Source organism: Pseudomonas sp. BJa3 (assembly GCF_026343815.1).
Lineage (GTDB): Bacteria > Pseudomonadota > Gammaproteobacteria > Pseudomonadales > Pseudomonadaceae > Aquipseudomonas > Aquipseudomonas soli.
The window spans coordinates 282,999-333,523 of the sequence record NZ_JAOXMC010000005.1; the positions used below are offsets into that span (position 1 = coordinate 282,999).

The 50,525-nt window shown below is 63.5% G+C and carries 45 protein-coding genes and 4 tRNA genes; 39 read left to right on the forward strand and 10 right to left on the reverse strand.

Going from position 1 to position 50,525, the window contains the following annotated elements:
* Positions 1-128: 128 nt before the first annotated feature.
* Entirely contained in the window at positions 129-692 is a 564-nt protein-coding gene (locus tag OH705_RS08135; RefSeq protein ID WP_094011655.1) for a L,D-transpeptidase family protein, read from the reverse strand.
* A gap of 20 nt (positions 693-712) precedes the next feature.
* Positions 713-1,267 carry an NUDIX hydrolase gene (locus tag OH705_RS08140; protein WP_094011654.1) on the reverse strand — a complete coding sequence of 185 codons (555 nt, stop codon included), beginning with the start codon at positions 1,265-1,267 and terminating at the stop codon, positions 713-715.
* 137 nt (positions 1,268-1,404) lie between these two features.
* On the opposite strand from OH705_RS08140, the gene OH705_RS08145 reads away from it, so the two are divergent.
* The 5 genes from OH705_RS08145 (at position 1,405) to purT (ending at position 4,565) form a co-directional block, all read left to right on the forward strand.
* Positions 1,405-2,004, forward strand: a complete 600-nt coding sequence (locus tag OH705_RS08145) for a CoA pyrophosphatase (RefSeq protein ID WP_023629804.1) — start codon at positions 1,405-1,407, stop codon at positions 2,002-2,004.
* A 45-nt stretch (positions 2,005-2,049) separates the two neighbouring features.
* On the forward strand, positions 2,050-2,574 hold the full coding sequence (locus tag OH705_RS08150) for a gamma carbonic anhydrase family protein (protein WP_023629805.1): 525 nt from the start codon (positions 2,050-2,052) through the stop codon (positions 2,572-2,574).
* Complete coding sequence (locus OH705_RS08155; protein WP_023629806.1) at positions 2,567-2,761, forward strand: DUF1289 domain-containing protein; 195 nt, start codon at positions 2,567-2,569, stop codon at positions 2,759-2,761. Before OH705_RS08150 ends, OH705_RS08155 begins: the two co-directional genes overlap by 8 nt.
* A gap of 80 nt (positions 2,762-2,841) precedes the next feature.
* Entirely contained in the window at positions 2,842-3,309 is a 468-nt protein-coding gene (locus OH705_RS08160; protein ID WP_023629807.1) for a VUT family protein, read from the forward strand.
* Positions 3,310-3,383: 74 nt separating this feature from the next.
* Entirely contained in the window at positions 3,384-4,565 is a 1,182-nt protein-coding gene (gene purT, locus OH705_RS08165) for a formate-dependent phosphoribosylglycinamide formyltransferase (protein ID WP_023629808.1), read from the forward strand.
* Between the two features lie 71 nt (positions 4,566-4,636).
* Here purT and OH705_RS08170 read toward each other — a convergent pair whose 3' ends face one another.
* The 3 genes from OH705_RS08170 to OH705_RS08180 form a co-directional block, all read right to left on the reverse strand.
* A complete protein-coding gene (locus tag OH705_RS08170; protein WP_046854366.1) occupies positions 4,637-5,941 on the reverse strand; it encodes an MFS transporter in 1,305 nt (434 codons plus the stop codon).
* A gap of 242 nt (positions 5,942-6,183) precedes the next feature.
* A complete protein-coding gene (locus OH705_RS08175) occupies positions 6,184-7,371 on the reverse strand; it encodes a transporter associated domain-containing protein (RefSeq protein ID WP_267301782.1) in 1,188 nt (395 codons plus the stop codon).
* Between the two features lie 9 nt (positions 7,372-7,380).
* Positions 7,381-8,190, reverse strand: coding sequence for a cytochrome C assembly family protein (locus tag OH705_RS08180; protein ID WP_267301784.1), 810 nt, complete (start codon positions 8,188-8,190; stop codon positions 7,381-7,383).
* Positions 8,191-8,458: 268 nt separating this feature from the next.
* Here OH705_RS08180 and ffh point away from each other — a divergent pair, with 268 nt between their 5' ends.
* The 6 genes from ffh (at position 8,459) to OH705_RS08210 (ending at position 12,518) form a co-directional block, all read left to right on the forward strand.
* Positions 8,459-9,835 (forward strand): signal recognition particle protein, encoded by a 1,377-nt coding sequence (gene ffh / locus OH705_RS08185; RefSeq protein WP_023629809.1) that lies wholly within the window; start codon positions 8,459-8,461, stop codon positions 9,833-9,835.
* A gap of 232 nt (positions 9,836-10,067) precedes the next feature.
* Entirely contained in the window at positions 10,068-10,319 is a 252-nt protein-coding gene (rpsP, locus tag OH705_RS08190; RefSeq protein ID WP_011535318.1) for a 30S ribosomal protein S16, read from the forward strand.
* Positions 10,320-10,324: 5 nt separating this feature from the next.
* On the forward strand, positions 10,325-10,861 hold the full coding sequence (gene rimM / locus OH705_RS08195; RefSeq protein WP_023629810.1) for a ribosome maturation factor RimM: 537 nt from the start codon (positions 10,325-10,327) through the stop codon (positions 10,859-10,861).
* Between the two features lie 3 nt (positions 10,862-10,864).
* Entirely contained in the window at positions 10,865-11,617 is a 753-nt protein-coding gene (gene trmD, locus OH705_RS08200) for a tRNA (guanosine(37)-N1)-methyltransferase TrmD (RefSeq protein WP_023629811.1), read from the forward strand.
* A 43-nt stretch (positions 11,618-11,660) separates the two neighbouring features.
* A complete protein-coding gene (gene rplS / locus OH705_RS08205) occupies positions 11,661-12,011 on the forward strand; it encodes a 50S ribosomal protein L19 (RefSeq protein WP_023629812.1) in 351 nt (116 codons plus the stop codon).
* 99 nt (positions 12,012-12,110) lie between these two features.
* Positions 12,111-12,518, forward strand: a complete 408-nt coding sequence (locus OH705_RS08210) for an acyl-CoA thioesterase (protein WP_023629813.1) — start codon at positions 12,111-12,113, stop codon at positions 12,516-12,518.
* 115 nt (positions 12,519-12,633) lie between these two features.
* On the opposite strand, the gene OH705_RS08215 is transcribed toward OH705_RS08210, so the two are convergent.
* On the reverse strand, positions 12,634-14,454 hold the full coding sequence (locus OH705_RS08215) for a cation:proton antiporter (RefSeq protein ID WP_267301787.1): 1,821 nt from the start codon (positions 14,452-14,454) through the stop codon (positions 12,634-12,636).
* A gap of 68 nt (positions 14,455-14,522) precedes the next feature.
* Here OH705_RS08215 and xerD point away from each other — a divergent pair, with 68 nt between their 5' ends.
* From xerD to OH705_RS08260, 9 genes are all read left to right on the forward strand, one after another.
* Positions 14,523-15,419: a site-specific tyrosine recombinase XerD gene (gene xerD / locus OH705_RS08220; RefSeq protein WP_267301789.1), complete on the forward strand. Its 897-nt coding sequence runs from the start codon at positions 14,523-14,525 to the stop codon at positions 15,417-15,419.
* 105 nt (positions 15,420-15,524) lie between these two features.
* Positions 15,525-19,844 carry an RHS repeat-associated core domain-containing protein gene (locus tag OH705_RS08225; protein ID WP_267301791.1) on the forward strand — a complete coding sequence of 1,440 codons (4,320 nt, stop codon included), beginning with the start codon at positions 15,525-15,527 and terminating at the stop codon, positions 19,842-19,844.
* Positions 19,845-19,854: 10 nt separating this feature from the next.
* The gene (locus OH705_RS08230) at positions 19,855-20,133 is read left to right on the forward strand and encodes a hypothetical protein (RefSeq protein ID WP_023630107.1); all 279 of its coding nucleotides are present in this window, start codon (positions 19,855-19,857) and stop codon (positions 20,131-20,133) included.
* A 22-nt stretch (positions 20,134-20,155) separates the two neighbouring features.
* The gene (locus OH705_RS08235) at positions 20,156-20,674 is read left to right on the forward strand and encodes a hypothetical protein (RefSeq protein WP_267301793.1); all 519 of its coding nucleotides are present in this window, start codon (positions 20,156-20,158) and stop codon (positions 20,672-20,674) included.
* 164 nt (positions 20,675-20,838) lie between these two features.
* Positions 20,839-21,588, forward strand: coding sequence for a DsbC family protein (locus OH705_RS08240; RefSeq protein ID WP_023630109.1), 750 nt, complete (start codon positions 20,839-20,841; stop codon positions 21,586-21,588).
* Between the two features lie 82 nt (positions 21,589-21,670).
* Positions 21,671-22,975, forward strand: coding sequence for a homoserine dehydrogenase (locus tag OH705_RS08245; RefSeq protein WP_023630110.1), 1,305 nt, complete (start codon positions 21,671-21,673; stop codon positions 22,973-22,975).
* A gap of 54 nt (positions 22,976-23,029) precedes the next feature.
* Positions 23,030-24,439 (forward strand): threonine synthase, encoded by a 1,410-nt coding sequence (gene thrC / locus OH705_RS08250; RefSeq protein ID WP_023630111.1) that lies wholly within the window; start codon positions 23,030-23,032, stop codon positions 24,437-24,439.
* Between the two features lie 158 nt (positions 24,440-24,597).
* Positions 24,598-24,975 carry a response regulator gene (locus tag OH705_RS08255; RefSeq protein WP_023630112.1) on the forward strand — a complete coding sequence of 126 codons (378 nt, stop codon included), beginning with the start codon at positions 24,598-24,600 and terminating at the stop codon, positions 24,973-24,975.
* Positions 24,976-25,113: 138 nt separating this feature from the next.
* Positions 25,114-25,395 (forward strand): DUF3509 domain-containing protein, encoded by a 282-nt coding sequence (locus OH705_RS08260; RefSeq protein WP_031314914.1) that lies wholly within the window; start codon positions 25,114-25,116, stop codon positions 25,393-25,395.
* A gap of 183 nt (positions 25,396-25,578) precedes the next feature.
* On the opposite strand, the gene OH705_RS08265 is transcribed toward OH705_RS08260, so the two are convergent.
* Entirely contained in the window at positions 25,579-26,457 is an 879-nt protein-coding gene (locus tag OH705_RS08265; protein WP_104444974.1) for a TIGR02285 family protein, read from the reverse strand.
* A gap of 10 nt (positions 26,458-26,467) precedes the next feature.
* Positions 26,468-27,667 carry a CaiB/BaiF CoA transferase family protein gene (locus OH705_RS08270; protein WP_023630115.1) on the reverse strand — a complete coding sequence of 400 codons (1,200 nt, stop codon included), beginning with the start codon at positions 27,665-27,667 and terminating at the stop codon, positions 26,468-26,470.
* A 141-nt stretch (positions 27,668-27,808) separates the two neighbouring features.
* On the opposite strand from OH705_RS08270, the gene OH705_RS08275 reads away from it, so the two are divergent.
* From OH705_RS08275 to OH705_RS08360, 18 genes are all read left to right on the forward strand, one after another.
* On the forward strand, positions 27,809-28,351 hold the full coding sequence (locus OH705_RS08275) for a YaeQ family protein (protein WP_038706702.1): 543 nt from the start codon (positions 27,809-27,811) through the stop codon (positions 28,349-28,351).
* 30 nt (positions 28,352-28,381) lie between these two features.
* Positions 28,382-30,091: a single-stranded-DNA-specific exonuclease RecJ gene (recJ, locus tag OH705_RS08280; RefSeq protein WP_094011647.1), complete on the forward strand. Its 1,710-nt coding sequence runs from the start codon at positions 28,382-28,384 to the stop codon at positions 30,089-30,091.
* Positions 30,092-31,057: 966 nt separating this feature from the next.
* The gene (locus OH705_RS08285; protein WP_267301802.1) at positions 31,058-32,065 is read left to right on the forward strand and encodes an aspartate-semialdehyde dehydrogenase; all 1,008 of its coding nucleotides are present in this window, start codon (positions 31,058-31,060) and stop codon (positions 32,063-32,065) included.
* A 71-nt stretch (positions 32,066-32,136) separates the two neighbouring features.
* Positions 32,137-34,764 (forward strand): FimV/HubP family polar landmark protein, encoded by a 2,628-nt coding sequence (locus OH705_RS08290; RefSeq protein ID WP_267301804.1) that lies wholly within the window; start codon positions 32,137-32,139, stop codon positions 34,762-34,764.
* Positions 34,765-34,899: 135 nt separating this feature from the next.
* The gene (gene truA, locus OH705_RS08295) at positions 34,900-35,754 is read left to right on the forward strand and encodes a tRNA pseudouridine(38-40) synthase TruA (protein WP_023632367.1); all 855 of its coding nucleotides are present in this window, start codon (positions 34,900-34,902) and stop codon (positions 35,752-35,754) included.
* Positions 35,755-35,813: 59 nt separating this feature from the next.
* Positions 35,814-36,434, forward strand: coding sequence for a phosphoribosylanthranilate isomerase (locus OH705_RS08300; protein ID WP_038706537.1), 621 nt, complete (start codon positions 35,814-35,816; stop codon positions 36,432-36,434).
* A 208-nt stretch (positions 36,435-36,642) separates the two neighbouring features.
* On the forward strand, positions 36,643-37,536 hold the full coding sequence (accD, locus tag OH705_RS08305; RefSeq protein WP_028690439.1) for an acetyl-CoA carboxylase, carboxyltransferase subunit beta: 894 nt from the start codon (positions 36,643-36,645) through the stop codon (positions 37,534-37,536).
* Complete coding sequence (folC, locus tag OH705_RS08310; protein ID WP_267301806.1) at positions 37,536-38,843, forward strand: bifunctional tetrahydrofolate synthase/dihydrofolate synthase; 1,308 nt, start codon at positions 37,536-37,538, stop codon at positions 38,841-38,843. The genes accD and folC overlap by 1 nt, the downstream gene beginning before the upstream one ends.
* On the forward strand, positions 38,827-39,489 hold the full coding sequence (locus tag OH705_RS08315; RefSeq protein WP_094012614.1) for an SPOR domain-containing protein: 663 nt from the start codon (positions 38,827-38,829) through the stop codon (positions 39,487-39,489). The genes folC and OH705_RS08315 overlap by 17 nt, the downstream gene beginning before the upstream one ends.
* Positions 39,490-39,676: 187 nt before the next feature.
* Positions 39,677-40,231, forward strand: coding sequence for a CvpA family protein (locus OH705_RS08320; protein WP_038706536.1), 555 nt, complete (start codon positions 39,677-39,679; stop codon positions 40,229-40,231).
* Between the two features lie 42 nt (positions 40,232-40,273).
* Positions 40,274-41,779 carry an amidophosphoribosyltransferase gene (gene purF / locus OH705_RS08325; RefSeq protein ID WP_023631895.1) on the forward strand — a complete coding sequence of 502 codons (1,506 nt, stop codon included), beginning with the start codon at positions 40,274-40,276 and terminating at the stop codon, positions 41,777-41,779.
* A gap of 15 nt (positions 41,780-41,794) precedes the next feature.
* Positions 41,795-43,006, forward strand: a complete 1,212-nt coding sequence (locus OH705_RS08330; protein WP_267301810.1) for an O-succinylhomoserine sulfhydrylase — start codon at positions 41,795-41,797, stop codon at positions 43,004-43,006.
* On the forward strand, positions 43,003-43,776 hold the full coding sequence (locus OH705_RS08335; protein WP_031316683.1) for an SDR family oxidoreductase: 774 nt from the start codon (positions 43,003-43,005) through the stop codon (positions 43,774-43,776). Before OH705_RS08330 ends, OH705_RS08335 begins: the two co-directional genes overlap by 4 nt.
* Positions 43,777-44,026: 250 nt before the next feature.
* Positions 44,027-44,102, forward strand: a tRNA-Val gene (locus tag OH705_RS08340).
* Between the two features lie 81 nt (positions 44,103-44,183).
* A tRNA-Asp gene (locus tag OH705_RS08345) sits at positions 44,184-44,260 on the forward strand.
* 83 nt (positions 44,261-44,343) lie between these two features.
* A tRNA-Asp gene (locus OH705_RS08350) sits at positions 44,344-44,420 on the forward strand.
* Positions 44,421-44,559: 139 nt separating this feature from the next.
* Positions 44,560-44,636, forward strand: a tRNA-Asp gene (locus tag OH705_RS08355).
* A gap of 197 nt (positions 44,637-44,833) precedes the next feature.
* The gene (locus OH705_RS08360; RefSeq protein ID WP_038706534.1) at positions 44,834-45,721 is read left to right on the forward strand and encodes a DUF2242 domain-containing protein; all 888 of its coding nucleotides are present in this window, start codon (positions 44,834-44,836) and stop codon (positions 45,719-45,721) included.
* A 203-nt stretch (positions 45,722-45,924) separates the two neighbouring features.
* Here OH705_RS08360 and OH705_RS08365 read toward each other — a convergent pair whose 3' ends face one another.
* Both OH705_RS08365 and OH705_RS08370 read right to left on the reverse strand, forming a co-directional pair.
* A complete protein-coding gene (locus tag OH705_RS08365; protein ID WP_038706533.1) occupies positions 45,925-46,965 on the reverse strand; it encodes an AraC family transcriptional regulator in 1,041 nt (346 codons plus the stop codon).
* A gap of 4 nt (positions 46,966-46,969) precedes the next feature.
* A complete protein-coding gene (locus OH705_RS08370) occupies positions 46,970-48,088 on the reverse strand; it encodes a nitrilase-related carbon-nitrogen hydrolase (RefSeq protein ID WP_094012616.1) in 1,119 nt (372 codons plus the stop codon).
* A gap of 205 nt (positions 48,089-48,293) precedes the next feature.
* On the opposite strand from OH705_RS08370, the gene OH705_RS08375 reads away from it, so the two are divergent.
* Positions 48,294-50,330: an FAD-dependent oxidoreductase gene (locus OH705_RS08375; RefSeq protein ID WP_267301816.1), complete on the forward strand. Its 2,037-nt coding sequence runs from the start codon at positions 48,294-48,296 to the stop codon at positions 50,328-50,330.
* The last annotated feature ends 195 nt before the right edge of the window (positions 50,331-50,525 follow it).

Sequence of the window (50,525 nt, forward strand, 5' to 3'; positions counted from 1 at the left end):
TATATTGCGGGGAATGAGACGATTCTATCTGTAGGAAAAGTGGGCGATGGGGTGGCGAAAGAGGGCGCTAGAAAGAGAAGGCCCGTTCAGCGTGAGCAGGACAGGCCTTTGGTGCCAACGGTGAGCGCTCAGGGGCGGATTTCGATCAGCGTGCCATCCTTCACCATGCTCCACACCTCGCGCATGTCGTCGTTGCGCATGGCGATGCAGCCCTCGGTCCAGTCCAAGGTGTGGAAGTACCACTCAGGGTACTCCTCGTTGATCGGCGTGCCGTGGATCATGATCATGCTGCCAGCGGCGACCCCGTCGCGCCGTGCCTTGGCGGCGTCGGTGATATTGGGGTAGGAGATGTGCATAGCCAGGTTGTAGCGGTCGCTGACCTTGCGCCAGTCCAGCCAGTACAGGCCTTCCGGGGTCTTCTTGTCGCCTTCGCGTTCCTTGGCTCCCTTGGGCTGCTTGCCCAGGGAGATACGGTAGGTCTTGAGCGGTTCGCCACGGCTGATCAATTGCAGCCGGCGTTCGGACTTGATCACCAGCACCTTGTCGATCAGGCGTTGCTGCTGAACCCCGCTGGTGGCGGGCTGGACCGGCGACGGCGCGGCCGACGGCGTCTTGCGGATAATGGTCTCGGTGAAGGCGGCTTGCGACACCGAGGCGACACTGAGGCAGAAGAGGGCAAGCAGCCAGCGCATGAAACCGTATCCCTGAAAACTTAGGTGGTTGACGACGTGACGTTCATCGGCGGCAGATACTCATGGCCAATCGGATAGTGCTGCCTGACGCGGTCGCGATAATAGCATTCTAGTGTGCGTGTGACGGTGCGGAAAGCCAGCTCGCGCCATGGGATCTCGTGCTCTTCGAACAAGCGTACCTCGAGGCTCTCGATACCCACGGCGAAGTCCAGATCGACCAGTTCGGCGCGGAAGAACACGTGCACCTGATTGATGTGCGGCAGGTCGAACAGCTGATACAGGCTGGTTTCGCCGACCTGTGCGCATGCCTCCTCGACGGTTTCGCGACGGGCGGCGGCATCGAGGGTCTCGCCGTTTTCCATGAAACCGGCGGGCAGTGTCCAGAACCCTCGGCGCGGTTCTATTGCCCGGCGGCACAGTAATACCTGGGAGCCCCAGGTAGGCAATACCCCTGCGACGATATTGGGGTTCTGGTAGTGGATCGTCTGGCAATGGTCGCAGACATACCGCGCACGGCTGTCGCCTTCGGGGATCCGCTGGGTGACCGGTTGGCCGCACGCGCTGCAGAATTTCATGCTTTCATTCATTCCAGTGGGGTCGGGCTATCTTGGCGCGCCCGGCTCGCTTACCGCAAGCGGCCTGCGGGCGGGGCTTGGGTGCCTCGCGGCTTTGGTGCATCATGCAGGGCAGGCCTTGGACACGAGAGTGCGTAATGCTGGACGAGCTTCTTCGCCGAATGAGCAACCATACCCCCGCGTCACCGGAGACGGACCGCCGTTTCCCCGAAGCGGCGGTGCTGCTGCCCATTACCCGCAGCGAGGAGCCGGAGCTGGTGTTGACCCTGCGCGCCAAGGGCCTGTCCACCCACGGTGGTGAAGTCGCCTTTCCGGGCGGGCGGCGCGACCCGGAGGACCCAGACCTGGTGTTCACGGCCCTGCGTGAAGCCGAGGAGGAAATCGGCCTGCCGCCCGGGCTGGTCGAGGTAATCGGCCCGCTCAGCCCGCTGATCTCGCTGCATGGCCTGAAGGTCACGCCGTTCGTCGGTTTGATCCCGAACTATGTCGAGTACCGCGCCAACGACGCGGAAATCGCTGCCGTGTTCAGTGTACCGCTGGCGTTCTTCCGCCAGGACCCCCGCGAGCACACCCACCGCATCGACTATCAGGGCCGCAGTTGGTACGTGCCCAGCTACCGCTACGGCGACTACAAGATCTGGGGGCTATCGGCGATCATGATCGTCGAACTGGTCAACCTGCTGTTCGACGCTGGTATCAGCCTGCACCAGCCCCCCGAGCGTTTCATCGAAAATTGAGCGGGGCACACCCCGCCACTGGCGTTCAACCGTGAGGAGCGACACATGAAATACCGCCTGGGCGACCTGCGGGTCGAAGCCCATCCCGAGAGCTGGGCCGCGCCCACTGCCACGCTGATCGGCAAGGTGCGTCTGCAGGCCCGGGCCAGCGTATGGTTCGGCGCGGTACTGCGCGGCGACAACGAGTTGATCGACATCGGCGAGGACAGCAATGTCCAGGACGGCACGGTGATGCACACCGACATGGGCTCGCCGCTGACCCTTGGTCGCGGGGTGACCATCGGCCACAACGCCATGTTGCATGGCTGCACGGTAGGCGACTACAGCCTGGTCGGCATCAACGCGGTGATCCTCAACGGGGCGCGTATCGGCAAGCACTGCATCATCGGCGCCAACGCCCTGGTCCCCGAGGGCAAGGAGATACCCGATGGCTCGCTGGTGATGGGCTCACCGGGCAAGGTGGTGCGTGAGTTGACCGAGCAGCAGAAACGCATGCTCGAGGCCAGCGCCGCCCATTATGTGCACAATGCCCAGCGCTATGCCCGTGACCTGGTGAGCGACGATGACTGACGAGCGGCCCGTGGCCTCGCCCTGCGTCAATGTCTGCGCGCTGGACGAGCAGGATATCTGCACCGGGTGCCAGCGCACGGTGAGCGAGATCACGCGCTGGGGGCGTATGGACAATGCCGAGCGGCGCGTGGTGTTGCAGCGCTGTCATGAGCGGGCGGTGGCGGCCGGGCTGATCATCGGTCTGTAGAGCCGACGCCCGTGGCGCGGGCTTGTCCCGCGATGGTGCCGGCGCTAATCTGTGCGGCTGGCCCTCCGAAAACGCAGACCATGTTCTATCTCATCGCCTACATCAGCAGCGTGGTGCTGATCAACTTCGCCTTTTCCAGTGCGCCGCACCTGGACGTGATCTGGTCCGCCTGGGGCGGGTTGGTGTTCATCCTGCGCGACATGGTGCAGACCCGCTACGGCCATGGCGCGTTGTTGGCCATGCTGGTGGCGCTGGTGCTGTCCTATATCACCTCCGAGCCTGCCATCGCCCTGGCCAGCGCGACCGCGTTCTTCGTCTCCGAACTGATCGACTGGCTGGTGTTCAGCGTTACCCGGCGCCCCCTGCGCGACCGCCTGTGGCTGAGCTCGGCGCTGAGCATCCCGGTGGACACCTTCATCTTCTTCGGCATGATCGGTGCCCTGACGCCTGCGGTAATCGGCACGGCGATGGCATCGAAGTTCGCCGGGGTCACGGCGGTGTGGTTGATCATGGCCTGGCGGGCACGGCGCGCGGTGGCCACATCCTGATGTAGAATACCGGTCCATTTTTCAGCGGGCGGCAGCCAGCGTGGCGCGGCCCCGGACGCCTTCGAGGACCTAAAATGACCCGTATCGGAACCCCACTGTCGCCCACCGCGACCCGTGTACTGCTGTGCGGCTGCGGCGAGCTGGGCAAGGAAGTGGTGATCGAGCTGCAGCGCCTGGGCGTCGAAGTGATCGCCGTGGACCGCTACGCCAATGCGCCGGCGATGCAGGTCGCGCACCGCAGCCATGTAATCAACATGCTCGACGGCGTGGCCCTGCGCGCAGTGATCGAGGCGGAAAAACCGCACTACATCGTTCCCGAGATCGAGGCCATTGCCACCGCCACGCTGGTCGAGCTGGAAAGCGAAGGTTTCAATGTCGTCCCCACCGCCCGCGCCACCCAGCTGACCATGAACCGCGAAGGCATTCGTCGCCTGGCTGCCGAAGAGCTGGACCTGCCGACCTCGCCGTACCATTTTGCCGACACCTTCGAGGATTACAGCAAGGCGGTGGCCGACCTGGGCTACCCGTGCGTGGTCAAGCCGGTGATGAGCTCGTCCGGCAAGGGCCAGAGCCTGCTGCGCGGCGCCGATGACCTGCAGAAAGCCTGGGACTACGCCCAGGAAGGCGGCCGTGCCGGCAAGGGGCGGGTGATCATCGAAGGCTTCATCGACTTCGAATACGAGATCACCCTGCTCACCGTACGCCATGTTGGTGGCACGACCTTCCTCGCGCCGGTCGGCCATCGACAGGAGAAAGGTGACTACCAGGAGTCGTGGCAGCCCCAGGCCATGAGCCCGAAGGCATTGGCCGAGTCGCAGCGTGTGGCCCAGGCGGTCACCGACGCGCTGGGCGGCCGTGGGCTGTTCGGTGTAGAACTGTTCGTCAAGGGTGACCAGGTCTGGTTCAGCGAAGTGTCGCCACGCCCGCACGACACGGGCCTTGTGACCCTGATTTCCCAGGATCTGTCGCAGTTCGCCCTGCACGCGCGGGCCATCCTCGGCCTACCGATCCCGGTGGTGCGCCAGTTCGGTCCGTCGGCGTCGGCGGTGATCCTGCCTGAAGGCCAGTCGCAGCAGACCAGTTTCGCCAACCTGGGCGCGGCGCTGAGCGAGCCGGATACTGCCATCCGCCTGTTCGGCAAGCCGGAGATCAATGGTACCCGGCGCATGGGCGTGTGCCTGGCGCGTGATGAATCGGTCGAGGCGGCACGAGCCAAGGCGACCCGGGCTTCGCAGGCGGTCAAGGTCGAGTTCTGACCTCAAGCGATTGCGGGGCAAGCCCGTTCCCACGCCAGATCAGTCTGGCGTGGGCTTGCCCCGCGATTGATTCAAAGCTCGGTATTACGCGTTTCTTTCAGGCACAGCACGGCAATCAGGCTGATCAGCGCCGCCGCCGACACATAGCCTCCCACCCAGCTCAAGCCCCCCATGCTCACCAGCTTCTGGGCAAAGAACGGTGCCGCCGAGGCGCCGACGATGCCACCCAGGTTGTAGGCCGCCGAGGCGCCGGTGTAGCGCACATGGGTCGGGAACAGCTCCGGCAGCAGCGCGCCCATCGGGGCGAAGGTCACCCCCATCAGGAACAGCTCGATGCTCAGGAACAACGCCACCCCGGTAGTCGAGCCCGAGGTCAGCAGTGGTTCCATGGCAAAGCCCGAGGCGATGGCCAGCAGCGCGCCGGCGATCAATACTGGCTTGCGCCCGTAACGGTCGCTCAACCAGGCCGACAGGGGCGTGGCCAGGGCCATGAACACCACGGCGAAGCACAGCAGGCCGAGGAAGGTTTCGCGGCTGTAGCCCAGCGTGGACACGCCATAGCTCAACGAGAACACCGTGGAGATGTAGAACAGCGCGTAGCACACCACCATCGCCGCAGCCCCCAGCAGGGTCGGCAGCCAGTATTGGGAAAACAGCTCGATCACCGGCATCCTGACCCGCTCCTGGCGGGCCACGGCCTTGGCGAACACCGGGCTTTCCTCGAGTTTCAGGCGCACATAGAGCCCGACCAGCACCAGTGCTGCGCTGAGCAGGAACGGAATGCGCCAGCCCCACTCGCGGAACTGCTCGTCGCTGAGCACCAGGGCCAGGGTGAGGAACAGGCCGTTGGCGGCGAGGAAGCCGATCGACGGGCCCAACTGCGGGAACATGCCGAACCAGGCGCGCTTGCCCTCAGGGGCATTTTCCGTGGCCAGCAGTGCCGCGCCGCCCCATTCGCCGCCCAGCCCCAGGCCCTGGCCGAAGCGCAGCACGCAGAGAATGATCGGTGCCCATACGCCGATGCTGTCATACCCGGGCAGCACGCCGATCAGGGTGGTCGAGACGCCCATCAGCAACAGCGAGGCGACCAGCGTGGACTTGCGCCCGATGCGGTCGCCGAAGTGGCCGAACAGCGCCGATCCCAGTGGCCGGGCGAGGAAGGCGATACCGAAGGTAAGGAAGGCCGCCAGCATTTGCGCGGTGCCGGAACCGGACGGGAAGAACACTGGCCCGATCACCAGCGCGGCGGCGGTGGCGTAGACGTAGAAATCGTAGAACTCGATGGCGGTGCCGATGAAGCTGGCGGTGGCCACTCGGGCAGGCGAGTTGACCGGGGCCGCCGAGGCAGGTTCGGCGTAGGTGCTGCTGGTAGTCATGCGAAAGTCCCTGACAGTCATGCTCCATGGGGCACGGCCCATGTGGCGGCCACACGGGAGCCGGAGCGTATTGTTGTTGGTCGCCGCCTGACGATAGCCCAAGGGAATAGGCGCTGAAGCGGTGGCTGCTCGGGGTGCTGAGCAGGGCCGCGGGGCGTGTCAGTGGGGCGGACTGGCCGTCGGACGCCGGGTGCGGGTAGCGGGCGGGACGGCAGGGCTGGGTAAGCGTGACCCGAGTATAACTATCGAGCCAGTGTCCAGACCAGTACCTTGCTTGCGCAATTATCCTCCGTTTCGAGGATTTCCAGCCGATATCTGCCAATTTTCAGGCATACAGCGCTTTCTGGAATGCTTTCAAGTGCTTCGGTGACCAGGCCGTTGAGGGTTTTCGGCCCGCCATCGCAGGGCAGGTGCCAGCCCAGGGTGCGGTTGATCTCGCGCAGCGAAGCCATCCCTTCGATGACGAAGCGGCCATCGGGCTGAGGGTGGACATGGGGGTTGTCCAGGCTCTGCTCGTCCTCGAACTCGCCGACGATCTCTTCGAGAATGTCTTCCAGGGTAACGATACCCAGGACTTCGCCATACTCATCCACTACCACGCCCATGCGTCGCTGCTGCTTGTGAAAGTTCAGCAGCTGCATCTGCAGCGGTGTGCTTTCGGGCACGAAGTAGGGCTCGTAGCAGGCCGCCTGGAGCTTCTCCGGGGTGAGCTCTGCCCGTGGCAGCAGGTGGCTGATCAACTTGGTGTTAAGGACGGCCTCGACCTGGTTGATGTCGTCGTGATAGACCGGCAGGCGCGTGTGACGGCTGATGATCAGTTGCTCGATGATCTGCTCGATGGGATCGTCGAGGTTGATGCCGTCTACTTCGTTGCGTGGTACCAGGATGTCGTTGACGGTGATCTTGTCCAGCGCCTGCAGACCCTCCAGCAGGCCGTGCTGGCTGGTCTCGGTAGGTTCGTCTTCGTCGAATGTGGCGCCCTGCTGCGGGTGCAGTGCCACCGCGGTGGGTTGCAAGCGGAAAGGGCGCAGGATCACTTTGGCGCAGCCGTCTAGCAAGCAGCCCAGCGGCTGCAGCAGCGCCAGCGGCAATTTCAGCAGGTTGCCGCCCAGGTCCAGGAAGGCTTGCGGGTTACGGCGTGCCAGGCGGCGCGGCAGGTAGTCGGCGAGTACCAGCAGGGTGACGCTGGCGCCAAGGCCGGCCAGCCAGAAACCGTGTTCGCCGCTGTAGCGCTGACCAATAAGGCAGGCCAGGCCCAGTACCAGCAACTTGCCGAGGCTGGCGCCCAATACCAGGCCCTGGGCCGGCAGGGTCGGGGCACCGTGGCCATTGAGCTGCTGGCGGGCGCAATCTACCGCGGTGAACAACGCCGACCACAGCAGGGCCAGTGCGATGATGCCGAGCAGCGGGGCGTACGGCAGAGTGTCCATGGGCGGCCGTCAGATGTGCAGGATGAATTCGCGGACCAGCTTGCTGCCGAAGTAGGCCAGCATCAGCAGGCAGAAACCGGCCAGGGTCCAGCGGATCGCCTTGTGACCGCGCCAGCCCAGGCGAGTGCGACCCCACAGCAGCACACTGAAGACGATCCAGGCAACGCAGGCCAGCAGCGTCTTGTGCACCAGGTGCTGGGCGAACAGGTTGTCGAGGAACAGCCAGCCGGAGATAAGCGACAGCGACAGCAGCCCCCAGCCCGCCCAGAGGAAGCCGAACAGCAGGCTTTCCATGGTTTGCAGCGGCGGGAAGTTGCGGATCAGCCCGGACGGGTGCTTGTGCTTGAGCTGGTGGTCCTGCAGCAACAGCAGCAGGGCCTGGAACACGGCGATGGTGAACAGGCCGTAGGCCAGTATCGACAGCAGGATATGGGCGAGGATGCCTGGCTCTTCGTTGATCAGCGGCACCGTGCCGGGTGGGGCGAACTGGGCCAGCAGCGCGGTCACCGCGCCGAGCGGGAACAGCAGCACCAGCAGGTTTTCCACGGGGATGCTCAAGCAGGCGAGCAGGGTCAGGCCGATCACCGCCACGGCGATCAGGCTGGCGGCGCTGAAGAAGTCGAGGCTCAGGCCCAGAGACGTGATCAGCTGGAAGAACAGGGCACCGCCCTGGGCGATGACCGCCAGGGTGCCGAGCAGGGCAAGCAGCCGTTTGTCGGCACGGGCGCCACGGGCCAGGCCAGTGGCCTGGAAGATGGTCGCGGCCAGATAAAGGAAGGCGGCGAGCAGGTTGGGGATGAGGCTGGGTGAAGAGAACATAAGTCCTGGCGTGCAAGCCCTAAAGGGACGGAGTTTGGCATAGAACGCGGTAGGCAAGGAAGACTGCGCATCAATCGCGGGGCAAGCCCGCTCCCGCGATCTACGTGAGGCAGCCAGGCCTGAGCCGCATGATTGGCCGGTGGTCCAGCGCGAGGTGTGCGTCTATCCCAGTCTCCGCTATAATCGCCGCCTTGTTGTGCCCAGCGTGTGTGCATTTCCACTTGGGCGCCTGAAAAACCTCGGCTTCAATGGGCCTGAAAGGATCACCATGTTCGAAAACCTGACCGACCGCCTGTCACAGACGCTGCGCCATGTCACCGGCAAGGCCAAGCTGACCGAAGACAACATCAAGGACACGCTGCGCGAAGTGCGCATGGCCCTGCTCGAGGCCGACGTCGCCCTGCCGGTGGTCAAGGATTTCGTCAACAGCATCAAGGAGCGTGCGGTCGGCACCGAAGTGTCGCGCAGTCTGACCCCAGGCCAGGCGTTCGTGAAGATCGTCCAGGCCGAGCTGGAAAGCCTGATGGGCGCGGCCAACGAAGAGCTGACCCTCAACGCCGCCCCGCCGGCCGTGGTGCTGATGGCCGGTCTGCAAGGTGCTGGTAAGACCACCACCGCCGGCAAGCTGGCGCGCCACCTGAAGGAACGCAAGAAGAAGAGCGTGATGGTGGTGTCGGCCGACGTCTACCGTCCGGCGGCGATCAAGCAGCTCGAGACGCTGGCCAATGATATCGGCGTGACTTTCTTCCCGTCCGACATCAGCCAGAAGCCGGTGGCCATCGCCGAAGCGGCGATCCGCGAAGCCAAGCTCAAGTTCATCGACGTGGTGATCGTCGATACCGCAGGTCGTCTGCACGTCGACGCCGACATGATGGACGAGATCAAGGCCCTGCACGCCGCGGTCAAGCCGATCGAAACCCTGTTCGTGGTCGACGCCATGACCGGCCAGGATGCCGCCAACACGGCCAAGGCCTTCGGCGATGCGCTGCCGCTGACCGGCGTGGTGCTGACCAAGGTCGACGGTGACGCCCGTGGCGGTGCCGCCCTGTCGGTGCGCGCCATTACCGGCAAGCCGATCAAGTTCATCGGCATGGGCGAGAAGACCGAGGCCCTCGAGCCGTTCCACCCCGACCGGATCGCTTCGCGCATCCTCGGCATGGGTGACGTGCTCAGCCTGATCGAGCAGGCCGAGCAGAACATCGACAAGGAAAAGGCCGACAAGCTGGCCAAGAAGTTGAAGAAGGGCAAGGGCTTCGACCTCGAAGACTTCCGCGATCAACTGCAACAGATGAAGAACATGGGCGGCCTCGGTGGCCTCATGGACAAACTGCCGAGCATCGGTGGCGTCAACCTGTCGCAGATGGGCAACGCCCAGGGCGCGGCCGAGAAGCAGTTCAAGCAGATGGAAGCGATCATCAATTCCATGACCCCTGCCGAACGTCGCGACCCTGATCTGATCAGCGGTTCGCGCAAGCGCCGCATCGCCCTCGGTTCCGGCACCCAGGTGCAGGACATCGGCCGGCTGATCAAGCAGCACAAGCAGATGCAGAAGATGATGAAGAAATTCTCCGCCAAGGGCGGCATGGCCAAGATGATGCGCGGCCTCGGCGGGATGCTGCCGGGTGGCGGCATGCCCAAGATGTAAGTGAATTCGGGCGACTGTCTTTTTATGAAGACAGTCGCCCAGCCCCCGCTTCGGCGGGAACAGTGCCGCCAAACGGCGGCTTAACCGGCAGATCTGAACGGTGGGTCAAGCGCTCGCCGAAAAAGGCATTTGCAAATGTCCGTGTATTCCCCGAGAATATGCGGCCTTTTGGGCACCCGTGTGCCCATTGGGCATTCAGTTTTGCAGCACCGACTATAGGAACGATGTTCACATGGTAACCATTCGTCTGGCCCGTGGCGGCTCGAAAAAGCGCCCATTCTACCACCTGACCGTGACCAACTCGCGTAACGCCCGTGACGGCCGTTTCGTTGAGCGCGTTGGCTTCTTCAACCCGATCGCATCGGGCGCCGAAGTCAAGCTGTCGGTCAACCAAGAGCGCGTCACCTACTGGCTGAGCCAGGGCGCACAGCCGTCTGAGCGTGTTGCTCAGCTGCTGAAGGAAGCTGCCAAGGCTGCAGCCTGAGCAGTATGAACGCGACGCCAGAAAAGGCTGATGACCTCATCGTCGTTGGCAAGATTTTTTCGGTTCACGGCGTTCGCGGCGAGGTGAAGGTGTATTCCTTTACCGATCCGATTGAAAACCTGTTGGATTATCCGCGCTGGACGCTTAGGCACGAAGGCAAGGTAAAGCAGGTCGAGCTGGTCAGCGGTCGTGGCTCCCAAAAGGGCCTGGTCGTGAAATTGAAAGGTCTCGAGGATCGTGATGAAGCCCGTCTTCTGAGCGGTTACGAAATCTGCATTGCGCGGAGCCTTTTGCCCAACCTGGCAGCCGACGAGTACTACTGGTACCAGTTGGAAGGCCTGAAGGTCATCAATCAGGACGAACAGCTGTTCGGCACGATCGATCACCTGTTGGAGACCGGTGCGAACGATGTAATGGTGGTCAAGCCTTGCACAGGCAGCCTGGATGATCGCGAGCGTCTGTTGCCCTATACGGAGCAATGCGTGCTGGCAATCGACCTGCAGGCCGGTGTGATGCGAGTCGAATGGGACGCGGATTTCTAGACGATGGGTAGCCTTCGCGTAGAAGTCATCACGTTGTTCCCCGAGATGTTCTCGGCCATCACGGAGTACGGCATTACCAGCCGAGCGGTGAAACAGGGGTTGCTGCAAGTGACCTGCTGGAACCCGCGGGACTACACCACAGATCGCCACCACACCGTGGATGATCGGCCGTTTGGCGGTGGTCCGGGCATGGTGATGAAGATCAAGCCTCTGGAAGACGCCCTGGTTAGCGCCAGGCAGGCGACCGGAGCTGCGGCAAAGGTGATCTACCTTTCGCCACAAGGCCGCAAGCTGACCCAGCAGGCGGTCAAAGGCTTGGCCGAACAGGAATCGTTGATCCTGATCGCCGGCCGTTATGAAGGCATCGACGAGCGCTTTATCGAGGCTCATGTCGATGAGGAGTGGTCGATTGGCGACTATGTGCTTTCCGGTGGCGAGCTGCCGGCCATGGTACTGATCGATGCGGTTACGCGGCTGCTGCCCGGAGCTTTAGGGCATGTGGACTCGGCGGAGGAAGATTCTTTCACCGACGGTCTGCTGGATTGCCCGCACTACACCCGACCCGAGGTGTATGCGGATCAGCGTGTACCCGACGTGTTGCTTAGTGGCAACCATGCACATATCCGGCGATGGCGGATGAAGCAGTCCCTTGGTAGGACCTTCGAACGACGCGCCGATCTTCTGGAAAGTCGCTCGCTTTCTGGAGAAGAGAAGAAGCTGCTCGAGGAATACCTCCGCGAGCGGGACGATAGTTAAACGTATCGATGGTGGATCGCGTTATCCATCTTAGGAGCACAGCATGACCAACAAGATCATCCAGCAGCTCGAAGCCGAGCAGATGAGCAAAGAGATCCCGACCTTCGCACCAGGCGACACCATTGTCGTCCAGGTCAAAGTGAAGGAAGGCGACCGCTCGCGTCTGCAGGCGTTCGAAGGCGTCGTTATCGCCAAGCGTAACCGCGGTCTGAACAGCGCCTTCACCGTGCGCAAGATCTCCAGCGGCGTTGGCGTAGAGCGTACCTTCCAGACCTACAGCCCGCAGATCGACAGCCTGGCCGTGAAACGTCGTGGTGACGTGCGTAAAGCCAAGCTGTACTACCTGCGTGACCTGTCCGGTAAAGCAGCTCGCATCAAGGAAAAACTGTCCTGAGTACAGTTTGTCCGGTGGCCTAGGCCCCCGTGCGAGAAAAAGCAGCCTTCGGGCTGCTTTTTTGCGTCTTGAATCTTGCCTTTGCGATGTGACTCCGAGATGACAACCCGAGACCAGGAAATCCAGCGCCGCACCGAACTGTCGGTGACCCGCGTGACCAAGGCGGTGTTCCCCAACACCACCAACCACCACAACACCCTGTTCGGCGGCACGGCGCTGGCGTGGATGGACGAAGTTTCGTTCATCGCCGCCACCCGTTTCTGCCGGCTGCCGCTGGTGACCGTGTCCACCGACCGCATCGATTTCAAGCACCCGATTCCGGCAGGCTCGATCGTCGAGCTGGTGGGAACGGTGATCAAGGTCGGCAACACCAGCCTGCAGGTGCAGGTGGATGTGTTCGTCGAGAACATGTACCTCGATGGCCGCGAGCGGGCGATCCATGGCGTGTTCAGCTTCGTCGCCATCGACGAGGACAAGCGCCCGGTGCCGGTGCTGCCGTTGGCCTGATTGCCAAAGCGCTGGTTTGACGCGTCCCTGTAGGAGCGGCTTCAGCCGCGATCACCCGCAAAGCGGGTGCCAGGCCCCGCGACGCATTCGTCGTGGCTAAAGCCGCTGTTGCAGATCAATGTGCCCCAGGATGCTCGGTCAGCTTTGGCTCAACCAGTGCCACCAGTGTCCACCCAGACTGCGGCTTGAGCGGATTGTCCGGGCTGGCCACATGCACCCAGCCTTGCCCGTCGCGGGCGAACAGCAGCGTCGCCCGTGGGCCATGCAACTGCTGGTAGTCGCCCCAGCCGAAGGCCTCGGTCAGCGTGGTGCTGTACAGCTCGGCACCCTGATGCAGCAGTTTGGCCAGCTGCCCATAGGTCATCGGGCTTGCCCCCAGCAACTGTCCGCGATGCTCTTCGCTGGCCCGATGCTTGTCGCTGCGCTGTTTCTCCAGGCCGCTGGCCAGCACGAACAGCCGGGCGTGGCCGAAGTCATGACGAAAGCGCGCGCAGGCCAGGGCATTGAGTTCGCCCGCCGGCGACAGCCCCAGCAGGTGTCCAAGCCCGACCAGGTCGAGGTGGGCGTCGGCGTGCTGCGACGCGGGGTTGCCGAAGTAGGTCGGCAGGTTGTCCATGCGCGCAGCGCGGATGTTCTCCCAGCTCGAGTCGGTCAACAGTACCCGGCAGCCCAGTTGTTGCAGGGCCTTGGCGATGGCGCGCGCAGGTGGGTTGGCACCGACCAGGAGAAACCCGCTCGGTGCCGGTTCCGCCACCTTCAGCAGGCGCGCCAAGGGGCGTGCGGTGGCGCTTTGCAGGACCACGGTGCCGATGATCACGGCAAAGGTCAGTGGCACCAGTAGCAGTGCGCCCTCATGCCCGGCCTGGTCCAGGCGAATGGCGAAGATAGCCGAAACCGCCGCGGCGACGATGCCCCGCGGCGCGATCCAGGCCAGCAGCGCGCGTTCCCGCCAGTTCAGCGGCGATCCCAGGGTCGACAGCAACACGTTCAGCGGCCTGGCCAGCAACTGGATCACCAGCAGCAGTGCCAGCACCGCTGGGCCCAAGGCGAGCAGGGCCTGCAGGTCGAGGCGCGCCGCCAGCAGGATGAACAGGCCGGAGATCAGCAGCACGCTGAGATTCTCCTTGAAGTGCAGGATCTGCCGCACATCCACGCCGGGCATGTTGGCCAGCCACATGCCCATGACCGTCACCGCCAGCAGGCCCGACTCGTGGACGATCTGGTTGGCGGCGATGAAGATGCCCAGCACCGCGGCCAACGACGCCAGGTTGTGCAGATACTCCGGCAGCCATTGCTCACGCATGATCTGCCCGAGCAGCCAGCCTCCGGCGACGCCAAGCGCGCTGCCGCAGAAAATCACCCCGGCGAAGGTCGCCAGGCTGTGGCTCAGGCCTTCGCCAGCGGCGCTGGCGATGATGAAGCTGTAGACCACCACCGCCAGCAGCGCGCCGATCGGGTCGATGACGATGCCTTCCCAGCGCAGGATATTGGCGATCGTCGGCTTCGGCCGCACCACCCGCAGCATGGGGACGATCACCGTGGGGCCGGTAACCAGGGTCAAGGTGCCGAACAGGATCGCCAGGGGCCAGTCGAAACCCAGCAGCCAGTGGGTGGCCAGGGCGATCACCAGCCAGGTGCTCAGCGCGCCGACGGTAACCAGGCGATGCACCACGCTGCCGATCTCGCGCCATTGCGACAGGTGCAGGGTGAGGCTGCCTTCGAACAGGATCAGCGCCACCGCCAGCGATACCAGTGGCATCAGCAACGGGCCGAACAATGCCTGTGGTTGCAGCCAGCCCAGCACCGGCCCGGCGAGGATGCCGCACAGCAGCAGGAACAGGATCGCCGGCAGTTTCAGGCGCCAGGCCAGCCATTGGCAGAGCAGGGCGGCCGCGCCAATGCCACCGACGCTCAAAAGAATCTGCTGTTCGTTCATGCGGGCTCCCTCTGCATGCCATGTTGTGAAAGACTAAGCGTCATTTCGTCGTTTGCCACCGAGTTTTCATGCCTGCACTGGACCACCCGCTGATCGACCAGTTCCTCGATGCCTTGTGGCTGGAAAAGGGGCTTTCCGACAATACCCGCGCCTCCTATCGCAGTGACCTGGCCTTGTTCAACGGCTGGCTGCAGGAAAAGCACGTGCTGTTGCCCGATGCCGGGCGCGAACTGATCCTCGATCACCTGGCCTGGCGCTTCGACCAAGGCTACAAGCCTCGTTCCACCGCGCGCTTCCTGTCCGGGTTACGTGGCTTTTTCCGTTACTTGTTGCGTGAGCGTTTGATCGCCGTCGATCCGACCTTGCAGGTGGACATGCCGCAACTGGGCCGGCCACTGCCCAAGTCGCTGTCGGAGGCCGATGTCGAAGCCTTGCTGCAGGCGCCGGATCGCGGTGAGGCGATTGGCCAGCGCGACCGCGCCATGCTCGAAGTGCTGTATGCCTGCGGTTTGCGGGTGACCGAGCTGGTCAGCCTGACCCTGGACCAGGTCAACCTGCGCCAGGGCGTGCTGCGGGTGATGGGCAAGAGCAGCAAGGAGCGCCTGGTGCCGATGGGCGAGGAGGCGGTGGTGTGGATCGAGCGCTACCTGCGCGATGGTCGCGCCGAGCTGCTGGGGGGGCGCCCCAGCGACGTGCTGTTCCCCAGCCAGCGCGGCGAGCAGATGACCCGCCAGACCTTCTGGCACCGCATCAAGCATTACGCGCGGGTGGCCGGCATCGACAAGCCGCTGTCCCCGCACACGCTGCGCCACGCCTTTGCCACGCACTTGCTCAACCACGGTGCCGACCTGCGCGTGGTGCAGATGCTGCTGGGCCACAGCGACCTGTCCACCACGCAGATCTACACCCATGTGGCCAAGGCCCGGCTGCAGGAACTACACGCTTTGCATCACCCTCGGGGTTGACGCTCGGGCGATCATCCAGCAGATTTCGACACCTCAAACGCTCGATATGGAAATCAAGCATGACCAGGTTCAAGTGCCCTGCAGCCATGCCGTTGCCGGTCAGTAATGTCTGACGCCCTGTGGGCCGCCCGCGAGGGCGATGCGCTGATGCACACCTCGATGATGGCCGACATAGTCAGTGGCGTGCTGGAAGTGGCCGCCAACGTCGCCATCGGCATGCTGGCCACCGCGGCGGTAACCGCGGCGCTGGGCCTGACCGTGGTCACCGGCGGCCTCGGCTGCTTCGTGCTCGGCGCGGTGGTGGGCATCGTGGTCGGCGTGGTCATGAGCAAGACCGGGGCCGACAAGGGCTTGAGCAGTTTATGCGAGGGCATCGGCAACTTCCTGTTCCCGCCCTCGGTGCAAGCCAACATCCTCACCGGCTCGAAGAATACCCACACCAATGGCAAACCGGCCGCACGCGCTGCCGGCGTCATCGTTGCCGCCGCTGCGCCCGCCGGCAGCGACGCGGCTCAGTCGCCGGCCGAGGAGGAGGAAGAAAGCTTCCTCGACATGGCCAAGGGATTTTTCTCGCAGATGTGGCGGCCTACGGTCGCCAGCCCGGCGCCGAACACCGAGCCTGCCGACGACGACAAGATCCTCTGCAGCAAGCATCCGCCGATGCCGCCGCAGTACCTGGCCGAAGGCTCGAGCAAGGTCACCATCAACGGTCACCCGGCCTGTCGCAGCGGCGATCGCAGCACCTGCGAGGCGGTGATCGTCGACGCCGGGCTGGTCTCCGATAATGTGCGTATCGGCGGCGACTCGATCGTGGTCCGGGAGATTCGCAGCGGCAAGACCCCAGGCATCGGCCTGGCGATTACCGCCTTGATGATGCTGCGCGGGCGCGGCGGCAAGTTCTACAGCAAGTTCGGCTGCATGTTGATTGGCGGCATCGGCAGCGCCGTCACCAGCCAGGTTACCGGCGCGATCACCAGCGCCATCGCCGGCTCACCCAACCCGGTCCACAGCTCCACTGGCGCCAAACTGTTGAGCGGCGAAGCCGAGCTTGATTTCAGCCTTCCGGGCTTGATCCCGTTTGACTGGCAGCGCTACTACAACAGCCGGGATGAACGCCGCGACGGCCTGTTCGGTGCTGGCTGGAGCGTCGATTACGAAGTCTCCGTCGCTATCGAAGCGCATCCTGAAGGCGGCGAGCACCTGCTGTTCACCGATGAGCAGGCACGGGTCGTCGACATGGGCCATATCCCTCGTGGTGATGCCGTGTTCAGCGCCGGCGAAGGCCTCAGCGTGCGTCGCGCGCACAATGGCGAACTGCTGATCGAAAGCGTCGACGGTCTCTATCGTCTGTTCCAGCCCACCCCGAACAATCCGCAGCGCCTGCGCCTGGCGCAACTGGGTGACCGCAACGACAACCGCATCTACCTGGACTACGACAGCAACGGCCGCTTGCTCAGGCTGCGCGATACCTTTGATGTGGTCCAGGTGCAGTTGGTTTACAGCAGCCAATGGCCAGCCCGGGTCAGCCATATCGAGCGATGGTACAGCGACGAGTCGAACGAGCTGCTGGTCAGCTATGCCTATGACAGCAACGGCGACTTGGCCGAAGTCCGCGACGCCAGCGGCCAGGTGCAGCGGCGCTTTGCCTATGACCAGGGCCGGCGCATGGTCGAACACCAGCTGCCCAGCGGCCTGCGTTGCTTCTATGAATGGACTCGTGCCGTAGACGACTGGCGCGTGGCCCGGCACTGGACCGACGACGGTGACGAGTACCGTTTCGACTACGACATCGAAGCTGGCATCACCCGGGTCACCGACGGTTTGCAGCGGGTCAGCACACGCTACTGGAACCCGCAGTACCAGATCACCCAGTACACCGACGCCCTCGGCCACACCTGGCGTTTCGAGTGGAACGACGAACGCCAGTTGCTGGGCGCCACCGACCCGCAGGGTGGGCAATGGCAATATCTGTACGATGAGTCCGGCAACCTCTGCGAAAGCATCGATCCACTGGGCCGCAGCGAGGCGACCCAGTGGCTGGAGCACTGGTCACTGCCCCGGGTACAGACCGACAAGGCCGGTAAGCGCTGGCGCTATCGCTACGACCAGCGCGGCAACTGCAGCAGCGAAACCGATCCGCTGGGCCGCACCACCCGCTACCGCCATGACGAACGCGGCCAGGTGGTGGAGATCATCGATGCGGCGGGCAAGCACAAGCACCTGCGCTGGAACGAATTGGGCCTGCTGATCGAGCAGGTCGATTGTTCGGGGTACCCGACCCGCTTCAGCTATGACCGGCGCGGGCATCTGCAGGCGGTCACCGATGCCCTCGGCGAACGTACCGAGTACCAGTACGATGCCCAGGGCCGATTGCTCGGCTCGCAATTGCCCGATGGGCGCAGTGAGCACTATCAGCTTGATCGCAACGGCCAGCTCAACAGCTATACCGACCCTGCCGGGCACTCCACCCAATACCGCTATAACCGGCGTGGCCAGGTGCAGCAGCGTATCGATCCGCATGGTCGGCGGGTGCAGTTCAGTTACGACGCCTACGGGCGGCTGCTGGCGCTGACCAATGAAAATAGCGAAAGCTACAGGTTCAGCTGGGACCTGGCTGATCGCCTGACTGAACAGCAGGATCTTGACGGCAGCGCCAGCCGCTATCACTACGACCGGCTGGATAACCTCAGTTGCGTTGAGTACCTCCCCGCCCCCCAAGGCGATGCTGAAGCGATCATTCATCAATTGCACCGGGATGCCGTCGGGCGCTTGATCAAAAAGCGCACCGACGATGGTGAAACCCGGTACAGCTACGATCCCCTTGATCAACTGACGGCAATCAGCTTCACCGACAAGGCAGGCAACAGCGAGCAACTGGCCTTCACTTACGATGCCCTTGGCCAATTGCTGGAAGAGCACAGCGCCAGTGGTGTGCTGCAACATCACTACGACGAACTCGGCAACCTGATCCAGACCCAGCTGCCCGACGGCCGCTGGCTCAACCGCCTGTACTACGGCAGCGGCCATCTGCACCAGCTCAACCTCGACGGCAAGGTGATCAGCGATTTCGAACGCGACCGCCTGCACCGTGAAGTGCTGCGCACCCAGGGCCGGGTCAGCACCCGCAGCGAGTACGACCGCAGCGGTCGTTTGCGCTCACGCCTGCGCCGCCCCAACCACCAGCCGCCGCAACTGCCGGCTACGGTACAGCAACGCTTCGATTTCGACTCGGCAGACAACCTGATCGGCCGTTTCAACCAGCAGCCCGGCAGCCAGCACCAGCAATTGCTGCACTACGATGCCAGCGGCCGGATCATGGCCAGCCAGGACGCTGGCCAGGGCCAGAGCGAAACCTTCGCCTACGACGCCGCCGCCAACCTGCTCGATGGGCCGCAAGCCGGCATCGGCCTGGTGCGCCATAACCGCTTGCTCACCTACCAGGACAAACGCTACCGCTACGACGGCTTCGGCCGCCTGATCGAGAAACGCAGCAGCCGGCGTGGCATTCAACATTTCAGCTACGACGCCGAGCACCGCCTGATCCAGGTGCGCAGCCAGCACGGTGGGCGCGAACGGATACTGAACATGCGCTACGACCCGCTCGGGCGGCGTGTCGAGAAAAGCGAATATGACGATCAGGGCAATCTGCTCGACCAGACCCGCTTCGCCTGGGATGGCCTGCGCTTGCTGCAGGAGCATCGCCACAGCCAGACCAGCCTGTATCTGTATGTGGAAGACAGTCACGAACCTTTGGCTCGGGTTGACGGTACAGGGCAGTACCAGCAGGTGCGCTACTACCATACCGATCTCAATGGCCTGCCCGAACAGTTGACGGCTGACAGTGGCGAAGCGCTCTGGCAGGCACGCTATCAGGTCTGGGGCAATACCCTGCAGGAAGTGCGTGAGGCGCATTTCATCGAAGAGCAGAACCTGAGGTTTCAGGGCCAGTACCTGGATCGTGAGACTGGTCTGCACTACAACACGTTTCGGTTTTATGATCCGGATATCGGACGCTTTATCCAGACAGACCCGATCAGTCTGGCCGGTGGTATAAACCTCTATCAGTACAGTGCGAATCCGTTTGATTGGATCGATCCACTGGGGCTCTCCTGTGGACCTAGAAGGACCCGGCACGTTCCGAATCGCCACGTCCGGCGGCACAATGATGTAGGCAAAAGTAAATTCACGCCTGCGGAACATAGAAAGCTACAGGCAAAAAGCAAATACAGAAAGCCGAGTCAGTACAAGAAGCTAGAGGACAGAACCATGAAACAACCCACCAGAGTTATTCGTCAGAATGATGGTCGAATTCGTTATGAGCGTGATTATGGTAGGGTGATCGGTACACGGGGTGAGAAAGGTCATGTCACAATCTATGACCCTGTGAAGGATAAGGTAGTAACATCTTACCCCTCTCATTTTTAAGGTATTTTTTATGTTGGACTTCTCTTATTTGTCAGACAAGCGAGGCGATAAGCCTTTCCTTCAGCTAAGTGATGCTGACGTCGCACGCGTCCATGATGCCTTTGCTAGGTTACGCGAAAAAACGGGTGTTTATATTGATCCTTATGGTCGGACAAGAATCTATCCTGAACATCAAAAAATACTCATCACGCTCCTGTCGAAGGATGCGGATGGCAGCGTGCTTCTTTTTATTGATTTTTTGAAAGTTGCCAGTGAGGCAGATGAGGTTTTGCTGGCAGACGGTGATTGATAGGGTGTCGTAGGCAGGTGAGGTGTTCCAAGATTTGCCAGAAACCTCAAAGGCTGTGCACTCATATATTCAAAGGGTGGCAATGAAAAGTAGAATCATTGTTGAAACCTACGTTAAAGTTTTCGACGGTTTTGTTGACTTCTTTGAGTTTCAAGGCGAGGAACGCCGCCTGGATCAAATTGAAGGGGCTTTGGTTCTATCGATCAATGGTAAAAGTCTAATTGACCAAAGCATGTTTGATTATGTCGACGACCTGTGGAGCTATTTGTCAGAGGGACTGCTGAAGGTCAGTGAGGGGCAATCGTTCAGCTGCTTTTTTCCGGACCAGCCAATCGAAGTCAAACTTACCCCTGCCAATGGTCGTCTGCAGGTGAGCGTCAATTGTCACAGCGAGGTGTCTGTCGCCGCCGATAAAGATGAATTTGTCAGGGTCATGAGCGAACACGCACGCAAATTTTTCACTCGGTTGCAGGAGATAGAGCCTGGCGCTAAAGGTACTTGCGACTACGCATTGGGACACCTGAACAAAATTCGTCGGTAACCGCCGCCCCTGGCGCACGCAGCCTTGCGCTCCCGATCAAGCACGCCTCGACCGCCGTCGCTTCTGTGGTAGGCTTGGGCGGTTTGCACCGAGGGCCGCAATGACACCCCGATTTCAGCACGGGCGTGCTGCATCCGGCCCCCTGTCCGCCTTCAGGAGTTCCCATGCGCGTGACCCAGATTTTCGCTGCCGCCGCCCTGGCGCTGGCCAGTACCTTTGCCTTCGCCGCGGCCACCGATACCAATGCCGGTGCCGAGCAGGCGATTCGCAAGTCGTTGCAGAACCTCCAGCTGGAGGTTCCGATCGAAAGCGTTGCCAGCAGCCCGCTCAATGGCCTGTACGAAGTCAAGCTGCAGGGCGGCCGCGTGCTGTACGCCAGCGCCGACGGCCAGTTCGTCATGCAGGGCTACCTGTTCCAGATCCAGGACGGCAAGCCGGTCAACCTCACCGAGAAGACCGAGCGCCAGGGCATCGCCAAGTTGATCAACGGTATTCCGGCCGGCGAGATGGTGGTCTACCCGGCCAAGGGCGAGACCAAGTCGCACATCACCGTGTTCACCGACACCACCTGCCCGTACTGCCACAAGCTGCACGCCGAAGTGCCGGAGCTCAACCGCCGCGGTATCGAAGTGCGTTACGTCGCCTTCCCACGCCAGGGCCTGGGTTCGCCGGGCGACGAGCAGTTGCAGGCGGTCTGGTGCTCCAGTGATCGCCGCGCGGCGCTGGACAAGATGGTCGATGGCAAGGAAATCAAGGCAGCCAAGTGCGCCAACCCGGTCAGCAAGCAGTTCCAGCTGGGCCAGTCGATTGGTGTAAATGGCACGCCGGCGATCGTTCTACAGAATGGCCAGGTGATTCCGGGCTACCAGCCGGCGCCGCAAGTGGCCAAACTGGCCCTGGCCGAGAGCAAGTAACCAATTCAGTACGCCGTCGTCATGGGGTGACGGCATGTTTCACGGTCGGCGCAGGTGCCGGCCGTTCTATGGGGAGTTCACAGTGAAACCGGTCAAAGTAGGCATCTGTGGGTTGGGGACCGTCGGTGGCGGAACCTTCAATGTACTTCAGCGCAACGCCGAGGAGATCGCCCGCCGTGCCGGGCGCGGTATTGAAGTGGCACAGATTGCCATGCGCTCGCAGAACCCGAACTGCCAGATTACCGGTACCCCCATTACCGCTGATGTGTTCGAAGTCGCGAGCAACCCCGAGATCGATATCGTCATCGAGCTGATCGGCGGCTACACCATCGCCCGCGACCTGGTGCTCAAGGCCATTGAAAACGGCAAGCACGTGGTCACCGCCAACAAGGCGCTGATCGCCGTGCACGGCAACGAGATCTTCGCCAAGGCCCGCGAGAAGGGCGTCATCGTCGCCTTCGAAGCTGCCGTGGCCGGTGGCATCCCGGTGATCAAGGCGATCCGCGAGGGCCTGTCGGCCAACCGCATCAACTGGCTGGCCGGGATCATCAACGGCACCGGCAACTTCATCCTCACCGAAATGCGCGACAAGGGCCGTGCCTTCCCCGATGTGCTGGCCGAAGCCCAGGCGCTGGGCTACGCCGAGGCCGACCCGACCTTCGACGTCGAAGGCATCGATGCCGCGCACAAGCTGACCATCCTGGCGTCCATCGCCTTCGGTATCCCGCTGCAGTTCGACAAGGCCTACACCGAGGGCATCACCCAGCTGACCACCGCCGACGTGAACTATGCCGAGGCCCTGGGCTACCGCATCAAGCATCTGGGCGTGGCCCGTCGCACCGCCGACGGCATCGAGCTGCGTGTGCACCCGACGCTGATCCCCAATGATCGCCTGATCGCCAACGTCAATGGCGTGATGAATGCGGTGATGGTCAATGGTGACGCCGCCGGTTCCACCTTGTACTACGGCGCCGGTGCCGGCATGGAGCCGACCGCCTCGTCGGTGGTCGCCGACCTGGTCGATGTAGTTCGTGCCATGACCTCCGACCCGGAGAACCGTGTACCGCACCTGGCCTTCCAGCCGGATGCGCTGTCGGCCCACCCGATCCTGCCGATCGAAGCCTGCGAAAGCGCCTACTACCTGCGTATCCAGGCCAAGGACCACCCGGGCGTGCTGGCCCAGGTCGCCAGCATTCTCTCGGAGCGTGGCATCAACATCGAGTCGATCATGCAGAAGGAAGCCGAGGAACAGGATGGCCTGGTGCCGATGATCCTGCTGACCCACCGTGTGGTCGAGCAGCGTATCGACGACGCCATCGTCGCCCTGGAGGCACTCCAGGACGTGGTCGGCAAGGTCGTGCGCATCCGCGTCGAACAGCTCAATTAATTCCGGCGTTGGGCCGCGACGGCGGCCCGCGCCCAGCATCGAAGGTTTGCACCCATGCGCTATATCAGTACCCGCGGCCAGGCTCCGGCCCTGAACTTCGAAGACGTCCTGCTGGCTGGCCTGGCCAGCGATGGCGGCCTGTACGTACCCGAGAACCTGCCACGCTTCACCCAGGAAGAGATTGCGTCCTGGGCTGGCCTGCCGTACCACGAGCTGGCCTTCCGGGTGATGCGCCCGTTCGTCGAAGGCAGCATCGCCGATGCCGATTTCAAGAAAATCCTCGAAGAGACCTATGGCAACTTCGCCCACGCCGCGGTCGCGCCGCTGCGCCAGCTCAATGGCAACGAGTGGGTGATGGAGCTGTTCCACGGCCCGACCCTGGCCTTCAAGGACTTCGCCCTGCAGTTGCTCGGCCGTCTGCTCGACCACGTGCTGGTCAAGCGCGGCGAGCGCGTGGTGATCGTCGGTGCCACCAGCGGTGACACCGGCTCGGCCGCCATCGAAGGCTGCCGCCGTTGCGACAACGTCGACATCTTCATCCTGCACCCGCACCAGCGCGTGTCGGAAGTGCAGCGCCGGCAGATGACCACCATCCTCGGCGACAACATCCACAACATCGCCATCGAAGGCAACTTCGACGACTGCCAGGAGATGGTCAAGGCCAGCTTTGCCGACCAGTCCTTCCTCAAGGGCACTCGCCTGGTGGCGGTCAACTCGATCAACTGGGCGCGGATCATGGCCCAGATCGTCTACTACTTCCATGCCGCGCTGCAGCTCGGCGGCCCGGCGCGCTCGGTGGCGTTCTCGGTGCCGACCGGCAACTTCGGCGATATCTTCGCCGGTTACCTGGCGCGCAACATGGGGCTGCCGATCAGCCAGCTGGTGGTGGCGACCAATCGCAACGACATCCTGCACCGCTTCATGAGCGGCAACCAGTACGTCAAGGACGCCCTGCACCCGACCCTGTCGCCATCGATGGACATCATGGTCTCGTCCAACTTCGAGCGTCTGCTGTTCGACCTGCACGGCCGCAATGGTGCCGCGGTTGCCCAACTGATGGACACCTTCAAGCAAGGCGGCGGCTTCAGCGTCGAGCAGGATCGCTGGACCGAAGCGCGCAAGCTGTTCGATTCGCTGGCCGTCACCGACGAGCAGACCTGCGAGACCATCGCCGAGGTGTTCCAGAGCACCGGTGAAGTCCTCGACCCGCACACCGCGATCGGCGTCAAGGCCGCCCGCGAGTGCCGCCGCAGCCTGGATACGCCGATGGTGGTGCTGGGCACCGCGCATCCGGTCAAGTTCCCCGAGGCGGTGGAGAAGGCCGGTGTCGCCAAGGCACTGGAGCTGCCGGCGCATCTTTGCGATCTGTTCACCCGTGAGGAGCGTTGCACGGTGCTGGCCAATGACTTGAAGACCGTGCAGGCCTTTGTCAGCCAGCATGGCAACCGCGGCAAACCACTCTAAGCCGACCCCAGTCACAGGGAAGCCCGTTTTGCACGGGCTTTTTTGTGGGTGCACAACAGGCGCGAACGGCTTTCAGATCTTTCCCATGTAGTTCGATGGTTCCCCCTACTAAAGTGGCGTTCAAACCAACACCACACATGGCTCCAGGGGGGAAGCTCATGCATCAGCTGAATGTTCTTATCCACCAGGCTCGGCCCTACTATCAGATGCTGTTACATCAGGCCTTCAATGCCCAAGGTGTGTACAACGTCCGGCTCACCGATGATGTTCCAGCAGCGACGGCCCATATGGCGCGGCGACAGCAGTCCGTTGATGTGCTGGTGCTTGATCCGGCAATGCCAAGGCGCCATGCCCGTCGCCTGTTCAAGTATCTGGTGCAGGCTTCCTGTACGGGAGGCTTGTTATTTGTCGGCAGTGACGGCGCTGAGGGTATCGGCCTGGCGCTCGAGGCGCGCAAGCAGGGTTTGAAAGTCCTGGCCGAGTTGCCCTGGCCGATGTCCATGGTGGGCCTGGAACAGGCACTGGGGCGCCTGTAGCCTGCTTAACGGCAGCAGGGCGGGGGCAGAGTATCTAGGCTGTCATGTTTGCGGCGCATGCTCGTGATGACGGGCCAGGGCGAACTTTCCGTCGGCCCCGATGGTCAGTTTCCTTACCCTAACCAGCGAGTAATCCGGATGGAAAGAATCTGCAGACTGCTCAACGATGCCCTGACCCCTTACCAGGCCGAAATTGGGCCGGCCGATAGCCGTGGCCGCCGGCACCTGAGTGTTCTCGATGAACACGGTTTGTCGATTCTGCGGCGTACGGTCTGTGAGCGAGAGCTGGTGGAGCAGCAATTGCTGGTCGACCTGGTTGATGGCCTGCACCGTGACCTGCAAATTGCCGAAGGTCGCCTGCAGCCTTGTGTGATCGCCGCCTTGCAGCATCAGAAGCAAATACCCGGAACCTTTGCCTGACCGGGCCGTCAGACACAGCAAGGGCAGTTTGATGGTGCTTTGCTCCGGTACCATTCAGGCTGTCACGGGAAGTCCCAAGGGCTTTCGCTTGACCCCGGTCGCCCCCCCCAGCGTCCGGGGTTTCTTTTGGCCTGAATTCACCCGCACCCGTGTAGGAGCCGTTACTGTCCCATGGACATCAACTCAGTGCGCAGGGGCTTCACCCTCTTCGAAGAAATGCCGGGCCTGGCCCAGGTAATCCTCCTGGAGTTCGGCATCCAGCCAGCGTGCATAGAGGCCCGGCAAGGTGTCGCGACGCAGCGCGGGCAGCAATTGGTCTATATGGTCGATCGCCTTGCGCCCCAGGACAGTGTCCGAGCAACCCACATGGAGGAACTGGTAGCGGTTGACGCTACGAATGGGATAGAACCGGTAATCGTCCAGTGAGCCATTCTGCTGCTGGATCAGGTAACGCATCTCCGGCCAGTAGCCGAGCACCAGTTGCAGGCGCCCCAATTGCTGCATTTGCAGCAGGCTGGCCGTGGCATCGTTGCCGTAGTGACGGCTGAACGCGGTATCGGGCAGTTGCCGCAGGACTTCGTCGACCTGCGCGCTGTAGCTGCGTTCAGCGACGATCCCCAGTTTGAGGCGGGTTTCGGTAAGCAAGCGCTGCAGGTCCACCTGCTGCCCTTCCAGGTATGGGGTCAATAGCGCCTGGTCTTGCTTGCGCACGATCAGGCCACTGCTCAACACTCCTAGCGATGGCAGAGAGAAGTGCACATACCGGGCGCGCTCGGGCGTCCACAGCAGGGTCGGATCGCAGGTGAAACTGGGCTCCTGGAGCATCTGCAGGCCCCGGGCTCGATTGACCCGGATGATGCTGTGATCGTACTCGGGCATCCGGGTGATCAGCATCGGCAGCAGTTGGTCGATCACCCCCTGGCCCTTGGCCGGCCCTTCGAAGATGGTGAACGGCGGCAGGTCGCGCACCAGCCACAGCAGGCGCTCCCTGGCCTCTGCCGCCTGCCCCGCGAGTGAGGTCAGCGCCAGACAGAGGATGATGGGCAGATGACGAATACCCATGGGACGTCGATCAGACCGTACCGGCCGCGCGCAGGCGGGCAATGGCGGCTGAGTCGTAGCCCAGGCCGGCCAGCACCGTAGCCGTGTGTTCGCCCAGGGCAGGGCCGATCCATTCGGTCGAACCGGGGGTGTCTGACAGCTTGGGCACGATGCCCGGCATCTTGAATGGTTTGCCATCCGGCAGCCGGGCCTGGAGGAACATCTCGCGGGCGAGGAATTGCGGGTCGCTCAGCATGTCTTCGGCGGAGTAGATCCGGCTGGCCGGCACCTCGGCGTCCTTGAGCACCTGCATCACCGTGTCCAGCGGCAGGCCGTTGGCCCAGCGGTCGATAACGCCGTACAGCTCGTCACGGCGGGCATCGCGACCATCATTGGTGGCCAGGGCGGCATCGTTGGCCAGGTCGTCACGGCCGATAGCCTGCATGAAGCGCTTGAAGATCGCATCGCCATTGGCGCCAATCTGCACATGTCGGCCATCGGCGGTGGTGTGAATGCATGAAGGGGTGATACCCGGCATGATATTGCCGGTGCGCTCGCGGATGAAACCGAACACGTCGAATTCCGGCACCATGCTTTCCATCATGGCGAAGATCGCTTCGTACAGCGCCACATCCACGACTTGGCCGTCGCCACCGTTGACTTCACGATGACGCAGGGCCATCAGCGCGCCAATCACGCCCCAGAGGGCGGCAATGGAGTCGCCGATTGAAATCCCCGTGCGCACTGGTGGGCGATCCTCGAAACCGGTGATGTAGCGCAATCCGCCCATGGATTCGCCAACCGCGCCGAAGCCTGGCTGGTCCTTCATCGGGCCGGTCTGGCCGAAGCCCGACAGGCGCACCATGACCAGGCGCGGGTTGAGGGCATGCAGCACTTCCCAGCCCAGCCCGAGTTTTTCCAGCACGCCCGGGCGGAAGTTCTCGATCAGGATGTCGGCCTCGGCCAGCAGGCGCTTGAGCACTTCGCGGCCTTCAGGATGCTTGAGGTTGAGGGTTAGTGATTGCTTGTTGCGCGCCTGGACGAACCACCATAGCGAGGTGCCCTCGTACAGCTTGCGCCATTTGCGCAGCGGATCACCGCCATCGGGCGACTCGACCTTGATCACCTCGGCACCGAACTCGGCGCAGATCCGCGAGGCGAACGGGCCGGCGATCAGGGTGCCGAGCTCGATGACTTTCAGGCCGGCGAGGGGTTTGCTGGGCGTTGTCATGGGGCATCCGTGGCGTCTGGGCGTGACGCAGGTTGTATCACAGCTCGGCGGCGGCAGGTATATCGGCATTGTCTGAACCGGCGCTGACGCCTGGGATCAGTTAGACTGTGCGCCTTTCCCCCCGCAAGAAGCCTATTGCCCATGGCCCAGCCGTCCACCACCTACAAGTTCGAATTGAATCTGACCGACCTCGACCGCGGCGTGTACGAGAACGTCCGCCAGACCATCGCCCGCCACCCTTCGGAAACCGAAGAACGTATGGCCGTGCGCCTGCTGGGCTATGCCCTCTGGTACAACGAGCAGCTGTCCTTTGGCCGTGGCCTGTCGGACGTCGATGAGGCGGCACTGTGGGAAAAAAGCCTGGACGACCGGATCCTGCACTGGATCGAAGTCGGCCAGCCTGACGCCGACCGCCTGACCTGGTGCTCGCGGCGCACCGAGCGCACCAGCCTGCTGGCCTACGGCAGCCTGCGCGTGTGGGAGACCAAGGTGGTCGGCGCGGTCAAGGGCCTGAAGAACCTGAGCATTGCCGCCGTGCCGCAAGAAGTGCTGGAAACCCTCGCCACCGATATGCCGCGTACCATCAAGTGGGACGTGATGATCAGCGAAGGCACTGTGTTCGTCACCGACGACCGTGGCCAGCACGAAGTGCAGTTGCAATGGCTGCTTGGCGAGCGCGGCTGACCTGAAACAAAGCGGAATTGCGAAGACTCCATGCGTATCGAACCACGTCCCCTGCCGTCGCCCCTGCCTTTGCTGGGCAACCTGCCACCCTTGCTGACCCGTTTGTACGCCGCCCGTGGCGTAGCGTCCGAGGCCGAGCTGGACAAGAGCCTGGCGCGCCTGCTGCCTTACCAGCAACTCAAGGGTATCGACGCGGCGGTGGAGCTGCTGGTCGAGGCGCTCGATCAGCGCCAGCGCATTCTCATCGTCGGCGATTTCGATGCCGACGGCGCCACCGCCAGCACGGTCGGCGTGCTGGGCTTGCGCTTGCTGGGTGCGGCCCATGTCGACTACCTGGTGCCCAATCGCTTCGAGTATGGCTACGGCCTGACCCCGGAGATCGTCGCGGTCGCGCTCGAGCGCCAGCCGCAATTGCTGATCACCGTGGACAACGGTATCTCCAGCGTCGATGGCGTGGCCGCGGCCAAGGCTGCCGGGCTCAAGGTGCTGGTCACCGACCACCACCTGCCGGGCGAGCAACTGCCGGCCGCCGACGCCATCGTCAATCCCAACCAGCCCGGTTGCGCGTTTCCGAGCAAGTCACTGGCCGGTGTCGGCGTGATCTTCTACGTGCTGATGGCCCTGCGTGCGCGGTTGCGCAGCCTGGGGCGCTACGAAACGCAGCCGCAGCCGAACATCGGCGAGCTGCTTGACCTGGTGGCACTGGGCAGCGTAGCCGACGTGGTACCGCTGGATGCCAACAACCGCATCCTGGTGCATCAGGGGCTGGAGCGTATCCGCGCCGGTCGCGCCCGCCCGGGGCTCAAGGCCATCCTCGAAGTGGCGCGGCGCGACCACAAGCGCATCACTTCCACTGACCTTGGCTTCATCCTTGGCCCTCGGCTCAATGCCGCCGGGCGCCTGGACGACATGAGCCTGGGCATCGAATGCCTGTTGTGCGAAGACGCGGCGCTTGCGCTGGATATGGCCCAGCAACTGGATGGCCTGAACCAGGATCGCAAGTCCATCGAGCAGGGCATGCAGCGCGAGGCTTTGGCCCAGCTCAAGGATCTGCCGGTCGAGTCCATGCCTTATGGCTTGTGCCTGTTCGACGCCGACTGGCACCAGGGGGTGATCGGTATCCTCGCTTCGCGCCTTAAAGAGCGTTATCACCGCCCGACCATCGCCTTTGCCGATGCGGGAGAAGGGGTGCTGAAGGGCTCGGCGCGCTCGGTGCCGGGGTTCCATATCCGTGATGCGCTGGACGCCGTTGCGGCGCGGCATCCGAGCTTGATCAGCAAGTTCGGTGGGCATGCCATGGCGGCGGGGCTGTCCTTGCCGGCCGAGAATTTCCCTGCGTTTGCCGAGGCGTTCGACGACGAGGTGCGGCGCCAGTTGCGTGAGGAAGACCTGACCGGGCGGTTGTTGTCGGATGGCACGTTGGCGGTGGAGGAGTTTCACCTGGACCTGGCGCGGGCATTACGCAATGCCGGGCCCTGGGGGCAGCACTTTCCCGAGCCGTTGTTCCATGGGGTGTTCCAGCTGGTCGAACAGCGGGTCGTAGGGGAGCGGCATCTGAAAGTGGTGCTCAAGAGCGAGTGTGGGGCGGTGCGGTTGGATGGGATTGCCTTTGGGATTGACCGGGAGGTCTGGCCGAATCCTACAGTGCGGTGGGTGGAGTTGGCTTACAAGTTGGATGTGAATGAGTTTCGGGGGAATGAGAGTGTGCAGTTGATGATTGCGCATATGGAGGCGCGGTGATCTTTTGTTGGGGTTTTGGGGGGTTTGGGGGTTTTGGAGTTTTGGTTGTTTTGAAGTTGTATGCGCATTCATTTGCGATGGCGACGCATAGTCACCTTTCCGCCCTTACGGCGGCTTACTTTGGTCTTGGCCAAAGTAAGCAAAGCCGCTGCGCTCCATTCATCCGGCCCTCCGCTTCGCTCCGGGTTCCCTCACTCCGGCCTTGCTCCCGGGAGGACCGCGCTGAACGCCCCATCCTGGGGCGCAGCGCTTGACGGGCATCCATGCCCGTCACCTCCCTCCGCAAGACCTGCGTTCGGCCTCCTGAAGTCGCGAAGTTACGGGCGGCGCCTGCACTAACGCAGCTAGTCGCTAGTTGCCATCGTGGGAACTCTAGATCAACATCGCGGGGCAAGCCCGCTCCCACCATAGTTTGACTACGTGATTCAACGTGAGAGCGGGCTTGCACCGCGATGGCGTAATGAAAAACAACATAACATCCACTAACAAACAAAAATCTCTGCTCTTGATCTGCTCTTGATCTGCTCTTGATCTGCTCTTGATCTGCTCTTGATCTTGCTTCTAAGTGCGCGATAGTTCAGGCGCCACCAATTGCGACTTCAGGAGGCCGAGTGGAGTTCTTGCGTAGTGGGGCGACGGCCATGGATGGCCGTCGAGCGCTGCGCCCCAGGATGGGGCGTACAGCGCGGTACCCACGGGAGCAAGAACGGAGCGAGGGAACCCCGGAGCGAAGCGTAGGGGCCGTATGAATGGAGCCAGGATTTTTTGGTTCCTTTTTGATCCTTCAAAAAGGGACCCGCCGTAAGGGCGGAAAGGTGACTAGATGTCGACATCATCTCCGAATGCGCCTAAAAAATAAAAACCAACACCCTGATATCCGAATCCGAATCCGCCCCTACCTCCCACCCCACAATCCAAGTAAAGTGCCGCTCCCCCGCCGTACCCCCTGGAAAAGGAACCGATCTCATGACCCCCAAAGCCCTGGACGTAGCCGTAATCGGCGCCACCGGCACAGTAGGTGAATCCCTCGTCCAGATCCTCGAGGAAGTTGCCTTCCCGGTCTCCACCCTGCACCTGCTGGCCAGCATGGAATCCGCCGGCAGTAGTGTCATGTTCGCGGGCAAGAAACTGAAGGTCCGTGAAGTGGACAACTTCGATTTCTCCCAGGTCAGGCTGGTCTTCTTCGCCGCCAGCCCAGCCGTCAGCCGCAGTTTCGCGCCGAAAGCCATCGCCGCCGGTTGCGCGGTGATCGACCTGTCCGGCGCCCTGGACGGCGCCACCGCGTTGGTCCCGGAAGCCAACGGCGAGCGCATCACCGAACTCGCACAGCCCGCACTGATCACCAGCCCGAGCGCCGGCGCAGTGGCCCTGGCGGTGGCGCTGGCGCCGCTCAAGGGTTTGCTCGATATCGAGCGCGTTCAGGTCAATGCCTGCCTGGCAGTTTCGGAGCAGGGCAGGGAGGCCGTCAGCGAGCTCGCCCGGCAGACCGCCGAACTGCTCAACGCACGCCCTCTGGAGCCGCGCTTCTTCGATCGCCAGGTCGCCTTCAACCTGCTCCCTCAGGTCGGGACACCCGATGAACAGGGCCACACCAATGTAGAGCGCCGTCTGGTGAATGAACTGCGTCAGGTATTGGACCTGCCGCAACTGAAGATTTCCGTGACCTGCATTCAAGTCCCGGTGTTTTTCGGCGATAGCTTCAGTGTCGCCGTGCAAAGCCGTAATCCGGTCGACCTGGTGGCCGTCAACGCCGCGCTGGAGGCTGCCGACGGCATCGAGCTGGTCGAGCCGGGTGATTATCCGACGCCTGTGGGTGACGCGGTGGGCCAGGACGTGGTCTATGTTGGACGTGTACGCCACGGTGTCGATGAAGACCGGCAGCTCAATCTCTGGCTGACCACCGACAATGTGCGCAAGGGCGCGGCGCTGAACGCCGTGCAGGCGGCACAATTGTTGATAAAACACATGGCGTAAAAGATACTGCGAGCTATTTTGTCCTGCACCGCACCAGGGTTTTCGGGACGTTTCATACAAGGGAAGAGTTCATGCTTCGAATTCGCAAACTGGTTCTGGCCATCGCGGCAGCCTCGGCGCTGTCGTCCGGGGTGGCGAACGCTCTGGGGTTGGGTGAGCTGACCCTCAAGTCGGCGCAGAACCAGCCGCTGGATGCCGAGATCGAACTGCTCGACGTGCGCGACCTCTCCGCGGCGGAAATGGCGCCAAGCCTGGCGTCGCCGGAAGAGTTCGCCAAGGCCGGGGTGGCCTTCCCGCCTTATCTCGAAGACCTCACCTTCACGCCAGTGATCAACCCCAACGGCAAGAGCGTGCTGCGGGTCACTTCCAGCAAGGCGCTGCCGGAGCCGGTGGTCAAGTTCCTGGTCCAGGTCATGTGGCCTCAGGGCCGCCTGCTGCGCGACTACAGCGTGCTGCTCGACCAAGCCCAGGCCCAGGGCAGCCAACCGGCCCCGGCGGGCATCAACCCGGCTGTCAGTGCGGGCAGCTACACCACCAAGCGCCGTGACACTCTCTGGCAGATCGCCGCGCGCAATACCAACGGCGGCTCGATCCAGCAGACCATGCTGGCCATCCAGGCGCTGAACCCGGATGCCTTCATCGGCAACAACATCAACCAGCTCAAGACCGGCCAGGTGCTGCGCCTGCCCGATCAGCAGCAGGTGCAGAGCATTCCCCAGGCCCAGGCCAACCGCGAAGTCGCCGAGCAGTACGCCGCCTGGCGCGAAGGCCGCCGCCTCGGTCCGCGTGCACGGCAGCTGGATGCCACCCGCCGTGGCGAGGCTGGCGCGGCCCCCGCGCGCATCGCCCAGGGCGACAACCTGCGCCTGGTGGCTCCGGGCGGCAAGGGCGCGGCCGGCGAGGCCAAGGCGCTGGGCGACAAGCTTGCCGTGGCCCAGGAAAGCCTCGACACCAGCCGGCGCGACAACGATGAACTCAAGAGCCGCATGGCCGACCTGCAGAGCCAGCTGGACAAGCTGCAGCGCCTGATCGAGCTGAAGAACGACCAGCTGGCGCGTCTGGAGGCCCAGGGCGCCGCGGCGCCACAGGCACCGGCAGCGGCGCTGCCGGGCGAGCCGGCTCCGGCGCAACCTGCGGTGAACGCGCAATTGACCCCTGCCGAGCCGGTGGTCGCCCCGGCGCCTGCCGCGGCCGACACCGCGCCACAAGACGCGGCAGCCGAGGCATCGGCCAGCGAAGAGCCGGGCATGCTCGACCAACTGCTGGGCAACCCGCTGTTGCTGGGCTTGATTGCCGGTTCCGCATTCCTGGTGCTGCTGTTGCTGTTGCTGCTTCTGGCCCGCAAGCGCAAAGCCCAGCAGGAAGCTGAAAAACACCTGCGCATGGCCCGTGCGCTGGCCGAGGATGGTGAGCGTGGCCCGGACCTGGACCTGCCGCCGAGCAGTTTTGAAGGTCTGGATGTGTCGGCGCCAAGCGTGACCCTGTCGCCTGCGGTAGTGGCGGCCTCGGCCGCTGCGGCCGTTGCGGCAGAAAAACCTGCGGCGCCTGCCGACGTCGTTGCTCCGGCGGCTGATCCGCGCGCGGCGTTGCTGGCCGAGGTGGATGAAAGCCTGGTCCGTGGTCGCCTCAACCACGCCGCCGACCTGCTCGAAGCGGCGGTGGCCTCCGAGCCGCAGCGCAGCGATCTGCGCTTGAAACTGATGGAAGTCTACGCACGTCAGGGCGACCAGGACGCGTTCGCTGGCCAGGAGCGCAAGCTGGCGGTCAACGACGCAAACCAGGCCGAGGTCGCCGCGCTCAAGGAGCGGTTCCCGGCCATGCTGGGCGTTGCGGCGGTGGCGGCAGGCGCTGCCGGGGCCGCGGCCCTGGCCGCCGAACTGGATGAGCAGTATGTCCAGGACCTGCTGCAGGACAAGGATCTGGAACTGGGTGAAAGCGCGCCGGAGCTCGTCGTGGAGCCGGTCGTGGCGGTCGAGCCAGAGCCAGTGGTCGAAGAGCCCGACCTGGACAGCGCCTTCGACCTGAGTCTGGGCGATGACCTGCCGGCAGATGACCATCTCGACATGGCCGGTCTCGATGACCTGGTCGTCGAGGCGCCCGAGGCTGAGGCTGCGCCCGTCGTTGCCGAAACCGATGCCGACGACGACTTCGAGGCACTGCTCGCCCAGGCGCAGGCGACACCGCAAAATGTCGACGACTTGGCCGAATTCGACCTGGATGTCGCCGAAGACCCGGTGGCTCCGACCGGCAGCGAGGAAGCCCCGGTGGACGTGGCGGCCGAGCTGGCGGCCTTCGAGGCCATTCCGGAGTTCGATCCGATTTCCGAGCTGGAGCTGCCGGACGACTTCGACCTGTCGCTGTCGCTGGACGACGACTCGCCGGCGGCGAAGAACTTCGCCTCGGAGCTGGACGACGTCAACGCCGAGCTCGACAAGCTGTCGCAGAATCTCGAGACCCCATCGGTTGCGCAGCCATCGTTCACCGCCGAGGACGCTGCGCTGGAGCCCGAGCCGCTGGACGACCTGGACTTCGACTTCTTCTCCGGCGCCGACGAGGTGGCTACCAAGCTCGACCTGGCCCGCGCCTACATCGACATGGGCGACCATCAGGGCGCCCGTGACATCCTCGACGAAGTAGTCAAGGACGGTGACGACAGCCAACGCCAGGAAGCCAACGAGATGCTCTCACGCCTGGTCTGACGCAAAGCTGTACATCGCGGGGCAAGCCTGCTTTCACGCAAGACGTGGGAGCGGCCTTGCCCCGCGATCATTTCGGCCCCTGCACGGTTTGCCGGTATACTCCCGCCTTTCGTTTCATCATCAGGTTTGCCGCTCTTGGACATCATCGATACCGCCGCCGCCGAATCGGCTGCCGAAGGCTACACCCGCATCGCTTTGGGCGTGGAATACAAAGGTTCGCGCTATCGCGGCTGGCAACGCCAGGCCAGCGGCGTGCCGAGTGTCCAGCAGGCCCTGGAACAGGCGCTGTCGACGGTGGCCAACGAACCTATCTCGGTGATCTGCGCCGGGCGCACCGATGCCGGCGTCCATGGCTGCGGGCAGATCGTGCATTTCGACACCCGCGCCGTGCGCGACGAGCGCGCCTGGACCCTGGGCACCAACTTCAACCTGCCCCACGACATCAGCGTGGTCTGGTCGGCGCCCATGCCTGCGCACTTCCATGCCCGCTTCAAGGCCACCGCGCGGCGCTACCGCTATGTGATCTACAACGACCCGATCCGTCCGGCGCACCTGGCCGAGGAAGTCACCTGGAACCACCGCCCGCTGGACGTCGAGCGCATGGCCGAGGCCGCGCAATACCTGCTGGGCACCCATGACTTCAGCGCCTTCCGCGCCAGCCAGTGCCAGGCCAAGTCGCCGATCAAGCACATCCACCACCTGCGTGTGACCCGGCATGGGCGGATGATCGTGCTGGATGTGCGTGCCACCGCGTTCCTGCACCACATGGTGCGCAACATTGCCGGCGTGCTGATGACCATCGGTGCCGGCGAGCGTCCGGTGGAGTGGGCCCGCGAGGTGCTGGAAGGGCGCAACCGCCGTGACGGCGGGGTAACCGCGCACCCTTACGGTCTTTACCTGGTGCAGGTGGAGTACCCGGAAGAATACGCGCTGCCGCAGCGTTACATCGGCCCACACTTTCTTACTGGCTACGAGGCGCTGGCGGACTGACGGGGCACAGGTCATTTGCTACCATCGACGCTTTCCCGATCACTCAAGGTTCGCTGTCCATGAGCAATGTTCGCAGCAAGATCTGCGGGATTACCCGCATCGAGGATGCCCTGGCCGCGGTCGAGGCCGGCGCCGACGCCCTCGGTTTCGTCTTCTATGCGAAAAGCCCGCGGGCGGTGGACGTGCGTCAGGCGCGTGCGATCATCGACGCGCTGCCGCCGTTCGTGACCACCGTGGGGCTGTTCGTCAACGCCTCGCGCTGCGAGCTCAACGAGATCCTCGAAGTGGTTTCCCTGGACCTGCTACAGTTCCACGGCGATGAAACCCCGGCCGATTGCGAGGGCTACCACCGCCCCTGGATCAAGGCCCTGCGGGTGCGCCCGGGGGATGACCTGGAGGCCGCCTGTCGGCACTACGCTGGCGCTCGCGGCATCTTGCTGGATGCCTATGTGCCGGGCGTGCCGGGAGGAACCGGCGAGGCGTTCGACTGGTCACTGATTCCGCAACACCTGAGCAAGCCGATAATCCTTGCCGGTGGCCTGTCGGCCGACAACGTCGCCGAGGCCATTCGCCAGGTGCGCCCGTACGCGGTGGACGTCAGCGGCGGCGTGGAGCAGGCCAAGGGCATCAAGGATGCGGCAAGGATCGAAGCCTTCATGCAGGCGGTCAAGCGCGCGTGAACGCGGATGTGACGGCTGGCCGCGCGCCATCGTCCATAGCTTTCGCAGCCCGGTGCTGCCAGGCCGCGCCAGAGCGCGGGGCGTGCCGGGGAAGAATTGGAGGTGGGGCGGCCCGAGGTCGGCCCATCGTCGCTTTACAGAAGAATTTGAGCTCAAGGGCAGGGCGGGGCCGCAAAGGTCTCCCCGGCCAATACTGGAGAAAGCAAGCATGAGCAACTGGTTGGTAGACAAACTGATCCCTTCGATCATGCGTTCCGAGGTGAAGAAGAGCTCGGTGCCGGAAGGACTGTGGCACAAGTGCCCGTCCTGCGAAGCCGTGCTGTATCGCCCGGAGCTGGAAAAAACCCTCGACGTCTGCCCTAAGTGCAACCATCACATGCGTATCGGCGCCCGCGCGCGCATCGATATCTTCCTCGATCCAGAAGGTCGCGCCGAACTGGGCGCCGACCTGGAGCCGGTCGACCGCCTGAAGTTCCGTGACGGCAAGAAGTACAAGGACCGCCTGACCGCCGCGCAGAAGCAGACCGGCGAGAAGGACGCGCTGATCTCCATGAGCGGCACCCTGATGGGCATGCCGATCGTGGTCAGCGCCTTCGAGTTCTCCTTCATGGGCGGCTCGATGGGCGCCATCGTCGGCGAGCGTTTCGTGCGCGCTGCCAACTACGCGCTGGAAAACCGCTGCCCGATGGTCTGCTTCTCCGCTTCCGGCGGCGCGCGCATGCAGGAAGCGCTGATCTCGCTGATGCAGATGGCCAAGACCTCCGCCGTGCTGGCGCGCCTGCGCGAAGAAGGCATCCCGTTCATCTCGGTACTGACCGACCCGGTCTACGGCGGCGTTTCCGCCAGCCTGGCGATGCTTGGCGACGTGATTGTCGGCGAGCCGAAGGCGCTGATCGGCTTTGCCGGCCCGCGGGTTATCGAGCAGACCGTGCGCGAGAAGCTGCCGGAAGGCTTCCAGCGCAGCGAGTTCCTGCTGGAGCACGGTGCCATCGACCTGATCATTTCCCGTGACGAGCTGCGTCCGCGCCTGGCCCGCCTGCTGGCGCAGATGACCGGCCAGCCGACCCCTGAAGCGGCCAAAGAGGTCGCCGCGGTCGCGTGATGAACCAGCGCAGCCTGGGCGACTGGCTCGCCTACCTCGAACAGTTGCACCCCTCGGCCATCGACATGGGCCTGGAGCGCTCGCAACAGGTGCTTGCGCGCCTGGGGCTGGGCACGCTGGCGCCCCGTGTGGTCACGGTGACCGGCACCAACGGCAAGGGCTCGACCTGCGCCTTCATGGCCGCGTTGCTGCGCTCGCAGGGGCTAAGGGTCGGGGTGTACAGTTCGCCGCATCTGCTGCGTTACAACGAACGGGTGCTGATCGACGGCCAGGAGGCCAGCGATGAGCGCCTGTGCGAAGCGTTCGCTGCGGTGGAGGCGGCGCGTGGCGACATCTCGCTGACCTATTTTGAGATGGGCACCCTGGCGGCGTTCTGGTTGTTCAAGCACTCCGCGTTGGATGCGGTGGTGCTTGAGGTCGGCCTGGGTGGCCGGTTGGATGCAGTCAACCTGGTGGATGCCGACGTGTCGCTGGTCACCAGCATTGGCGTCGACCACGTCGATTACCTGGGCGATAGCCGCGAGTCGGTAGCCTTCGAGAAGGCGGGAATCTTCCGTCGGGGTAAGCCGGCGCTGTGCGGTGACCTTGATCCGCCGCAGCCTTTGCTGGACAAGGTGCGTGAGCTGGATTGCTCGTTCTTCCTGCGTGGACGTGATTTCGACCTGGATAGCAGCGTTGACCACTGGCATTGGCGTGGTTGCCAGCTCGACGGATCGCCCGTTGAACTGCGTGACCTGCCGTTGCTCGACCTGCCCATGGAGAATGCCGCCTTGGCCTTGCAGGCCTTCCTGCTGACGGGGCTGCCGTGGGATGCCGGCAAGGTTCGTCAGGCTTTGCTGGATACTCGTATCACTGGCCGTCTCGACCGACGTGAGCTGCTGCTCCAGGGCAGGCGCGTGGAGTTGTTGCTGGATGTCGGCCATAACCCACACGCCGCCGAGTACCTGGCCCGCCGCTTGGCGGCACGCCCGGTGAAGGGGCGACGTCTGGCGGTCTTCGGCCTGTTGGCCGACAAGGACCTGGCCGGCGTGCTTGCGCCGCTGCGCGGCCAGGTCGCCGACTGGGCAGTGGCGCCGCTGGACACGCCGCGCAGCCGCCCGGCCGCAGAGCTGGCGGATGCCTTGACGAACCTCGGTGCGTCAGTGAAGTTTTACGCCAGTGTCGCAGCTGCCCTCGAAGGGCAGTGCGCCCAGGCGACGGCGGATGACCAGATCCTGCTGTTCGGTTCGTTTTTCTGCGTTGGCGAGGCCCTGGCCTGGCTTGAACGGCAGGTTTCCGAGGATGGAGTAGATGGCAGTGCTGGATAAAGGGATGAAGCAGCGCATGGTCGGTGCGCTGGTGCTGGTGGCGCTGGCGGTGATCTTCCTGCCGATGCTGTTCACCCGCGAGGACGAGATGCGCCAGGTGCGTGTCGAGGCGCCGGAAGCGCCGGCCATGCCCAATCTGCCTCAGGTGCAGGTAGAGCCTGTCCAGGTGCCGGAGCCACAACCGCTGCCGGAGCAGAGCGACCAGCCTGTAGTGGTGGTTGATGAGTCCACGGCGCCGGTAGCTACGCCGAGCCAGCCGATCACCCCGGCACCGACTGCGGCGCAGCCTCAGCCCAAACCGCAGACTTCGGTACCCCCTCCGGCGGTAGCCAAGGTCGAGCCCCGTTTGGCGCCTGCTGCTGCCGCGGCCAAGCCCGCTGCACCTTCGAAGATCGACGTCAACGGCCTGCCGGTGAGCTGGTCGATCCAGCTGGCCAGCCTGTCCAATCGGGCCGGTGCCGAGAACCTGCAGAAGACCCTGCGCAGCCAAGGCTACAACGCCTATATCCGTTCGGCGGATGGCATGAATCGGGTATTCGTCGGGCCGTTGATCGAGCGGGCAGAAGCCGAGCGCCTGCGTGATGTGATCAATCGCCAGCAGAACCTGAAAGGCATCGTCGTGCGTTTCCAGCCGGAGCGTGGTTGACATTCCATCGCGGGGCAAACCGGCTCCCACCTGTCGCGTGGGAGTGGGCTTGCCCCGCGATGGTTTTCAAACCTGCAAAGCTGTCCCAGGAGTCAGCCTGCAGCCCTTCAAACACCTGACATTCCGCTTACCCCAAGCCCCCTTGCTCTGGTAAAATGCGCCGCCTCAAACGTCGGCAGGCAACACCGTGGCATTTACCTGGGTTGATTGGGCGATCATCGCGATCATCGCCATTTCCTCACTGATCAGTCTCAAGCGCGGCTTCGTCAAGGAAGCCTTGTCCCTGCTCATCTGGATTGTCGCCGGCGCGGTGGCCTGGATGTTCGGCGGCTCGCTTGCGCAGTATCTGGAAAGCTATATCCAGATGCCGTCCGCACGGGTCATTGCCGGCTGCGCCATTCTTTTCGTCGCCACGCTGCTGGTCGGGGCGATGCTCAATTTCCTCATCGGCGAGCTGATTCGCGTGACCGGGCTGTCCGGCACCGATCGCTTCCTCGGCATGGCCTTCGGCGCCGCGCGCGGGGGGCTGCTGGTGGTGGTGGCGGTCGGGCTGTTGAGCCTGGGGCCTGTGCAACAGGATCCGTGGTGGCAGGAATCGCGCCTGATACCACAATTTCTATTGGTAGCCGATTGGTCGAAGAACCTCATACTCGGGTTCAGCGGCCAGTGGATGTCCAGTGGGGTCAGCGCACCCGTTGACCTTCCGTTCAAGGAGCAGTTGCTCGGGCCGACCAAGCCCTGAGCGCGCTTCACTCAAGTTTCATCAAAGTAGGGGTTGCGTCGCATGTGTGGCATCGTCGGTATCGTCGGTAAGTCGAACGTCAATCAGGCGCTGTATGATGCGCTAACCGTGCTTCAGCACCGCGGCCAGGACGCTGCCGGTATCGTGACCAGCCACGACGGCCGGTTGTTCCTGCGCAAGGATAACGGCCTGGTGCGCGATGTCTTCCAGCAGCGCCACATGCAGCGCCTGGTGGGCAGCATCGGCATCGGCCATGTGCGTTACCCGACCGCTGGCAGCTCCACCTCGGCAGAGGCCCAGCCGTTCTACGTCAACTCGCCGTACGGCATCACCCTGGCGCACAACGGCAACCTGACCAATGTCGAGCAGTTGGCCAAGGAGATCTACGAGTCCGACCTGCGCCACGTCAATACCAACTCCGACTCCGAAGTGCTGCTGAACGTGTTCGCCCACGAACTGGCCGTGCGCGGCAAGCTGCAGCCGACCGAAGAGGACGTTTTCGCCGCCGTTTCCCACGTGCACAGCCGCTGTGTCGGTGGCTACGCGGTGGTAGCGATGATCACCGGCTACGGCATCGTCGGCTTCCGTGACCCCAACGGCATCCGCCCGGTGGTGTTCGGCCAGCGTCACACCGACGAAGGCGTCGAGTACATGATCGCCTCGGAAAGCGTGGCCCTGGACGTGCTCGGCTTCACCCTGATCCGCGACCTGGCGCCGGGTGAGGCGGTGTACATCACGGAAGGCGGCCAGATGTTCACCAAGCAGTGTGCGGAAAACCCGAAACTCCAGCCGTGCATCTTCGAGCACGTCTACCTGGCTCGTCCGGATTCGATCATCGACGGTGTCTCGGTGTACAAGGCGCGCCTGCGCATGGGCGAGAAGCTCGCCGAGAAGATCCAGCGCGAGCGCCCGGACCACGACATCGACGTGGTCATCCCGATCCCCGACACCAGCCGCACCGCGGCGCTGGAACTGGCCAACCACCTGGGCGTCAAGTTCCGCGAAGGTTTCGTCAAGAACCGCTACATCGGCCGTACCTTCATCATGCCCGGCCAGGCCGCGCGCAAGAAGTCGGTGCGCCAGAAGCTCAATGCCATCGAGCTGGAATTCCGCGGCAAGAACGTGATGCTGGTGGATGACTCGATCGTGCGCGGCACCACCTGCAAGCAGATCATCCAGATGGCCCGCGAAGCCGGCGCCAAGAACGTCTACTTCTGCTCCGCGGCCCCTGCGGTACGCTACCCCAACGTCTACGGCATCGACATGCCGAGCGCTCACGAACTGATCGCCCACAACCGTACCACCGAACAGGTGGCCGAGTTGATCGGCGCCGACTGGCTGATCTATCAGGACCTGCCGGACCTGATCGAATCGGTCGGTGGCGGCAAGATCAAGATCGAGCATTTCGATTGCGCGGTGTTCAACGGTGAGTATGTCACCGGCGATATCGACGAAGCCTACCTCGACCGCATCGAGCAGGCCCGTAATGACCTGGCCAAGGTGAAGACCCAGGCGGTCAGCGCGATCATCGACCTGTACAACAACTGATTTGGGAGCGACGGCATGACCGAACAATGGGATGCCGGTCGACTGGACAGTGACCTCGAGGGTGTCGGTTTCGACACCCTGGCGGTGCGCGCCGGTCAGAACCGTACACCGGAGGCCGAGCACAGCGAAGCGCTGTTCCTGACCTCCAGTTATGTTTTCCGCACGGCTGCCGACGCTGCCGCGCGCTTTGCTGGCGAAACGCCTGGCAACGTCTATTCACGCTACACCAACCCGACCGTGCGTGCCTTCGAGGAGCGCCTGGCGGCCATGGAAGGCGCCGAGCAGGCCGTGGCCACCTCCACCGGCATGGCGGCGATCCTCGCCGTGGTCATGTCGCTGTGCAGTGCCGGCGACCATGTGCTGGTATCGCAGAGCGTGTTCGGCTCGACCATCAGCCTGTTCGAGAAGTACTTCAAGCGTTTCGGCGTGCAGGTGGACTACGTACCGCTGGTCGACCTGGGCGGCTGGGAAAAAGCCATCAAGGCCAATACCAAGCTGTTGGTCGTCGAGTCGCCGTCCAATCCGCTGGCCGAGCTGGTCGATATCAGCGCCCTGGCCGAAATCGCCCACGCCCGTAGCGCGCTGCTGGTGGTGGACAACTGCTTCAGCACCCCGGCCTTGCAGCAACCGCTCAAGCTCGGTGCCGATATCGTGTTCCACTCTGCGACCAAGTTCATTGACGGCCAGGGCCGTTGCATGGGCGGCGTGGTGGCCGGTCGCAGCGAGCAGATGAAGGAAGTCGTGGGCTTCCTGCGTACCGCCGGCCCGACCCTCAGCCCCTTCAACGCCTGGGTCTTCACCAAGGGCCTGGAGACCCTCAAGCTGCGCATGCGCGCCCACTGCGAGAGCGCCCAGGCGCTGGCCGAGTGGCTCGAGCAGCAGGACGGTGTCGAGAAGGTCCACTACGCCGGCCTGCCGAGCCATCCGCAACATGAACTGGCCAAGCGCCAGATGAGCGGCTTCGGCGCGGTGGTCAGCTTCGAGGTGAAGGGCGGCAAGGAAGGCGCCTGGCGCTTCATCGACGCCACCCGGGTGATCTCGATCACCACCAACCTCGGTGACAGCAAGACCACCATCGCCCACCCGGCAACCACCTCCCACGGCCGTCTGACGCCGCAGGAGCGTGAAGCGGCGGGTATCCGCGACAGCCTGGTGCGTGTGGCGGTCGGGCTGGAAGATGTGGCCGACCTGCAAGCCGATCTGGCCCGCGGCCTGGCGGCGCTGTGATCGACTGGAAGGGTGGCGAGCCCGGCCATAATGGTCGGGTGGCCCTGGTGACCGGTGCCGCCCGCGGCATCGGCCTGGGCATTGCTGCCTGGTTGATCTGCGAGGGCTGGCAGGTAGTGCTCAGCGACCTGGACCGCCCGCGTGGTGCCAAGGTTGCCAAGGCCCTGGGTGACAATGCCTGGTTCATTACCATGGATGTGGCCGACGAGGCCCAGGTCAGTGCTGGAGTGTCCGAGGTGCTCGGGCAGTTTGGCCGGCTGGATGCGCTGGTGTGCAATGCGGCGATCGCCAATCCGCACAACCAGACTTTGGAGAGTCTGTCCCTGGCCCAATGGAACCGGGTGCTGGCGGTTAACCTCAATGGCCCGATGCTGCTGGCCAAGCACTGCGCACCTTACCTGCGCGCCCATGGTGGTGCGATCGTCAACCTGGCCTCCACCCGTGCCCGGCAATCCGAACCGGATACCGAAGCCTATGCTGCCAGCAAGGGCGGGCTGGTCGCATTGACCCATGCCCTGGCCATGAGCCTGGCGCCGGAGATCCGCGTGAATGCCGTGAGCCCGGGGTGGATCGATGCCCGTGACCCCTCGCAGCGGCGCGCCGAGCCGCTGAGCGACGCCGACCATGCCCAGCATCCGGCTGGCCGGGTAGGGACGGTGGAGGACGTGGCGGCGCTGGTGGCGTGGCTGCTGTCGCGCCAGGCGGGGTTTGTCACCGGCCAGGAGTTCGTGGTCGATGGCGGGATGACCCGCAAGATGATCTACGCCTGAGCTGTAACCTGTTGAGATGTAAGACAAAGGGGCCGAAAGGCCCTTTTTTGTCGGTTGTCCCGGCCCTGTCGCGGGGCAAGCCCGCTCCCACGCTGTGGGCGTCTGGATTGTGGGGGGCGTGCTTGCCCCGCGATCAGGCTGCCTTTTTTGCCCTTTTTGAAAAAAACTTCAATGGGGGTATTGACTTAGCATCGGTACCTGCGTAAATTTCGCGGCCTCAGCGAAGCAAACGCAACAAGCAACATCGCGGGGGTGATTAGCTCAGCCGGGAGAGCATCTGCCTTACAAGCAGAGGGTCGGCGGTTCGATCCCGTCATCACCCACCACTTCCTGAGAGCGTTTCTGGTCCAAGGTGCTTTGCAAGAAGCCCTCTGGCAGAGAGAAACAGGACGCAAGTCCAGCACTGCGCGGCGGTAGTTCAGTCGGTTAGAATACCGGCCTGTCACGCCGGGGGTCGCGGGTTCGAGTCCCGTCCGCCGCGCCATTTTATTCCAGATGGGTGCTTGCACCGGTCTGAGGCCGAAAGGCCAGGTCCCAGTTTCAATCAGGCGCAAGCCTGAACGATACGCAGCGGTAGTTCAGTCGGTTAGAATACCGGCCTGTCACGCCGGGGGTCGCGGGTTCGAGTCCCGTCCGCTGCGCCATCTTTCGCCAAGAGCCCCATGAACGCTCGAGGCAAGCAGAAAAGGCGATGATAAGTCGCCTTTTTTGTTCCTGGCTTTCGCGCTGTAGCGCTTGAAAGCTCAGATCCCAGTTTCAATCGGGTGCAAGCCCGAACGATACGCAGCGGTAGTTCAGTCGGTTAGAATACCGGCCTGTCACGCCGGGGGTCGCGGGTTCGAGTCCCGTCCGCTGCGCCATCTTCGCCTCGAGGCCCTTTGAACACCTCGAAGCAACGGAAAAGCGACCTTAGGGTCGCTTTTTTCGTTTCAGCAACTTGCCCGACCATGGGCAAGGATTTCCAACAAAGCTGACAGACTCTTCACCGATCAAAGGTTTCAGCCGCTGATCGATGTGATGCACAATACGCCCCATTCGTTTCTTCCCGGAATTGGCAATGTCTAGATCAACCGTCTATGGCGCGCTCGGGCTGGCCCTCGTGCTGGCGGGCGTGTCCGGCTGTTCCTCGAAAAAGGCCGCCGTCTACGAGCATGAGAACTTCGATGACTCGGGCACCTTTTCCCGCACCTTCGCCACCAGCGAAGCGGGCTCCTGCGAGGCGGCGCGCCGTGCGCTGCTCAGCCAGGGCTACATCATCACCAGCAGCGATGCCAACCAGGTCGCCGGCAACAAGAGCTTCCAGCAGAACGCCGAGAACCACCTGCAGATCAGCTTCAACATCACCTGCGTTTCGGACATGAGCGACAAGCATCGCTCGACCATGTTCGCCAACGCCCTGCAGGATCGCTATGCCCTGAAGAAGTCCAACACTTCCGCCAGCCTCGGCGTGGGCGTGCTGGGCTCGGTGTCGATGCCGATCGGCTCCACCGACGACTCCATGGTCAAGGTGGCCAGCGAGACGGTCACTGCTGCGCAGTTCTACGATCGTTACTTCGCCCTGGTCGAAAGCTACCTACCGAAACCGAAGAAGCCGGAGAAGTCCGAGCCTGCCGCCGAGCCGAAGGTGGAAAAACCTGCCGCCGACCTGGGCCTGCCGGAGCCTGCGCCCGCAGCCCTCGCGCCCGTACCGCAGCCCGCCACGCCGGTAGCCGAAAGCGTGGCAGAGACACCGGCTCCGGTATCGACACCGGTTGCTGCCGCCCCTGCCGCAGCGCCTGCGCCCGTTGCCACCCCAGCGCCTCCCGTGCCGTCCAGCGAGGCCCCGGCCGCGCCGGTGGTGGATGACAGCAAGGGCTCGCAACCCATCGCGCCGCCTGTCGAGCCAGCGCCGATCCAGATCCAGCAGGAAGCCCCGGCGGCAGAGCAGGCGCCGGCGCCACTCTGACTCGTCGATAACTTCCTGGATGCCTGCTACGTTTATCGTTCATAGGGCTGTAATCATTCTGTCATTACGCTGGCTTAGGTTGGCGCAATGACAGAAGAACGACGAATGAGGGGCGTGAAGATGGACGATTACCAGGAAGAACTGCTCGAGTTCCAAGCCTATGAGCTGGACCTGCCGGAGCCGGCCGACGACGCCACCGAGCTCTAACCGACTTGCCGCTGATGGCGGCGAAACTCCCCCGGGGTCAGCCCCGTCCAGCGCTTGAACGCGCGCTGGAACGCCTCTGCCGAGGCGAATCCCAACAGATAGGCGATCTCGCCGAAGGCCAGTTCCGTATCGCGGATATAGGTCTCGGCCAGGTCACGCCGTGTGTCGTTGAGCAGGTTGCGAAAGCGCGTGCCTTCCTCGGCCAGCTTGCGGCGCAACGTCCAGGTCGGCAGTTGCAGGTGCCGCGCCACTTCCTCCAGGTCCGGTTCGTGCCCGCCATTGAGCAGTGGGCCCAACAGGTGGGTGATGCGCTCGCCCAGGCTGCGCACACGGGTGCGCTGGGCCAGTTCCGCTTCGCACAGCTGCAGTAGGTGCTGCCAGGTACTGGGGCAGTGCTGCAGGTTGGGCAGGTCCAGGGTGGCCCGGCTCAGGCGCAGTTGGTTGGCCGTGCCACCGAAATGCACGGTGCCCGTACACAGGCCTTGGTATTGCGTGGCGTAGGTGGGAGTGTCGAATTCGATCTCAAGACGTTCGGCTTGCACCGGCCTGGCGCTGAGGGCACCGAGCTGCGCGAGCCAGCCCGCGAGCATCGAGTCGACCACGAAGTGGTTGTAGCTGTTGTAGGGGCTGATGGAATAGAACCTCAGCCAAGCGCCCTGGGTATCTTCGTGGAAACTCGACCGACCCCGGTAGTTGGCGGCATACAACGGTTCGAAGCGCAGCAGGGTGCGGGCGGCTTCGCCGAGGGTGGGGGCCTGGGCGGCAGTCACCCCGGCCAGCCCGGCCTGGGCCAGGCGGCTCAGGCGCCCCATGTGTAGGCCCAAGGCAGGTTCGGCGGACAAGGCGATCGCTGCATGCCCCAAGTGCATGTAGCGCGGAATCGACAAGCGTGCACCCGGCTCGGCCAGGCGCCTGGCGTCAAGGCCGTAGCGTAGCAGCAGCGGCTGCGGGTCATGGCCGAGCTTGGCAAGTGCTTCTGCCAGGGGCTGGACGAAACCTACCGACAGGTCACCCAGGCGCACACGGGGGCGGGGCATCGCGTCACAGCCACAGGTTGAGCAGGCGCGCACCGTGGCTGTCGTTACCGACCCACAGTGTGCCGCTTTGGCTGGCAAAGCCCTGCCCGTCGCTGCCCAGCTCCCAGAACTGGCCGCGCATGAACACGCTCATGCTCGGGGTGCCGGCATTGGCGGCCAGCGGTAGTTGTTGCCAGGCGCGTTGCTCACTGACTTCGCCTCGTCGCAGCGGGAGGTCGGCCGCCTGCGCCTGATGGCGGTTCCCACGCCAGGGCGCCTGCCAGCTGTGCTTGCCACTGAGGAAGACCGGGTTGGCGATCACTTGCACCGATTGCGCGGCCAGTTGCCGGTGGTTGTCCGGATACCAGCTATCGCTGCCGATCAGCACGCCCAGGCGCCCGGCGGGGGTCTGCAATACCTGCAGAGGATGATGCCGGCCATCATGGATATAGCGCCGGTTTTCGCTGTCGGGGTATTGCTGGGACTGCGGCTGGCCGAGCACCGAACCATCGCTGGCGAACACCAGGCTGCTGTTGTACAACGGGCCGTTGCCGGTGCGCAGGACGCCATTCTCGACGTAGGGCGCCGGCAAAACGATGGAGCCCGCCACCAGAGTGACGCCGAATTCCCGGGCCAGGTTGCCGAACAGTTGCTGGTAATCGGCGGCCATCTGGGCCGCTTTCATGCGCAGGTGGGCATCCGAGCGGCGGTCGTCACCGCTGGCTGCTAGCATGGCCAGGCCATAGCGCAGAGGATTGCTCAACTCCAGCCATTGCCAAGCCTCGCTGCGTTGGGTCACCTGGTAAAGCTCGCGCTTTTCGCCACGGGCCCACAGCCAGGTGCCGATATGCTCGGGGAGTACCACCACGGTACGTGGATTGACCAGCCCTTGCGCGCGCGCCTGCTCCAGATAGGCCGAGAGCTTGCGGTGCAGGCGTGTCAGATTCTGATAGTCGCCTGGATACAGCAGTGGCTCGACCCCGAGCAGGTTGCCGTGCTCGCCTGGCACGCCTTGGTTGAGGGCCAGGTCGATGCGCAGGTCAGACAGGTAATGGCCCTCAGGGCGCTGCAGGGTCCAGAAGCCGTAGCCACAGAGGGCGGCGAGGGTGACCAGCGCCAAGGCGCCGACTAGCAGTTTTCGCATGGAGCGTTCCAGCGTTGTGCGGTAGAGGTGCCTTAGGGTAGACCTGCTGTGCAGCAGGATCAATAAGTTGTCAGTTTCGATCATTGAGCGCGTTCAAACGCCTGTTTAATGTCGGCCTCAGACAACCGACGGGCCCCGCGAGCTGGTGTAGACAGCGGCAGAGGCGCCCGCATTCCCGTGATCACGCCAACTGTGGAGTTCATCCATGGCTACTGAACGTTACCCGCACTTGCTGGCTCCACTCGACCTGGGCTTCACCACCTTGCGCAACCGCACCCTGATGGGTTCGATGCACACTGGCCTCGAGGAGCGCCCCGGCGGCTTCGAACGCATGGCCGCGTACTTCGCCGAGCGCGCCCGTGGCGGCGTCGGTCTGATGGTCACCGGTGGCATCGCGCCCAACGACGAAGGTGGCGTGTATTCCGGCGCGGCCAAGCTCAGTACCGAGGAGGAGGCCGACAAACATCGGATCGTCACCGATGCGGTGCACGCCGCCGGGGGCAAGATCTGCCTGCAGATCCTGCATGCCGGACGCTACGCCTACAGCCCTAGGCAAGTGGCGCCTAGCGCCATCCAGGCGCCGATCAATCCGTTCAAGCCCAAGGAGCTGGACGAGGAAGGCATAGAGAAGCAGATCCGCGACTTTGTCATCTGCGCGAGCCTGGCCCAGCGCGCCGGCTACGACGGCGTCGAAATCATGGGTTCGGAAGGCTATTTCATCAACCAGTTCCTCGCCGCCCATACCAACCACCGCACCGACCGCTGGGGTGGCAGTTATGAGAGCCGCATGCGCCTGGCTGTGGAAATCGTGCAGCGGGTGCGCGAGGCGGTGGGGCCGAACTTCATCATCATCTTCCGTCTGTCGATGCTCGACCTGGTTGAGGGCGGCAGCACCTGGGACGAGATCGAGCTGTTGGCCAAGGCCATCGAGCAGGCTGGCGCCACACTGATCAACACTGGCATCGGCTGGCACGAGGCGCGCATCCCGACCATCGCCACCAAGGTGCCGCGCGCGGCGTTCAGCAAGGTCACCGCCAAGCTGCGTGGCGTGGTGAGGATCCCGCTGATTACCACCAACCGCATCAATACCCCGGAAGTGGCCGAGGCCGTGCTGGCCGAGGGCGATGCCGACATGGTCTCCATGGCCCGGCCGTTCCTGGCCGACCCCGATTTCGTCAACAAGGCAGCCGAAGGCCGTGGGGACGAGATCAACACCTGCATCGGCTGCAACCAGGCGTGCCTGGACCACACTTTCGGCGGCAAGCTGACCAGTTGCCTGGTCAATCCGCGGGCCTGTCACGAGACGGAGCTCAACTACCTGCCTGTGCAGGCAGTCAAGCGCATCGCCGTGGTCGGCGCCGGACCGGCTGGTCTGGCGGCCGCCACCGTGGCTGCCGAGCGCGGCCATGCAGTGACGCTGTTCGATGCTGCCGGCGAGATCGGTGGCCAATTCAATGTGGCCAAGCGGGTGCCAGGCAAGGAGGAGTTCTACGAGACCCTGCGCTACTTCCATAACAAGGTGAAGTCCACGGGGGTTGAGCTGCGCTTGAATACCCGTGTCGACGTCGCCGCGTTGGTGGCCGGCGAGTATGACGAAGTCATCCTGGCCACCGGTATCGCACCGCGTACGCCGGCCATTCCCGGCATTGACAATGCCAAGGTGCTGAACTACCTGGACGTGCTGCTCGAGCGCAAGCCGGTGGGACAGCGGGTGGCGGTGATCGGTGCGGGTGGTATTGGTTTCGATGTGTCCGAGTATCTGGTGCACCAGGGCGTGGCCACCAGCCAGGACCGTGAGGCGTTCTGGAAGGAGTGGGGCATCGATACGCAGCTGGAGGCCCGTGGTGGTGTGGCCGGGGTGAAGGCAGAGCCTCACGCGCCGGCGCGCCAGGTCTACCTGCTGCAGCGCAAGAAGACCAAGGTTGGCGACGGCCTGGGCAAGACCACCGGCTGGATCCACCGCACGGGGCTGAAGAACAAGCAGGTGCAGATGCTCAACAGCGTCGAGTACCTCGGCGTGGACGATGCCGGCCTGCATGTGCGCATCGGCGACGGCGAGCCGCAGGTGCTGGCGGTGGACAACATCGTTGTCTGCGCGGGGCAGGAGCCGCTGCGTGAGTTGCATGATGGCCTTGTGGCGGCCGGGCAATCGGTGCACTTGATCGGTGGTGCTGATGTGGCGGCTGAGCTTGATGCCAAGCGGGCGATTAACCAAGGGTCGAGATTGGCGGCCGAATTGTAATTGTTTGAACTGGTGATGAGCCAACTTTCACAGGTGAGGTTTTCCTTTGGCAGTTGGCTTGTCAGCGAGTAGCTGTAACTGAAGAAACACTGCGAGTAGTGTTCATATGCTCCATGTATCTTGCTCTTGCTCTTGCTCTTGCTCTTGCTCTTGCTCTTGCTCTTGCTCTTGCTCTTGCTCTTGCTCTTGCTCTGC

Bases quoted from the DNA above. Each gene is read 5' to 3' on its own strand.
- OH705_RS08135 (WP_094011655.1), bottom strand. From the start codon at position 692: ATGCGCTGGCTGCTTGCCCTCTTCTGCCTCAGTGTCGCCTCGGTGTCG.
- OH705_RS08140 (WP_094011654.1), bottom strand. From the start codon at position 1,267: ATGAAATTCTGCAGCGCGTGCGGCCAACCGGTCACCCAGCGGATCCCC.
- OH705_RS08145 (WP_023629804.1), top strand. From the start codon at position 1,405: ATGCTGGACGAGCTTCTTCGCCGAATGAGCAACCATACCCCCGCGTCA.
- OH705_RS08150 (WP_023629805.1), top strand. From the start codon at position 2,050: ATGAAATACCGCCTGGGCGACCTGCGGGTCGAAGCCCATCCCGAGAGC.
- OH705_RS08155 (WP_023629806.1), top strand. From the start codon at position 2,567: ATGACTGACGAGCGGCCCGTGGCCTCGCCCTGCGTCAATGTCTGCGCG.
- OH705_RS08160 (WP_023629807.1), top strand. From the start codon at position 2,842: ATGTTCTATCTCATCGCCTACATCAGCAGCGTGGTGCTGATCAACTTC.
- purT (WP_023629808.1), top strand. From the start codon at position 3,384: ATGACCCGTATCGGAACCCCACTGTCGCCCACCGCGACCCGTGTACTG.
- OH705_RS08170 (WP_046854366.1), bottom strand. From the start codon at position 5,941: ATGACTACCAGCAGCACCTACGCCGAACCTGCCTCGGCGGCCCCGGTC.
- OH705_RS08175 (WP_267301782.1), bottom strand. From the start codon at position 7,371: ATGGACACTCTGCCGTACGCCCCGCTGCTCGGCATCATCGCACTGGCC.
- OH705_RS08180 (WP_267301784.1), bottom strand. From the start codon at position 8,190: ATGTTCTCTTCACCCAGCCTCATCCCCAACCTGCTCGCCGCCTTCCTT.
- ffh (WP_023629809.1), top strand. From the start codon at position 8,459: ATGTTCGAAAACCTGACCGACCGCCTGTCACAGACGCTGCGCCATGTC.
- rpsP (WP_011535318.1), top strand. From the start codon at position 10,068: ATGGTAACCATTCGTCTGGCCCGTGGCGGCTCGAAAAAGCGCCCATTC.
- rimM (WP_023629810.1), top strand. From the start codon at position 10,325: ATGAACGCGACGCCAGAAAAGGCTGATGACCTCATCGTCGTTGGCAAG.
- trmD (WP_023629811.1), top strand. From the start codon at position 10,865: ATGGGTAGCCTTCGCGTAGAAGTCATCACGTTGTTCCCCGAGATGTTC.
- rplS (WP_023629812.1), top strand. From the start codon at position 11,661: ATGACCAACAAGATCATCCAGCAGCTCGAAGCCGAGCAGATGAGCAAA.
- OH705_RS08210 (WP_023629813.1), top strand. From the start codon at position 12,111: ATGACAACCCGAGACCAGGAAATCCAGCGCCGCACCGAACTGTCGGTG.
- OH705_RS08215 (WP_267301787.1), bottom strand. From the start codon at position 14,454: ATGAACGAACAGCAGATTCTTTTGAGCGTCGGTGGCATTGGCGCGGCC.
- xerD (WP_267301789.1), top strand. From the start codon at position 14,523: ATGCCTGCACTGGACCACCCGCTGATCGACCAGTTCCTCGATGCCTTG.
- OH705_RS08225 (WP_267301791.1), top strand. From the start codon at position 15,525: ATGTCTGACGCCCTGTGGGCCGCCCGCGAGGGCGATGCGCTGATGCAC.
- OH705_RS08230 (WP_023630107.1), top strand. From the start codon at position 19,855: ATGTTGGACTTCTCTTATTTGTCAGACAAGCGAGGCGATAAGCCTTTC.
- OH705_RS08240 (WP_023630109.1), top strand. From the start codon at position 20,839: ATGCGCGTGACCCAGATTTTCGCTGCCGCCGCCCTGGCGCTGGCCAGT.
- thrC (WP_023630111.1), top strand. From the start codon at position 23,030: ATGCGCTATATCAGTACCCGCGGCCAGGCTCCGGCCCTGAACTTCGAA.
- OH705_RS08255 (WP_023630112.1), top strand. From the start codon at position 24,598: ATGCATCAGCTGAATGTTCTTATCCACCAGGCTCGGCCCTACTATCAG.
- OH705_RS08260 (WP_031314914.1), top strand. From the start codon at position 25,114: ATGGAAAGAATCTGCAGACTGCTCAACGATGCCCTGACCCCTTACCAG.
- OH705_RS08265 (WP_104444974.1), bottom strand. From the start codon at position 26,457: ATGGGTATTCGTCATCTGCCCATCATCCTCTGTCTGGCGCTGACCTCA.
- OH705_RS08270 (WP_023630115.1), bottom strand. From the start codon at position 27,667: ATGACAACGCCCAGCAAACCCCTCGCCGGCCTGAAAGTCATCGAGCTC.
- OH705_RS08275 (WP_038706702.1), top strand. From the start codon at position 27,809: ATGGCCCAGCCGTCCACCACCTACAAGTTCGAATTGAATCTGACCGAC.
- recJ (WP_094011647.1), top strand. From the start codon at position 28,382: ATGCGTATCGAACCACGTCCCCTGCCGTCGCCCCTGCCTTTGCTGGGC.
- OH705_RS08285 (WP_267301802.1), top strand. From the start codon at position 31,058: ATGACCCCCAAAGCCCTGGACGTAGCCGTAATCGGCGCCACCGGCACA.
- OH705_RS08290 (WP_267301804.1), top strand. From the start codon at position 32,137: ATGCTTCGAATTCGCAAACTGGTTCTGGCCATCGCGGCAGCCTCGGCG.
- OH705_RS08300 (WP_038706537.1), top strand. From the start codon at position 35,814: ATGAGCAATGTTCGCAGCAAGATCTGCGGGATTACCCGCATCGAGGAT.
- accD (WP_028690439.1), top strand. From the start codon at position 36,643: ATGAGCAACTGGTTGGTAGACAAACTGATCCCTTCGATCATGCGTTCC.
- folC (WP_267301806.1), top strand. From the start codon at position 37,536: ATGAACCAGCGCAGCCTGGGCGACTGGCTCGCCTACCTCGAACAGTTG.
- OH705_RS08315 (WP_094012614.1), top strand. From the start codon at position 38,827: ATGGCAGTGCTGGATAAAGGGATGAAGCAGCGCATGGTCGGTGCGCTG.
- purF (WP_023631895.1), top strand. From the start codon at position 40,274: ATGTGTGGCATCGTCGGTATCGTCGGTAAGTCGAACGTCAATCAGGCG.
- OH705_RS08330 (WP_267301810.1), top strand. From the start codon at position 41,795: ATGACCGAACAATGGGATGCCGGTCGACTGGACAGTGACCTCGAGGGT.
- OH705_RS08360 (WP_038706534.1), top strand. From the start codon at position 44,834: ATGTCTAGATCAACCGTCTATGGCGCGCTCGGGCTGGCCCTCGTGCTG.
- OH705_RS08365 (WP_038706533.1), bottom strand. From the start codon at position 46,965: ATGCCCCGCCCCCGTGTGCGCCTGGGTGACCTGTCGGTAGGTTTCGTC.
- OH705_RS08370 (WP_094012616.1), bottom strand. From the start codon at position 48,088: ATGCGAAAACTGCTAGTCGGCGCCTTGGCGCTGGTCACCCTCGCCGCC.
- OH705_RS08375 (WP_267301816.1), top strand. From the start codon at position 48,294: ATGGCTACTGAACGTTACCCGCACTTGCTGGCTCCACTCGACCTGGGC.